The sequence below is a fragment of the Actinoallomurus sp. CA-150999 genome (assembly GCF_050942425.1).
In the GTDB taxonomy this organism is placed as follows: Bacteria; Actinomycetota; Actinomycetes; order Streptosporangiales; family Streptosporangiaceae; genus Actinoallomurus.
Genome location: NZ_CP192063.1, coordinates 7,079,872 through 7,137,351 on the forward strand (window position 1 = coordinate 7,079,872; position 57,480 = coordinate 7,137,351).

Consider the following 57,480-nt stretch of genomic DNA (forward strand, 5'->3'; position numbering starts at 1 on the left):
TGGCGTCGACGTCGACCCACGTGCTCGCGTCCGGGATCTCGCGCCGGCTGCGGGAGAGCTTCTCGGCGACGGTCCGCCGCACGCCCCGCAGCGGGATCCGGACGGGGGCCTCCCGATCCGCCCGGGCCGCTTCCTGATCCGCCCGGAAGGGGGCCTCCCGGCTCGCCCGGACCGAGGTCTCCTTATCCGCCGTCTCGAGTGCGACGGCCGGGCCGGACGCCGACGCGGACCTGGCGGCGGCCGTCGGAGCGGCTTCGGACGGGGCCGCGGCGATAGCGGCGTCGACGTCCCGGCGGAGCACGACGCCACCGGGGCCGCTGGGGGTGAGGGCGCCGATGTCGATGGCGTGCGCCCGCGCCAGCTGGCGGACCACGGGTGAGATGACACGCGGGGCCTCGGCCCGTGCGGCAGGGACCGAAGGCGCCGGGGAGGCGGGAGCCGCCGCCGTGAGGTCCGAGGCCGCGAGCACCGGCCCGTTCGGCGCGGACGCCGAGGCCCCGGGAACCGGCCTGGCTGCCGACGAAGGCGGGGCCGCGGGAACCGGCCTGGCCGCCGACGAAGGCGGAGCTGCGGAAACCTGCCCGCCCACCACGGACACCGGGCTCCCGGGAACCGGTCCGGTCGCCCGGCGGGGCGGCACGGGTCCGGTGCGCCCGGCGCGGCGGCGGCGCGATCGGCGTGCCGTGCCCGTCCCGTACCCGACGAGGACGTTGCCCGATCCGGCGCGTTCCTCCTCGCGGTACCGCTCGTCGCGGGCGGACGGGGCCGTGTCCGGTTCCGGGGCGGCGGCCTGGCCCGCGACGGTCACCGCGATGAGGGGCTCGCCGACGCCGATGACGGATCCGACCTCGCCGTACAGCCGCGCCACGGTGCCCGCGATCGGGATGGGGACGTCGACCGCGGCCTTGGCCGTCTCGACCTCGAGGACGTTCTGATCGACGGTGACGGTGTCCCCCGGGGAGACGCGCCACTCGGTGATCTCGGCCTCGGTCAGGCCCTCGCCGAGGTCGGGGAGCCGGAAGACGACCTCACTCACGCCGCACCGCCCAGCGGGAGGAAGCGGGTGTCGGGCCGGTCGTCGCGCTGCAGCCGGTCGAGCGCGTCGAGGATCCGGTCGACGTTCGGCAGGTGATGGTGTTCGAGCATCGGCGGCGGGTACGGGATGTCGAACCCGGTCACCCGCAGCACCGGGGCGTGCAGGCTGTGGAAGCAGCGTTCCTGGACACGCGCCGCGATCTCCGCGCCGACTCCGGCGAAGCCCGCGGCCTCGCCCACGATCACGCACCGGCCCGTCCTGCGCACCGACGCGGTGACGGTCTCGTCGTCGAACGGCACGATCGTCCGCAGGTCGACGACCTCCAGGTCCCACCCCTCCTCGGCGGCGGCCTCGGCCGCCTCCATGGCGACGGGCACGGTCGGGCCGTAGGCGACGAGGGTCGCGTCGCCGCCGGTGCGCCGGACCGCGGCCCGGCCGAACGGCTCGGTACGCGCCGGCAGGGTGACCTGCGCCTTCGCCCAGTACAGCTTCTTGGGCTCCAGGAACACGACGGGGTCCGGGTCGTCGATGGCCTCCCGCAGCAGGGAGTACGCGTCGTCCACCGTCGCGGGCGTGACGACCTTCAGCCCCGGCGTGTGCGCGTAGTAGGCCTCGCTCGAGTCGCAGTGGTGCTCCACGCCGCCGATGCCGCCGGCGTACGGGATCCTGATCACCATCGGCAGTTCGACGCGCCCGCGGGTGCGGTTGCGCATCTTGGCCACGTGCGAGGCGATCTGCTCGAACGCCGGGTAGGCGAAGGCGTCGAACTGCAGCTCGACGACGGGCCGGAAGCCGCCCATCGCCATGCCGACGGCGAACCCGACGATGCCGGCCTCGGCGAGCGGCGTGTCGAAGCAGCGCTCGTCGCCGAACTCCGCGGTGAGGCCGTCGGTGATGCGGAAGACACCGCCGAGCGGGCCGACGTCCTCGCCGAAGACCACGACCCGTTCGTCGTCCGCCAGGGCGTCGCGCAGGGCGGCGTTGAGCGCCTGCGCCATGGTGGTCGTACCGGTCACCTCAGCGCCTCCTCGGCCTCGAGTTCGGAGCGGAGCGTCTCCCGCTGCTCGTCCAGCTGCGGGGTGGGGACGCCGTAGACGTGGTCGAACAGCCCGAGCGCGTCGAGCTTCGGGTCGGCGTTCATCGCGGTGCGCAGCCGGCCGGCGAACTCCTCGGCGGCCGTCGCCGCCTCCGCGACGTCGTCGTCGCCGAGGTGGCCGCGGCGGCGCAGGTACGCCTCCAGACGGGCGATCGGGTCGCGCCGGCGCCATTCCTCGGTCTCGGCGTCGGACCGGTAGCGCGTCGCGTCGTCGGCGTTGGTGTGCGACTCGATGCGGTAGGTGAGCGCCTCGACCAGAAAGGGTCCCTGGCCGGACCGCGCGTGCTCGGCGGCGGCGGACAGCACCGCCAGCACCGCGACCGGGTCGTTCCCGTCGACCCGCTCCGAGCGCACCCCATAGCCGACGCCCTTGTGGGCCAGGGAGGGCGCGGCGGTCTGCCGGTCGAGCGGGACCGAGATGGCGTACTGGTTGTTCTGCACCAGGAAGACGACCGGCGCCTTGAACACGGCCGCGAAGTTGAGCGCCTCGTGGAAGTCGCCCTCGCTGGTCGCGCCGTCGCCGACGCAGGCGAGCGCGATCCGGCCGCTGCCCTTGCGCCGCTCGGCGTACGCCAGACCGGCCGCGTGCACGGTCTGGGTCGCCAGCGGCGTGCACTGCGGCGCCACGTGGTGCCGGTGCGGGTCGTAGCCGCAGTGCGCGTCGCCGCGCAGCAGTGAGAGCACCTCGGTGGGCTCGATGCCGCGCGTCACGAGCGCGACGGACTCCCGGTAGGTGGGAAACAGCCAGTCGCCGTCCTCCAGGGCGAGGACGGCGCCGATCTGACACGCCTCCTGGCCGTGGCTCGACGGGTAGACGGCGAGGCGTCCCTGCTTCGTCAGCGCCGTGGCCTGGGCGTCGAACCGGCGCCCGACGACCATGGCGCGGTACGCCCGCCGCAGCGTCTCCGGGTCCGGCAGCGGATAGCGGGGACGGCTCCGTACCGCCGCTCCGGTGTCGGTCAGGAAACGGACCGGCTGCGCCGAGGGAAGCAGCGCCTCCGGGCCGCCGTCGTGATGTCGCTCGGTCATACGGCACCGCCCTCCTTGCTCGCCCAGTGGTAGGAATATCGGTTAAAACAGGGCCGAAAGTACAGATGTCAGGCCAAACCAGGAACATATTGCTCAGTGAGGGACGACTCATGGACCATCTGTCGTTCGAGGCGGCGGCGGGCTCCGGCCCCGCCGGACGATCGGCGGCGCTCGACGACGTCGACCGCGCGATCCTGCGCGAGCTGGAGGCCGACGGCCGCATGTCCATGCGCGCCCTGGCCGAGCGGGTGAGCGTCTCCCGCTCCAACGCCTACACGCGCGTCGAACGGATGATCGCCGAGGGCGTCATCGCCGGGTTCACCGCCCGGATCGACCCCGTACGCGCCGGGCTGGGCACCTCGGCGTACGTTCTCCTCACCATCGAGCAGCACTCGTGGCGCGAGGTGGCCGCCCGTCTGCGCGACGTGCCGTACATCGAGCACGTGGCGTTCGTCGGCGGCGACGTCGACCTCGTGATGCTGGTGCGCACGCCCGACAACGTCACCCTCCGCGACGTCGTGCTCGCCCGGATCCACGCGGTCCCGGGCGTACGGTCGACGCGGACGTGGCTCATCTTCGACGAGGCGGCCGGCGGAAGCCGTTTCCAGTGACGGACCGGCGACGAAGATCGATGAAGACCCGCATTCGGCACTAAGGTGACACAGCCGTGAGGCGTTGGCAGACCGTGCCCGATCAATGATCGTTGAGTGAGATCGGTCGAGGAGGAGCACCATGCGGGCGATGACGGTCGGAGCCGTACTCCAGAACGCGGCGGTACGGAGCAAGGCGTTCCTGTACGACGGCGACGACGCCATCACGTTCGCCGAGTTCGACGAGCTGACCGACCGGGTCGCGTGCGGGCTGCTGGCCCGGGGGATCCGGCGCGGCGACCGGATCGGACTGCTCGGCCTGAACACGCCGGAGTGGCTGGCCGCGTTCTTCGGCGCGGCGCGGATCGGCGCGATCGTCGTCCCGCTCAATGTGCGCTACCGGGAGCGGGAGCTGTCGTACATGCTCGGCCAGAGCGGCGCCCGGATGGTCATCTGCCTCGACCGCACGCCCGACTTCGACTTCGCGGCGTTCTTCGAGGGCTTCCGGCAGCGGCTGCCCCACGTCGGCGACTACGTGTTCTTCGGCGGCGGCTTCGCGGGCAGCACCTCGTTCGACGAGCTCAGCGCGACACCTGCCGACGCGGCCGTGCTGGCGGCCGTGCTCCCGACGGTGGTCCCCGAGGACCCGCTGATGATCCTCTACACCTCGGGAACGACCGGACGCCCCAAGGGCGCGGTGATCACCCAGCGCGGCATCCTGGCCTCGGCGGCGGCGCAGGCGGACCACTGCGGGATGAGCGACGGCGAGGTCCTGCTCGGGCACCTGCCGTTCAACCACGTCGCCGGAATCACCTGCACGCTCATGGCCGCGCTGGTCAGCGGCGGGTCGGTGGCGCTGCTGCCCGCCTTCGGGCCGCAGGCGGCGCTGCGCGCGATCGAGCGCCACCGGGTGACCTTCCTGGGCGCGGTGCCGACGATGTACGTGCTGATGCTCGGACGGGAGGACTTCGCCGCCCACGACGTCTCGTCGGTGCGCGTCTGCCTGGCCGGCGGGTCCAACGTCGAGCCGGCCCTGGCCGACGCGATCCGCCGGGCCTTCCCGGGGGCACGGCTGTACGGGCTGTACGGGCTCTCGGAGTCCTCCGGAGCGTGCGTGATCTCGCGGCCGGACGACGATCCGGAGGCGGTCGCCCGCACGCTGGGCGTGATGATCGGCGACTTCGAGGCCCGGGTCGTCGGGCCGGGTGAGGTGGTCCTCCCGCCGGGCGAGACCGGCGAGCTCCAGGTCCGCGGCGACTGCGTGACGGCCGGCTACTGGGACATGCCCGAGGAGACCTCCGAGGTCTTCCTGCCGGACGGCTGGCTGGCCACCGGGGACATGGTCGCCATGGAGCCGGACGGGCACCTGGTGCTGCGCGGCCGCAAGAAGGAGATGTACATCCAGGGCGGCTTCAACGTCTACCCGGTGGAGATCGAGAACGTCCTGACCGCGCACCCGAAGGTCGCGATGGCCGCCGGGATCGGCGTGCCCGATGGGGTGCTCGGCGAGGTCGGACGCTTCTACGTCGTGCCGCGGCCGGGAGCCGAGCCGCCCACGGCGGAGGAACTGACCGCCTACTGCCGGGAGCGGCTGGCCGACTACAAGGTGCCGCGGCAGTTCGTCGTCACCGCCGACGTGCCGCTGACCCCCGTCGGAAAGATCCACAAGGCCCTGCTCAAGGAGAGCCACCTCTCGAGCCGCACGGAGTGAGTCCGCCCGGCGCGGACCGCACTCATGCCTTCTGCGGCGTGCGCATCGGTCAGGACGTGCCGGGCTTGCGCGCGAGGACGAGCCGGTACCGCGGGCTGCCGTCCTCGCGCCGGCCGATGGCCGTCAAGGGGACCGTCGTCACGGTGAACCCGGCCGCCGTCAGGTCGTCGCGGATCGCGTGCAGCGGGCAGGTGCGGTAGTACATCACGAACGGGGGACGCCACACGGCGTTGCGGGCCCGCATGGCCAGGTCGAATCCGAGCAACGCCCAGTACCAGCCCGAGGTGAGGGGCGGCGGCCCGCCGACCGGGAAGGCGAAGAGCCCGCCGGGCCGCAGCGCGCCGTACACCCCGGCGAACAGCGCGGGTCGTTCGGCGGGCAGGAAGTGCCCGAGCGCTCCGAAGCTGACCGCCAGGTCGAAGGTCTCGGCGAAGGGCAGGGTCCGTACGTCGGCTCGTATCCACTCGGCGTCCGGGTGGGCGCCGCGCGCCTGCGCGAGCATGCCGGCGCTGAAGTCGACGCCCGTGATCCGTCCTCGGCACAGGGGTTCGAGGACCCGCATTCCCGCGCCGGTGCCGCAGCACACGTCCAGTCCCCGGTCGAACGGCGCGAGCGGGCGCAGCGCGTCGGCGGTCGCCTCAAGAAGGCTCTCGGGGGTGCGAAAGGGCGTGTGGTCGAACTTCGGGGCGAGCAGGTCGTAGCCGCGTTCGACCGAGGACAGCGCCTGGATCGCCAGTTCACGCAGAGACGGGCCTTGAGACGAGAACACCGGCCAAGGGTACTTCTCCGATGGCGCAGTCGACTTGACGTGCCGAACGGCCAACACCGACGACCGGCTGAGCCAGGAACAGCAGGCCACCCGCGTCCTGCTGTCACACAAGGTCGACGGCATCGTCATCACCCCGGCCTCGGTGCGCGAACACGCCCACATCGACGCCGCCACCGAGGCCGGCGTCCCCGTCGTCTCGCTCGACCGCCGGCTCAGCGACAGCGGAATCGACAGCGTCGTCGCCGACAACGAGGCGGCGACCGCTGCCGCGATCGGCCACCTCATCGGCCTCGGCCACCGCCGCATCGCCTTCCTCGGCTCGGTGCAGCCGGCGGAGCCTCCCATGCTGCGGATCGGCAAGGTCCGGGCGAGCGTCACCGGCCCCTCCCGGCCGTCGCTGGAGCGCGTACGGGGCTACCTCCGGGCGCTGTCCGCGGCGGGGCTCCACGCGGACCGCGACCTCATCGCCCTGGTCCCGCACGACGAGCCCAGGCGCCGCGAGCACGCGGTCGAGGCGATCCTCGACCTCGAACACCCGCCGACCGCGCTGTTCACCGCCGACGGCAACATGACCAAGAGCGCGTTCGAGCTCCTGTCCGAACGGAACATCGCGATCCCCGCCGACATCTCCCTGCTCGGCTTCGACGACCTCGAGTGGACCACACTCGTACGCCCCCGGATCTCGGTCGTCGTCCAGAGGTCGTACGACATGGGCCGCGCGGCGGCCGAGCAGCTCTTCACCCAGATGGGCCGTCCCCTGGACGCGAACCGCCGAGGCCGCCGCACCGTCGTCGCCGCCCGCTTCCTCGAACGCGAGAGCGTCACGATCGCACATTGACGGTGTCCTCTACCACCATGCGCTGCATTCGTAATCGCCGCACAGTCGGAGGTAGACCGATTTCGCACCCCGGTAAGTGTGCTTCGAGCCGACCTTCACTCTTACGAGCTGAGTCTTGCCGGAATTCCAGTGGATCTCCGCCCAGACCGAGACGTACTTGGATATGCGGTATGCGCCGAACTGACCCTGGTAGTTGCCGCCTTTTCCGTGGTACCGGGACCAGGTCTTCCAGACGCGTGCTGAGGTGTCGTGAAGCCACAGCGTCGTGGTGTGCCTCTTCGCATTCGCCCCGATGTCGGGCGCCGAAGCGTGATTTCCTGGACTCGACGTGTTCGGCCGGCCGGGCGACGCGTAGGCCGGTGCCGTCACCGCCAGCGCGGCGACGGACGCCATGGAGATGGCGCCCAGCCGGATCCGTCCCCGGCCGTTCTTCGCGTGGCTGCGTTGCTCTGCCATCTTTCCCCTGTCCTCTTATCGGCGGTTGTGTGCCCAATCAACGGATCAAGGAACCCTGGCCTCGTTTGAGCCACCACTAAATAAGCATGTGAGTCGCATCGCGCACATCGTGGCAAACCCGTATTGGCGCTCGGGAGCCAGTGTCACGCGAGTGACCATCACGTCACTCGACCAGCAGTAACTACTGTTCGCTTATTGACGCTCACTCTCTGCTATAAATCGCAGTGTCGAAATACACCCCGCACCAAGGAGGACCATGAACAGGATCGTCCGTCGCGTTTCAATGACGATGGCCGGGGCCGTCGTCGCGGCCGGGGTGACGGTGCCCGCCTCGGCGGCGCATGCCGACCCGCCGCTGCCGTGCCCGCGCGTCTTCGGGGTGCTGTGCGCCTTCAGCGGACCGGAGGGTCATGGTGAGCTGATCCTGCTCCATCACGAGGAGCCGTTCCTGGCCCCGCCGGCGCGCAGCGCGCAGAACCAGAGTCCTTTCTCCTGGTGCCTCTACCGGCACCCGGAGTTCCAGGGGGAGCATCGCGAGATCGCCCGCGGCCAGTCCATCGGCGACCTCGGATTCCATGTCCGCTCCGCCCAGCCGAGGCCCTGCCCGGCCTGACGGCCTGCGCACACCGCGGATATCGCGCCCGGCCCGCCACGGCGGGCCGGGCGCACCCGTTCACGCGTCGAACTCGACGCCCTGGGCGAGGGGCAGTTCGCCGGAGTAGTTGATCGTGTTGGTGGCGCGGCGCATGTAGCCGCGCCAGGCGTCGGAGCCCGACTCTCGGCCGCCGCCGGTCTCCTTCTCGCCGCCGAAGGCGCCGCCGATCTCGGCACCGGACGTGCCGATGTTGACGTTGACGATGCCGCAGTCGGAGCCCTCGGGCGAGACGAACAGCTCCGCCTCGGCCTGGTCGCGGGTGAAGATGCTGGACGACAGCCCCTGCGGCACCGCGTTGTTCAGCGCGATGGCCTCCTCGAGACGCTCGTACGGCATGACGTACAGGATCGGCGCGAACGTCTCCTGGGCCACGATCGCGGTCTGCTCCGGCGTCCGGACCAGCGCCGGCTCCGCGTAGTACGCGCCCGGCGCCTGATCCGCGAGCCTGCGCCCACCGCCGGCCACGAGCGTCCCGCCCTGGGCGACCGCGGCGTCCAGCGCACCCCGCATGGCCTCGTGCGCGCGCTCGTTGATGAGCGGCCCGACCAGCGTGCCCGGTGCCATCGGATTGCCGATCGGCAGCCGGCCGTACGCCTGGGCGAGGCGGTCGACGAGCGTGTCGATGACGTCGGTGTGGGCGATGACGCGGCGCATCGTCGTGCAGCGCTGGCCCGCCGTCCCCGCGGCCGAGAACACGATGCCGCGGACGGTCAGGTCCAGGTCGGCCGACGGGCACACGACGGCGGCGTTGTTCCCGCCGAGTTCCAGCAGGGACCGTCCGAAGCGGGCCGCGACGCGTGGGCCGACCGCGCGGCCCATCCGGGTCGAGCCGGTGGCGCTGACCAGGGCGACGCCCGGGTGGTCCACGAGCGCCTCGCCGACCTCCGGGCCGCCGATGACGACCTGGCTCAGGTGTGCGGGCGCGCCATGTTCGGCCGCGGCGCGGTCCAGCAGGGCGGCGCTCGCCAGGGCGGTGAGCGGCGCGAGCTCCGACGGCTTCCACACGACCGGGTCGCCGCACACCAGCGCGATCGCGGTGTTCCACGCCCACACCGCCGCCGGGAAGTTGAAGGCGCTGATCACGCCGACGACGCCCAGCGGGTGCCAGGTCTCCATGAGGCGGTGGCCCGGCCGTTCGGAGCTGATCGTGCGGCCGTACAGCTGGCGGGACAGGCCCAGCGCGTAGTCGCAGATATCGATCATCTCCTGGACCTCGCCGAGCGCCTCGGAGGTGATCTTCCCGACCTCCAGGCTGATCAGGGTGGCGAGGTCCTCCTTGTGCTCGGTGAGCAGTTCGCCGAAACGCTTCACCAGCGCGCCCCGTACGGGGGCGGGCACGCGGCGCCAGGCGAGGAACGCCTCCCCGGCCCGCGCGACGGCGGCGTCGACGGCACCCGCGTCGACCCAGGTCGCGGCGGCCAGCCGTTCGCCGTTGATCGGCGAGGTGGTCGCGACCTTGGCGCCGAGCGCGTCCACGTCCACACCACAGCGCTTGGCGGTGTCTCGCGCCAGCGCGGCCAGTTCGTCTGCGCCGGGCAGCGTGGTCACCATCAGGGTTCTTCCTCTCGTCAGACGATGTTGAGCTCGGGCCTGGCCCCGGTACGGGCGAAGCGGCGCGCGTCGAAGCCGGTGACGTCGACGAACGGCTCCCTGCCAAGGTAGAGGTCGCGGACGACCTCGCCGACGGCCGGGCTCATCAGGAAGCCGTGGCCGGAGAAGCCCGTGGCGTAGATGAACCGGTCGAGGGCGGTGCCGATGAGCGCGTTGTGGTCGGGCGTCACCTCGTACAGGCCCGCCCACCCGGTACCGAAACCGACGTCCAGCAGGGCGGGGGCGCGGCGGGCCATGGCCTCGCCGAGGCGCGGGAGCCAGGCGTCGGACCGGTCGAGTTTGAATCCCGGGGTCTCTTCGGGGTCGGACATGCCGAGGAGCAGGCCGCGGCCTTCGGGATGGAAGTAGAAGGAGGTGGCGAAGTCGATGGTGAACGCCGTCGGCGGCAGGTCGGGGATCGGCTCGGTGACCAGGACCTGCCGGCGCAGCGGCGTGACCGGCAGGTCGACGCCCGCCCATTCGCCGATGGCACGCGACCAGGCGCCGGCAGCGCAGATCACGGCGTCGGTCTCGATGCGGCCGCCTTCGGTCCGGACGGCGACGATGCGGCGATCCGCGGTCTCGATCCCGGTCGCGGCGCAGTGCGGCAGGAGGCGCGCGCCGTGGCGGCGGGCCGCGCTCGCGTAGCCGAGCACCACGGATTCGGGCGTGCAGTGCCCGTCGGTGGGCGAGTAGGCGGCGGCGAGCAGCCCGTCGGTGTCGATCAGCGGCGACAGCTCCGCGGCCTCGGACGGCGTGACGATCCGGCTGGGGACGCCGAGGTCGTTCTGGACCGCGATGTTCTTCTCGAACTCCGCGACGGCGTCCGGCGAGTCGAGCAGGAACAGGTAGCCGGACTTGTGCAGGTCGATCTCCTGCCCGAACCGCTCGGCGAAGGCGTCGAACGTCTCCAGGCTGCGTGCGGCGAGCTCGATGTTGACCCGGTCGGAGAACTGCGCGCGCACTCCCCCGGCGGCCTTGGAGGTCGAGCCGGAGCCCAGCGGGCCCTTGTCGATGAGGACGACGTCGGTCACCCCGGCCGCGGCGAGCTCGTAGGCCGAGGCGACGCCGATGGCGCCGCCTCCGATGATGACCACCGATGCACGAGAGGGCAGGTCACGGCTCATCGGCAGGTCTCTCCTCTCAGGCCCGCTCGGGTACGCGCCCGCGCAGGACCATCGCCTCGCGGACGCGGCTCTGGGCCAGCGCGTACGCCGCCTCGTGCGGGGTGATCTCTTCCCGACGGGACTCCTGAAGCACCGCGACCGCGTTGGCGCGCAGCTTGGTGGAGATCATGGCGAAGACGTCGTCGGGGCGCACCGGGAAGGGCGAGTGGCGGGCGTCCATCGAGTGCGCGGCGGCGACGACGCCGCCGGCGTTGGCGATGAAGTCGGGCACCACCGCGACGCCGCGCTTGTGCAGGATGGCGCGAGCCTCCGGGGTGGCCGGGAGGTTCGCCCCCTCGACGACCAGCTTGGCGGTGGTCGATTCGGCCACGCCGTCGTCGATCACGTCCTCGCGGGCCGCCGGCACGAGGATGTCGGTGTCCACCGTCAGGGCCCGCTCCGGTGGCGCCGGCCGACCGTACTCGCGGACGCAGTCGTCGCCGAACTCGGCGCTGAGCGCGAGGAGCCGGTCCACGTCGAGGCCGTCGGCGTCGTGCGCGCAGCCGGACGCGGTGGACGCGGCCACCACGACGGCGCCGAGCTCGGCCAGCCGGCGGGCGGCGGCCCGGCCCACGGCGCCGAGGCCCTGGACGGCGACGCGAGCGCCGCGCAGTTCGAGGCCGAGCTCGGTGGCGGCGGCGTCGGCCGCCTCCGCGACGCCGTATCCGGTGACGCCGAGCTGGTCGTACGGGAGACCGCCGAGCGCGCCGGGCAGGCCGACGGCCGCGCCACGGTCGCCGAGCTCGTCGAGCAGGATGGCGGCGTCGTTCTCGGTCAGGCCCATGTCGAGGCCGAACACGTACTCCTTCGGCACCTCGTTGGCCAGCGCCCGGGCGAAGGCGCGCAGGATCTCTTCCTTGTTCGGCGCGGCGGGGTCGGCGACGATGCTGGCCTTCGCGCCGCCGTGGAACAGGTCGACCGCGGCCCACTTCCAGGTCATGGTGCGGGCGAGCCGGGCGATCTGGCCGACGGTCACGGTCGGGCTCATCCGGGTGCCGCCCTTGCCCATCCCGCGCGCGGTGTTGTCCAGCACGAGGACTCCCCGCATGCCGGATCTGCGGTCCGACACGCAGACGACCTTCTCGGGCCCCCACTCGTCCATGAGTGCGAAGACGTCATCGGCCACGGCGCTGCTTCCACCTCTCGTCATCGGCCACGGCGGTGCTTCCACCTCTCGTCATCGCGCACGGCGGTGCTTCCACCTCTCGTCGTCGCGCACGGCGGTGCTTCCACCTCTCGTCGTCACAGACGGCGTTTCCGGCTCTCGTCTCGATCGGTGCGTCCAGCATCGGGGAGCGCGCCGAGCCGATGGAAGCGGTCGAGCACCGCCATCTGTGGGCGTGGCCGAAGAAGTTCTTATGCTTCCGCGGTCACGCTTGCGCGGAGACGCCGGGAAGCTCGCCCGCGAGCCGGGCCCCCGCCTGACGCAGCACCTCCACCGCGCCCGTCACCACCGGGTTCGCGGCCGCCGGGCGGTACACCGCGACGACGCGCCGGCGGGCCTCCACCCCGTCGAGCCTGGTCACGACCACGCCCTCGCTCGGCTGGTGCGCGAGCGCCGGGACGAGCGCCACGCCGAGGCCGGACCGGACGAAGCCGCGGATGACGCTGTAGTCGTTGCTGCGGTAGTCGAGCTGGGGCTGGTATCCCGCCTGCGCGCACAGCCGGTTCAGGCAGGACGCGCCGGCGGTGCCCTCCCGGGCGGCCACCCACGTCGCACGCCGCAGATCGGCGAGCGCGACCGCCTCGGCGGCGGCCAGCGGATGGTGTTCGGGCAGCAGGAGCAGCAGCTCCTCCTCCAGCAGAGGGATCTCCTCGAGATCCTCCGGCCAGGCCCTCGGCGCCAGGTCGTACCGGTAGACCAGGGCCAGGTCGAGCTCGGCCGCGCGTACGAGAGGGAGGAGTTCGTCGGGTTCGCCCTCGTCGAGGAGGATCTCCACCGACGGGTACGACCGGGCGTACGCGGCGAGGCCGATCGGCAGCAGCCGCTGGCTCGCCGTGGGGAAGCTGCCCAGCCTCAGCCGGCCGATCCGCCCCGCGCTCATGCCGCGGACGTCCTCCTCCAGCGCGTCCAGCGCGGACAGTACGTCGACGGCCCGCCGTACGAGGTAGACGGCCGCCGGTGTCGGCGTGATCGTGTGGGCTCCGCGTTCGAACAGCGGCATCTTGACCGCCCGCTCCAGCGCCGCGATCTGCTGGGAGACCGCGGAGGCGGTGTAGCCGAGCCGCCGGGCCGCGTCGGCGAACGACCCCGCGTCCACGACGGCGGTCAGCGTGCGCAGGTGGACGGGGTTGAGCAACTAGTCGCCCAGCCGTTCGGCGAGGAGCTGAGCCAGGTGGACCCCCTGCCGGGGCGACAGGTCGGCGATCTGCGTGCGGCAGGAGAAGCCGTCGGCGAGGACGACCGTCTCCTCGTCCGCGTCGCGGAGCGCGGGCAGCAGCTGGTGTTCGGCCACCGCCACGGACACCTCGTAGTGGCCCTTCTCGACGCCGAAGTTGCCGGCCAGCCCGCAGCAGCCGCCGAGCCGCTGGACGTCCGCGCCCGCCTCGCGCAGCAGCCGGGCGTCCTGGTCCCAGCCCATGACGGCGTGGTGGTGGCAGTGCGGCTGGGCGACCACCGTCGTCCCGTCGAACGAGGGCGGTCGCCAGCCGGGCGTCTCGGCCAGCAGCTCGGCCAGCGTGCGGGTCCGCTCCGCCACCGGGGCCGCCACCGACTCGTCGAGGAGCTCCAGCGCGTCCGAGCGCAGCACCCCGGTACAGGACGGCTCCATCCCGACGATCGGCATGTCGGCCTCGGCCAGCTCGGCGACCGTACGGCCCAGGATCTTCTTGGCCGCGTCGAGCTGACCCGTGGAGATGTAGGTGAGCGCGCAGCACTGGCGGCGTTCGCTGATCCGCGGCGCGTAGCCCGCGGCCTCCAGCACGGCGACGGTCGCGCGGCCGACCTCCGGTGCGAAGTGATCGGTGAAGGTGTCGACGAACAGCATGACCGGCCGGCCGTCCGCCGGGCGGTCGCCGCGGGTCCGCTCGAACCAGTCGCGGAACGTCCGCGGCGCGAACTCGGGCAGGTTGCGCCGCCGGTCCACCCCGGCGACCGCGAGCGCCGCCCGCCGCAGGCCCGGCACCCGCAGCATGCCGTTGACGACGCGGGGCATCCGGCCGGCCAGCCGCGCCCAGAGCGGCAGCCGGCCGAGCGAGTAGTGGGAGGCCGGGCGCAGCCGGCCCCGGTAGCTCTGGTGGAGCACCTCGGACTTGTACGCGGCCATGTCGATGCCGGTCGGGCAGTCCGAGGCGCAGCCCTTGCAGGAGAGGCACAGGTCGAGGGCCTCGTGGACCTCGGGCGAGCGCCATCCGCCGTCGACCAGCGAGCCGTTGACCATCTCCTGCAGCACCCGGGCCCGCCCGCGCGTGGAGTCCTTCTCCTCCCGGGTGGCCAGGTAGGACGGGCACATCACCCCGCCGGAGGCGGTGTTGTCCGCGCGGCACTTGCCGACGCCGGTGCAGCGGTGCACCGACTGACCGAAGTCGCCCCCGTCGTGGCGGTAGGCCAGGGCGAGGTTCTTCCGTACGGGGCGGGCGGCGGGGACCCGCAGGTCGGCGTCGACCGGTCGGGGCCGCACCAGCACGCCGGGGTTCAGCACGTCGCCCGGGTCGAAGATGCCCTTCACCCGGCCGAACAGGTCCATCGCCGCCTCGGAGTACATCAGCGGCAGCAGCTCGCTGCGGGCGCGGCCGTCGCCGTGCTCGCCGGACAGCGAACCGCCGTACCCGGCGACCAGCCCGGCCGCCGCCTCCAGGAAGCCGCGGAACCGCTGCGGCCCCTCCGGCCGGTCCAGCGGCCAGTCGATCCGGATGTGCAGGCAGCCGTCGCCGAAGTGCCCGTACGGCAGGCCGGTCACGTCGAACTCGCCCATCAGCGCCTCGAAGTCGCGCAGGTAGCGGCCCAGCATCTCCGGAGGCACCGCCGCGTCCTCCCAGCCGCCGTGCGCGGGCAGCCCGGCGGGGCTGCGGCCGGACAGGCCCGCGCCGTCCTCCCGGATCCGCCACAGCGCCGCGGCCCGTGCCGGGTCGGTGACGACGAGGGCGTCATCGTGGCCGGCGGCCACCCGCCCGGCCCGCTCCAGCACCTCGGCCTCGTCGTCCCCCGCGACCTCGACGAACAGCCACGCGGCCCCGCCCGGCAGCGGCGGCACCGCGCCCGGCCCCTTCCGGGTACGCACCACGTCGACGATGCGCGCGTCGATGCCTTCACAGGCCGTCGGCAGGTGCTTCAGCACGCTGGGCGCGGCGTCTCCGGCGGCGGCGATGTCGTCGTAGCCGAGCACGACCAGGACCCGGTGCGCCGGGTCGGTCACGAGCGTCACCGTCGCCTCGGTCAGCACGGCGAGGGTGCCCTCGCTGCCGACGAGCAGGCGGGCGACGTCGAACCGCCGCTCCGGCAGCAGGTGCTCCAACGCGTAGCCCGACACCTGCCGCCCGAACCGGCCGAACTCCGTCCTGATCGTGGCGAGGTGGGCGTTCGCCAGGTCGTGCAGCGCGGTGAGCTCGGCGGGAGCGCCCGCCCCCGGCTCGCCCAGCCGGGCCGGCAGGTCGAGCGCGGTGCCGTTGCCGGTCACGGCCTTGAGGGCGGCGACGTTGTCGGAGGTGCGGCCGTAGCCGAGCGTCCGGGAGCCGCACGCGTTGTTGCCGATCATGCCGCCGATCGTGCAGCGCGTGTGGGTGGAGGGATCGGGGCCGAACCTCAGCCCGTGCGGGGCGGCCGCCCGCTGCAGCTCGGCCTGGACGACGCCGGGCTGAACGACCGCGGTCCGGGCCTCGGGGTCGACGTGCAGCACCTTCCGCATGTGGCGGCTGAAGTCCAGCACGAGCCCGGGGCCGACGGCGTTGCCGGCGACCGACGTGCCGGCACCGCGGGCGGTCAGCGGGATCTCGTGGCGCGCGCACAGCTCGACCGCGGCGGCCACGTCCTCGGCCGATCGGGGCCGGGCGACCAGCAGCGGGGGAACCCGGTAGAGGGAGGCGTCGGAGGAGAACGCCGACCGCGACGTGGAGTCGGTGAGCACGTCGGTGAGGCCGCGTCGCCGCAGCTCGGTCGCGAGGGTGGCAGCCCGATCCATGAGTAGCATGTTACATGCGACCTCGCCGCGGATCGCCGGACCCCTGCTGGTCCCGCGCCCGAAGCGCCCGGTGCGGAGCCCTGATCAAGGCTGGTCGACGATGGAGGCCCACAGCGCGTCCACGTCGACCGGCTCGCCCTGGGCCCGGGCCGCCTGCCGGGCCAGGATCAGGCCGGTGTTGGTCAGGTGCGCCCGCATCGCGCGTACGGCGGCTTCGGCGTCCGCGGCGGCGACGGCGGCCACGATCGGCTCGTGCTCCTCGTGCACCTGCCGGAGCGTGCGGGACCGGTCGTCGGTCGACGTGCCGAGGATGCGCATGGTGTCGCGCAGGCCGCCGACGATCGCGCGGGCCCGGCTGTTGCCCGCCGCGACCAGGATGTGGTCGTGCAGGGCCTGGTCCAGGTGGAAGAACAGCGTCTCGTCACCGGCCTCCACCGCCGCGGCCATCTCCTCCATGGTCACGCGCAGCGACTCGGTCAGCCCGGCCGGATCGCCGCCGGCGACCCGGTGGACGGCGGGCAGCTCGAGCGCGAGTCGTACGCCGAAGATCTCGACGATCTCCCGGGGGTGCGGCAGCACGACGCGGAAGCCCCGGTTGCGCTCGACCTGCACCAGGCCCGCCTCCGCGAGCCGCAGCAGCGCCTCGCGCACCGGGCTCCGGGAGACGTTGAGCTGCTCGGCCACCTGGTAGACGGAGTAGAGCCGACCGGGGACCATCGCGCCGGTGTGCACCGCCCGGCGCACCTCGGAGATCACCTGCTCGGCCAGCGACCGCCGCGCGTGCGGCAACGGCTGCAGCTTGAGCTCGGCGTGCTCGCGGGTGGGCGGCATGCTCGCATGCTACCCACCCGGATCCGCCCCGATCGCGTGCCACGTACCGGGCCTATTCGAGACGGTCTTCGGGGTGGCCCCTCGTCCGGGAGCCACCCCGAAACCGCGCGGGTCAGCCGTTCCAGATCTGGAAGCCGGCTACCTGGCCGGCGGGCCATCCGGTGTTCGCCGTGAAGTTCAGCCGCCAGTAGCGCTGGGTCGTCGCGGTGATGGGGATGGTGACCGTGTTGTTGCTCGACGGGTCGAAGGTGTAGTTCGCCGACGACTTGATCGTGGTGAGGTTCGTGCCGTCGGTGCTGCCGAGGATGGACAGCGTCTGGGTGCGCGCGCCCCAGGACGCCGGTAGTTGCAGGACGATCCGGCTCGCGCTCTGGGCGGAGCCGAGGTCGACCTGGACCCACTGCGGGAAGGCGTTGTTGGCGCTCTCCCAGTAGGTGTTCTGGTCGTTGTCGGTGACGTTGCTCGACGGGTAGACGTCGGTGTGGCTGGACTCGCTGGTCGGTTTGCCGGCCGCGAGGTCGGTGGAGGAGGAGCCCGTGCCGGTCCCGGTGAGCGCGACGGTGGTCGGGCTGTTGGTCGCGTCGCTGTGCACGGTGAGAGTGCCGGTCCGCGTGCCGGCCGCCGTGGGCCGGAAGCTCACGTCGGCGGTGCAGGACGCGCCGGCGGACAGGGAGCTACCGCAGTCGTTGGTCATGGCGTAGTCACCGGAGGTCACGACGGAGGACAGCGACGCCGCCCCCGTGCCGGTGTTGGTGATGGTCACGGCCTTCGCCGCGCTGGTCGTGTTCATGGCCTGGTCGCCGAAGGTGAGCGAGGTGGGGTCGGCGCTCAGCTTCGCGGATCCGGGCGAACTGCCGCCGCTGGGGTAGACCTCGAGTTCGGAGGCCTGGCCCGCGGGCCAGCCCGAGTTGGCGGTGACGTTGACGCGGACGTAGCGGGCGTTCGCGGCGGGGGTCGGGATGTTCACCACGTTGGTCGGCGAGGTGAAGGTGTACGTCGCGGAACCCACGGCGGTGCCGAAACTGGAGCCGTTCGTGCTGGTGAGCACCGAGAGGGTCTGCGTGCGCGTGCCCCAGGAGCTCGACGGCGGGAGCTTCAGGGTCACCTTGCCGATGGTGTAGTCGGCGCCCAGGTCGACCTGAAGCCACTGTGGGAAGGAGCCGTTCGCGCTCTCCCAGTAGGTGTTGGCGTCCCCGTCGGTGGCGTTCGCCGCCGTGAAGCTGCTGTTCACCTCGCTGCTCGCCGAGGCCGACTTGCCCCGGGCGATGTTGGTGTCGGTGCCGATGCCGCTGCCGGTGAGGGCGACCGTCGTCGGGCTGTTGTTGGCGTTGCTCGTGATCGTGACGTTGCCGGTACGGGTGCCGGACGCGCTCGGGGTGAACGTGACGGTCACGGTGCAGGAGGCGCCGACCGCGAGCGTCGAACAGTTGTCGGTCTGGCCGAAGTCACCGCTCGCGGCGACGCCGGAGATCGTGGCCGAGGTGGTGCCCGTGTTGGTGACCGTGACGGCCTGCGTCGGCGCGGATCCGCCGACGATCGTTCCGGCGAAGGAGAGGGCGGCCGGGTCGGGACTGAGGATCGGCCCGGGTGCCACGCCCGTACCGGACAGCGGGACGGTGTTGGTGACGCCGGACGCCGTGATGGTGAGGTTGCCCGTGCGCGACCCCGTCGCCGTCGGCGTGAACGTGACGCTGACCGTGCAGGACGCGCCGGCGGCGATCGAACTTCCGCAGTCGTTGGTCTGGCCGAAGTCACCGCTCGTGCTGATCGAGCCGACGGGGGCCGCGGCGGTGCCGCTGTTGGTGACGGTCACCTTCTGGGCGGCGCTGGACGAGCCGGTGGCCACCGAACCGAAGCCGACCGAGGTCGGGCTGATCGAGATCTGGGAGCCGTTGTCCGGCAGGTACGGCGGGAAGGTCGGATTGGTGATGTTCTGGCACGCCGTCGAGTCGAAGACGCCGGAGTTGCCGCCGCCGTCGGTCAGCGTGAACCCGACGCCGCAGTTGTAGATCGGCGCGGGTGCCTGCGTCCCGGTGGCGGTGCTGTTCGTGATCTTGGCCGAGCCGCCGACCTGCTCCTGGACGACCCAGGTTCCGGTGTTCTGGATCGTCGCGTTGTTGATGGACACGTTCGTGATGCTGGAGCCCGAGACGAACTGGATCGCCTCGAACGGGCTCTGCTGGATGAGGAGGTCGTCGACGTTGACCTGGCCGCTCATCGCCGCGTCCCGCGCGTCGAACCACAGCGCGCCGACGCCGAAGTTCCAGTTCGGGTCGAGGCTGCCGGATCGGATGATCGTGTTGCGGAGGACGTCGGTGCGGCCGAGTGTCGTCGAGGAGAAGCGCTGGGCGACGTGGATGCCGCCGCCCTGGGTGAGGCCGGCGTCGATGACCCGGTTGTCGGCGACGGTGTTGTCGTGGCCGCCGTAGATGGCGATGCCGTTGGCGAGGATCGGGTACTGCACCGTGTCGTGGTCGAAGGAGTCGTTCGCGTCGGCGTTGGTGTCGGACCAGGTCGCCAGGCCGTCGTCGCCGAGGTTGCGCAGGTCGCTGCCCGTCACCTTCGACCCGGTGACGCCGTCGTGGAAGTTGATGCCGTCCGCCGTGGTGTCCCGGATCCGCATGCCGCTGAAGGTGAGGTTGGACATCGGCCCGTCCATCCAGGCGCCGACCTTCTCGTGTTCGATCCAGACGCGGTCGACGGTGGAGTTGCTCAGCGCGCCGCCGATGCCGTTCACCTGGGCGCCGTCGTTGCGCTCCTGGACGTCGCCGAAGATGGCGAAGTCCGCGAGATGGACGCCGCTGCTGCCGTTCGGCGCGTAATTGCCGTAGAAGCCGGGCGCCGCGCCGACGACCGTCGAGCGCCACATGCCCGCGCCCTTGATCGTGACGTTGTTCAGGACCAGGTGACCCGGGATCTTGAAGGTTCCCTCGGGGATCCAGACCGTGCCGCCGGACCCGGCCGCGGAGATCGCCGCGTTGAACGCCGCGGTGGAGTCCGCGTTACCGGTCGGGTCGGCGCCCTTGTCGGTCACCGAGACCGAGCCGGACGGCTGGGACAGAGCGCCCGCGACGTTCTCGAAGTCGGCGAAGTCGATCGTGTACGAGGAGGCGGTGTTCCCCGCGTCGACCTGCAGCCGGAACTTCGTGCCCGCCGGGTACGTCGTCGAGAACAGCCGGTGCACCTCGTCGTAGAAGTGGTGCGGGTTGCTCCCCGGCGTGTTGGTGAACGGATAACCGCCGTAGTACCAGCTGTACGCGTTGGTCAGCGTGAAGTCGGTCTGCTTCGTCCCGTTGACGTAGAAGGACAGCGGCGCGGTGTAGACCGAGCCGTTCGAGCTGTCCGGGATGCTGTAGCGGAAGACGATCGAGTTGGTGGCGACCGGGGTGGTGAACTCGACGTACTTGCCGCTCCCCTGCAGGGTCACGGCCTTGCGGTACGAGGCCTCGGCGGGAAGCGTGTTGTAGGCGGCGCTCGGGCCGATGACCGTGCCGTTGGTGGCGGAGTTCTCGGCCTGGACCTCGACGTACGGCAGTGTCGCGCCGACACCGCCCTTCGCGGCCGCGGCGGCCGGACTCGCCGACACCGTGACGATGCCGACGGCGGCGAGCGCGGCGCTGAGGAGGACGCGGAGGCGAGCCCTGCGTCTGGCGGGCTTGTGGGACATGGCTGCTCACTCTCGTGAGGCCCCATGAGGTCACGGGCCTGGAGGGGTCCGCTCGTCTCGCCGACGTGACGGGGCGGAGGCGGCGAGACGGCACGCGGGAGCGGGACCCGGCATCGGACCTCGCCGCACGGGCCGGTGCGGTCGCCCGGCACGCGAGGTGGTCCGGATGGAGGGCCGTGAGGGGGCGGGGTCGGATGGCGGGGTGAGGCGTGTTACAGGGACGGTAACTCCCCCGACACCTCAGCGCAATAAGCAAACAAATCACTGAAAAACAACGACAGGCGCGGCCATAGCTCCCGGCGTGAAGGCGGGTTGACGGTGGTCGATGGCGGTCACGACGATGACCGGGGGCTCGCGCGCCGGTGTGCGCCCGGCGGCGGAGAGAAGGGATCCCGGATGGGGCGGCCAGAGGGCGAACGGCCGACGCTGGAGAGCGTCGCGGCGCGGGCCGGTGTGTCGCGGGCGACGGTGTCGCGGGTGGTCAACGGCCTGCCGGTACGGACGGCGAGCGAGGAGTCGGTGCGGCGGGCCATCGAGGAGCTGGGCTACGTGCCGAATCTCGCGGCACGGACCCTCGTGACCCGGCGCACCGACCTGATCGCGTTGGTGGTGCCCGAGCCGACGACCCGGGTGTTCTCCGCCGACCGCTTTTTCGCCGGTCTCGTCCACGGGGTCGGTCAGGAGCTGGAGGCCGCCGACAAGCAACTCGTGCTCATGCTGGCCGGGTCGGCCGCGAGCCGCGCCCGCGTCGAACGGTCGGCGGCCGCGCACCACGTCGACGGCGTGCTGCTCGCCTCCCTGCACGACGCCGATCCGCTGCCCGCGGCGCTGACCCGGATCGGGATCCCCGTGGTGTGCAACGAGCGGCCGCTGGGTCCCGTCTCCGTCCCGTACGTCGGGGTCGACAACCACGGCGGCGCGGTCGCCGCGGTCCGCCACCTCCTCCGTACGGGGCGCCGCCGGATCGCCACCATCGCCGGCCCGCCGGACATGGTCGCCGGCATCGACCGGCTGGCCGGCTACCGAGCGGCCCTACGGGAGGAGCGGCGGCGGCCCATCGTCGAGGTCGGCGACTTCACGACCGGTTCCGGCGCCGAGGCGATGCGGCGGCTGCTCGCGGACGAACCGGACCTCGACGCGGTGTTCGCCGCGTCGGACCTGATGGCGAGCGGCGCACTCCAGACGTTGCGCCGCGTGGGGCGGCGCGTCCCGGACGACGTCGCGGTCGTCGGATTCGACGACATCGACCTCGCCCGGGACACCGAACCACCGCTCACGACCGTCCGGCAGCCGATCGACGGGATCGGCCGCCGGATGGCCCGTCAGGTGCTGAGGCTGGTGGCCGGCGAGGAGATCGAGCCGATCGTCACGCTGCCCACCGAGTTGGTCGTCCGCGAGTCGGCGTAGCCGCGAGGCCGTGGCCGCCGCCCGCAGCCCGCCGCTCAGGACCCGTACACCTGGAACTCCCCGAGCGAGTAGCCGTAGGGAGTGCCGCGCCGGGTCCCGGCGGGGGGCGTTCCGGTCACCAGCCGACGGCGATGAGCAGGTACTGCGGGTCGCCGTGGGAGATGAACGAGGACTGGCCGGCGTAGTCGTCGTAGGGGAAGCCGTAGGTCAGGTGGTTGATCGCGTGGTCGTGCCAGAACTTGGCGTAGTAGTTGGCCGGAGCCGCCTTGTAGTACTGGCTCGGGTCGGACCACTGCGACTGGGGCAGTTGCGCGACGTGCCGGTTCAGCGCCGAGCACATGCCGGGATTGTTCGCCAGGGAGCCCGCGCAGCCGGTGATGTTCGAGGTGCTCTCGTTCACGCCGACCGACTGGGCGTAGCTCGTGAAGTAGTTCGCGTACTGTCCGCCGGCGCGGAAGTCGCCGTCACCGCCCGGCGCGGGGATGTAGTAGGGCGCCTGGACCGTGGCCAGGTGCTTGAACTCGGCCGGCACCTCGTTCTGGAACCGCTGGAACGTCGCCGCGCGGTCCTCGGCGAAGGTGGCCTGGTTTTCGCCCACCTGCGCGTCGTACCCGTCCTTGGCGTGCAGTCGCATCGCCAGCTTCAGACCGAACCCGTCGACGCGCGTCGTGTTTCCGTTGAACACGGCCGCCCCGATGGTGAACTCGATGAAGTCCCGGTACTGGCCGGTCGGCGAGCCGAGGTAGAAGTACATCCGGCCGGCGGAGTTCGCGGGCATGTCGACGTACGGCTGCTCGGCGATGGAGTGCGTCTGGCCGCCCCAGCTCCAGTAGACCTGGCTGTCGGGGTACTTGCCGTTCGTCCGGTTGAGGATCTTGAACATCAGGACGTTCTTGGCGGCGGGAATGGTGCTCGTGTCACCCCAGAACGAGTCCGGCGGCGGCGTCGTGGTCGTCCCGCTGTAGACCGCGAACTCCCAGAGCGAGTAGCCGTACTGGGTGCCGCGGGCCGTGCCGTACATCCGGATGTACCGCCCGGTGCCGCTGACGTTGAGGGTCTGCATGCCGCCGGTGCCGGTCGTGGTGCTGTAGATGGTCGTCCAGCCGCCGGCGCCGCTGTCCGACACCTGGATCTGGAAGGACGTGGCGTACGCCGCCTCCCAGGTGAGCGCCACCTGGCAGATCTGCTGCGACGACCCGAGGTCGACCTGCAGCCACTGCGGGTCGCTGAAGGCGCTGGACCAGCGCGTACCGGCGTTGCCGTCCACGGCGGCCGAGGCGGGCAGGCCGGAGTTCTCGGTGGAGGACGCGGTCGCGGGCCGGTTCAGCGCCACGTTGGATCCGCCGCAGGCTGCGGCCCTGACCGGCGACGCGATGAAGGCGAGCTGACCGGCGAGGAGCGTGATCGCGGCCATGGCGATGAGGAGGACGTGCGCGGGCGTACGGCGGCGTACCGCCGAGCGGGGGACGGACTGCATGAGGGCTCCCTTTCTGGCCGAGGGAGACGCGGCGCACGACCGGGTGCGCGGACGGCGCCGCGATGTGGCGGGGACGGTCGGAACCTCCGCCGGATGCCGTCGGGCACCGGCGGAGCTGCCTGCTGAGAGCGCTCTCAGAGAGAGAAGGTGAACCTCTTTCCCGCAACAGTCAAGAGAGTTAACAGATAACGTTTCGATAACCGCGGCTACGCCTGGTCACCGAACCGACGAGGCATATGCCCTGGCCAGGGGGTTTGTTGTCCGCCACACCATTGGGCCGATGTAACCTGAGTGAAATAATTCGAACCTCCCGGCGTGGCCGGGAGGCGGCGCGGGTCAGGCCGCTCGGCGGATCCGGTGGAGCCGGCGGATGTCGGCGGCGAACGACCACACCAGCGCCGCCAGGGCCAGCCCCGTCGCGGCCATCTCGACCGGGCGAGGGAGCACGCCTGCGGCGACGACCGTCAGCACGATCCCCTGCAGGGCGGCGACGACCTTACGGGAACGGCGCGGCGACAACGGCGCGAGCAGCCACCGCAGCGGCAGCCCGGCCGCCACGAAGACGTAACGCATGGCACCGATCGCCAGCACCCACGCGCCGAGCGAGGTGGCGACGAAGACGCTGAGCACGAGGATCAGAAAGGCGTCGATCTCCATGTCGAAACGGGCGCCCAGCGGGGACGCCGTCCCGGTGCGCCGGGCCACCTGCCCATCGACGGCGTCCAGGGCCAGCGCCACCGCGCTGATGGCGACCAGCGGGGCGATCGGCGCCGGCGTGCGTACGGAGTCCACGACGAGCGCGGTGACGCACCCGACGAGCAGCGCCCGCACCAGGGTGACGTGGTCGGCCGGGGCGAGCGACCACCGGCCGTGGCGGCGCAGGGCGCGGCCGAGGACGACCCCCAGCGTCGCCGCATACGCCACGCCGGCCAGCCAGCCAACCAGGCCGAGCCCCGTCGTCACCGCCAGCACGGCGAACAGCACCGGCTGCGCCATCGCCCCGACCAGCGGGCCCGGCGGGAGACGTCGCCGGCCGGTCGCTCGATGCGCGACGCGGACTGGACCGGGTCGTTCCGTCTCGATCCGGTCGACTACCTCAACCATGTCTTTCACGAGCATTCCGCACCACCTCCTAGGGGAACACGCATCGGAGGCCGAAACGGTTCGGCGGAATCTACTCCGACACGGAGCGCCCGTCAGCACGGGGCAGAGTCGGCGATGGTCCAGCACCCCGCATCCGGCTACCGGCCGGCACCGGAGGAGAATCAGAACGGTGTTGAACCGATCGCCGCGAATGATCGTGTAAGAGGGCATGGCGCTCGAATCGAGGAGGTACGGCGACCGGCGGCCGAGCCCGCCCCCGGTCCCCGCGAAGTGGCGGCCAAGGCCGCCCTCCGGCCGCGGCGGTCTTTCGGAGCGGCGCGTGAGCGAGGCCGCGGTCACCGGCTACGCCGTCGAATGGCTGGACCTACGCGAGGACGCGGACGCGGCCGCCCGCAACGCCGAACTCGTCGACCTCCTCATCCCGTCTCTGGCCGACGCATCCCTGACCATCAGGGATCTCGGGTGCGGCACGGGCTCCATGGGACGCTGGCTGGCCGCACGGCTGCCCGGTCCCCAGCGCTGGATCCTGCACGACCGCGATCCGGCCCTCCTCGCCGAGGCCGCCACGCGCCCGCCGGAGACGGCCGCCGACGGCGCGCCCGTCACGGTCACGCTCGAACAGGGCGACGCCACCGGCCTCCGCGCGACGAATCTCGCCGGTACGTCGCTGGTGACGGCGTCTGCGCTGCTCGACCTGCTCACCGCCGAAGAGGTGGCCGGGCTCGCCTCGGCGTGCGCAGGCGCGGGATGCCCCACGCTGCTGACACTGACCGTCGCCGGGAGGGTCGAATTCCTCCCCGCCGACCCCCTCGACGCGGAACTCGCCGCCGCCTTCGACGACCACCAGCGCCGTACGGTCGGCGGCGGCACCGCCCCCGTCATCCGTTCCCCGCAGACCTCTTCAGCGCCCGATCCGTCCCATGCGCTTCCCGGGGCGGCAGCCGATCCGTCCCAGCAGGCCCTGCCCGGGGCAGGGCCCGATCCGTATCAGAAGGCCCTGCCCGGGGCGGCGCCCGATCCGTCCCAGCAGGCCCCTCCCGGGGCGGGACCCGATCTGTACCAGCAGGCGCTTCCCGGGGCGGGACCCGATCCGTTTCAGCAGGCCCTGCCCGAGGTGGCGCCCGATCCGTCCCAGCAGGCCCCTTCCGACGCGGCGGCCGATTCGCCACGGGAGCCGTCTGCCGACGCGGTATCCGAACCGTCCCTGCCGGCCCGTACCGACACGGCATCCCGGCCGTCCGGGCCCGCCGTCCGGCGCCTGCTCGGCCCGGACGCGGCCGACGCCGCCGCGGCCGCGTTCGAACGGTCGGGCATGGTGGTCCACCGTCGGCCCAGCCCCTGGCGGCTCGGGCCGGCGCAAGCCGAGCTGACCGCGCAGTGGCTCCGAGGCTGGGTCGCGGCCGCCGTCGAGCAGCGGCCTGACCTGGCCGACCCTGCCGAGGCGTACCTGCGCCGGCGTCTCGCCGCGTGCGCGGCCGGTGCGCTCCGGGTGGTCATCGGCCACGACGACCTTCTCGCGCTTCCTCCGGCGGGCCGATCGTGAAGCGCGCCGCCTGGGCCTGGCTCCGCACGCTCGCCGCCGCCGGTGTCATCGGCCTGCTCCTGTGGCGACTCGGAACCCGGGCGGTCCTGGACGGACTCAGTGTGATCGATCTCCGCGCGGTGTGCGCGGCCCTGGCGATCGGCCTGATCACGACGGTGCTCACCGCCTGGCGCTGGTGCCTCGTGGCCTGGCGGCTCGGTCTCCGGCTGCCCCTGCGGAACGGCGTCGCGGACTACTATCGCGCGCTGTTCATCAACGGGGTGCTGCCCGCGGGCGTCCTCGGCGACGTGCACCGCGCGGTGCGGCACGGCAGGCAGGAGGGCGACGTCGGCCGCGGGGTCCGTGCGGTGGTGCTGGAACGCGCCGCGGGTCAGGTGGTGGTCGTCGCCGTCTCCGGCGTGGTGCTGGCCGCCCGGCCCATGGTCGTTCCGCCGCGGTTCCGCGAGGCCCTCACCATCGCCGGGACGGCGGTCACGGCGGCGGTGTTCGTCGTGTCGGTCGTCGCGGTCATCGCCGGGCATCGCCGGACGCGGAGCGGTTCGCGATGGCGGCGCGCGTCCGCCGACTCCCTTCGCGATCTGCGGCGCGGCCTGCTCGCCCGCGACGCCTGGCCGGGCGTCGTCCTGCTGTCGGTGCTTGCGTTCGCCGGGCATCTGGTCCTCTTCCTGGTGGCCGCGCGTACGGCGGGATCGACCGCGTCGTTCGCCCGGCTGCTCCCGCCGATGGTCGTGACGCTGCTGGCGATGGGGCTGCCGGTGAACGTCGCCGGATGGGGACCGCGCGAAGGAATGGCGGCGCTGGCGTTCGGCACGGCGGGGCTGGGCGCCACGCAGGGCCTCACCATCGCGGTGGTGTACGGGGTGCTCGCCTTCGTCGCGAGCCTTCCCGGCGCCGGTGTGCTGCTGTGGCCGACCCTGGTGAGGGCATGGCCGAGGCTCACGCGGGCGCGGACCGTACGCCCGGTGCCGCGCCGGTTCGGCGATGCCGGGATCGACGCGTGAACCACCCCTGGAAGCCGTCCGTGGATATAGTCGGCGCCGCCGTTCGACGCCCGGTACGGGCCGGCGCCGATGCCCGATGTCACCGGACTCCCCACTGAGGAGCTGTGGAGTGTCGTTCTTCACCCGTTTCCGCCGGCCGACGGCTCAGGCCCGGGTGGCCCCGAACGGACGCCCCGCACCGGACGACGGTTCGGCACCGGACGACGGTTCGGGCCCGGCCAGCGGCTCGGCGCCGGAGGGCGGATCGGAGAAGCCGCCGGACGACCGTCCGACACCGGACGACGGTTCGGTGCCGGCCGACGGTTCGGTGCCGGCCGACGGTTCGGCGCTCGCCGGCGGTTCGGCGCCGGCGGACGGTTCGGCGCCGGCGGACGGTTCGGAGAAGCCGCCGGACGACCGTCCGACACCGGATAACGGTTCGACGCCGGACGACGATTCGGAGAACTCGTCTGTCGACGCCGTCGCCGATGACGGCACGGGCCGCACGGACGCCGATGACCCGGACGAGCCCCTGACGCAGAACTCGACCGAGGACGACGGCGACCGGGACGACCGTGACAGGGACGGAGGCGGAGAAGGCGGGCACGCGGACAAGCCCCCGACGCAGGACGCCACCGAGAGCGGCGGCGAAGGCGAGAGCGCGCGACGGCGGACGGCGCGGCCCATCGCCGGTCGGGTGGTCACCGCGCTGGCCTGCCTGTTCGTGGTGTCGGCGCTCCTGGTCCCGGATGACTTCGGTCATCTGACGCCGGCCGCGTTCGTCCGTATCCCGCTCGAGGGACTCGTCGGCACCGCCCTCGTCCTCGTCCTGCCGGCGCGGGCGCGACGGGTGGTGGCGGCGCTCCTCGGAGTCGCCGTCGGTCTGCTCGCCATCGTGAAGCTGCTCGACCTGGGCTTCTCGGTGGTTCTCGCCCGGCCGTTCAACCCGGCGTACGACTGGCCCCTGTTCTCGGCCGGCCTGGAGTTCGTCCGGACGTCGGCCGGGCAGGCCGGCGCGATCGGCGCCGTCGCGGCGATCGCGGTGCTCGCCGCCGGCCTGCTCGTGCTCGCGGCGAGGTCGGTGCTGCGCCTGAGCCGCGGGCTCGTCCGCCACAGGACCGCCGCGACCCGCACCGTCGCGGTGCTCACGGTCGCCTGGGTGGCCTTCGCCGTCCTCGGCGTACGGATCGTGCCGGGTGTGCCGGTCGCCGGGCATGCGTACGACCATTCGGAGCAGGTGCTCGCCGGCCTGCGGGACAGGAAGACGTTCGCCCGTGAGGAGGCCGCCGACGCGTTCCGCGGCACCCCCGGCCGGAATCTGCTGACCGGGCTGCGCGGCAAGGACGTCATCCTGGCGTTCGTCGAGAGTTACGGCCGTGACGCGGTCGAGGACCCGACGTACGCGCCGCAGGTCGACGCGGTCCTCGATGCCGGGACCCGCCGGCTGGCCGCGGCCGGGTTCGGTGCGCGCAGCGCCTTCCTCACCTCACCGACGGCGGGCGGCGGCAGCTGGCTGGCGCACGCGACGCTGCTGTCCGGACTGTGGGTCGACAACCAGCAGCGACATGACACCCTGGTCAAGGGCGACCGTTTCAACCTGAGCACGGCCTTCCGGCGCGCGGGCTGGCGCACCGTCGCGATGGAGCCGGGGAACACCCGCCCCTGGCCGGAGGGCTCGTCGTTCTACGGCTACGAACGGATCTTCGACCACTGGAACATGGGGTACCACGGGCCGCCGTTCAACTGGGGTACTCCCCCGGACCAGTACTCCCTCTCGGTCCTCCAGCGCTCCGAGCTCGCGGCCCCGCACCGTGCCCCGGTGATGGCGGAGTTCCCGCTCGTCTCGAGCCACGCGCCCTGGGCTCCCACGCCTCGGCTCGTCGACTGGAAGAGCGTCGGCGACGGCTCGGTCTTCGGCCCGATCGCCGCGGCCGGCGACCGGCCGGACGCCGTCTGGCGCAGTCTGTCCCGGATCCGCGCGGCGTACCGGGGCTCGATCGAGTACTCCCTGAACACCCTCATCTCCTACGTGGAGACCTATGGCGACAAGAACCTGGTGCTCGTCTTCCTCGGCGATCACCAGCCCACTCCGCTCGTCACCGGGCCGGGCGCCGACCGGGACGTGCCCATCACGATCGTCGCCCGCGACCCCGCCGTACTGGACCGTATCTCCGGGTGGGGCTGGCAGGGCGGTCTCCGGCCCGGCCCGCACGCCCCGGTCTGGCGGATGGACGCCTTCCGCGACCGGTTCCTGACCGCGTACGGCCCGCAGGCCTCCCCCAGGTCCTCCGCCGCGCCGGCCCGCTGACCGTCCGTAAATCGGGAAGGGCTGACCGGGCGAGGCGACGTCTGGAATCGGCCTCGTCGTCGCCCGATCAGCCGATGCCGAGATGCCACCGCAGTCGACGGGCCTGCTCGGCTCCGACCGCGGGTTCGGCCGTGTCCAGCAGAGACTCGAGCTTCGGCAGCAGCTTCTCCGGTGGCATGCGGTAAGCGGTCGCAGCGGCGCCTCGCGACCAGGCGATCAGATCGGCGTGTGCTCGGTCACCGAGGTCCGCGTCACGGGCGGCGATCAGGTGCAGGTCGACGTGCACGCGGGTCCAGGTGTCCGATGCGCGCAGCCGCTCATAGGCTCCCAGCCGTACGTGCCGAGGTGCGTCGGCGGACAGCCATTCCCACAGCTGAGCGACCGGTACGGCGTCGGGTTCGGTGTGCAGCCGCTCGGCGCACAGTGCCCGGCAGACCGGATCCGGCTCGCTCAGCGCGGCGTCCATGACCTCTCCGGGCCGGCCGCGGCCCGCCTCCAGCCACACGCGGTACGCCGCACGCCGCAACCTGAGGTCCCGGTGAGCGCGGCCCGCCGCGAGCGTCTCGTCGGACGCCGAGCGCAGCGCCGCCGTCAGCGCCTCCCGGGCATGGCCACCGCGCGCCCACGATCCGATCGCGACCGCGACGGCGGCGGCCGTCAGCAACGCGGGCCCGTCCGCCGCCCGCAATGCGGCGGTCAGGGACCGTCGCGCCTGCTCGCGAACCTGGGGCGCCCAGTCGGCGGTCCGCAGCACGAGAACGGGCAGCAGCACGTCCGTACGGAACGCGGCCTCCGTCAGCGTGGACTCCCTTCGGCGGCCGTCCGGGGAACAGGCCGCCACCAGGGATGCCAGCCGCTCGTCCGGCGGCACGACCGTCCCCGTACCGCCGCCGTACATCACGGCGAAGGTGCGGAACGCCCGGTCCAGTCCGATCCAGGTGTCCGCTCCGGTGACCGACAGCATCGCCGTCACCTCGGCGGTGGACTCCCGGCCCGCGGCGGCTTCGGCGATCCGGACCGCCAGCGGCCTGTGGCCGGGAGCGTGGAACGCCCGGACCACGTCGATCGGGCCGGCCAGATGGGCGTTGAACTCCGCGAGCTCCTCGGCCGGCACCCACAGCTCCGTGATGGTCCGGCCACCCGCTCGCCGCACCGGATAGCGCCGCGCGAAGTCCGCGTCGACCTCGAACCGCGTCACGAAACCGGCACCCGACGCCGGGACGTTCCAGTCCCGGGCGATCTTGACCGCGTACGCCTCGTTCAGGACGGGATAGAAGATCGGTTGATCGGGCAGCCGCGGTGGCCATGCCCGCCACCCCGACGCGCGCACCAACGCCAGCTCGGCCGGCCCCACCGGACGCCACAGCGTCAACGTCGACCGCCTGCCCGTACGCACGCGTTCTCCCTCCATCGGCAGGGGCTCAGTCTCGTCACCCTCGACGACCTTGACCATCGAATATCCGCCGAGGAGGCGTACGTGGGGTCGGCCGGCAGGCGTCAACGGATCTGGTGGCCGTCGGGGAAGTCCGTCGAGCGCGCGAGGTCCTCCCAGGCGCGGATGTCGGAGTCGACCGCCGCGCGGCCCGCGGCGACCAGGCGCAGCGCGTCGGAGCCGAGGACCAGGTGGGCGGGCGGGTCGGGCGCGTCCAGAACCCGCAGGATCGCGGCCGCGGCCTTGGCCGGGTCGCCCAGCTGACGGCCACTGGCGGCCTGCCGCGCCTCGCGCAGCGGGGTGAACACCTCGTCGTACTCGGGGATGGACCGCTCGGCGCGCACCATCGACCGTCCCGCCCAGTCGGTACGGAACGACCCGGGCTCGACCGCGGTGACCCGGATGCCGAGCCCTGCGACCTCCTTGCCCACGGTCTCGACGATCGCCTCGAGCGCGTACTTGCTGCCGCAGTAGGCGGACATGCCCGGCACGGTCATCAGCCCGCCCATGGAGGTGACGGCGAAGATGTGTCCGGCGCGGCGGGCCCGCATGTACGGCAGGACGGCCTGGATGGTCGCGGCCGCGCCGAAGACGTTGACCTCGAACTGGGCCCGCAGGTCCGCCGGCGGCGTCTCCTCGAACACCCCCTCGAGGCCGTAGCCGGCGTTGGCGATCAGGACGTCGATCGGCCCGATGCCGGCTTCCACCTCCTCGACCAGCGCGAACACGGCCTTGTCGTCGGTGACGTCGAGCAGCCACGCGTGCGCGCGCCCCGGCGCCGACCGGGCGAAGGCGTCGGCGTCGTCCTGCCTGCGGACCGTGCCGACGACGGTATGGCCGGCGTCCAGCGCCCCGTGCGCGAACGCCCGCCCCAGGCCGCTGCTGACACCGGTGATGAGAAAAGTCCTGGTCATGAGATCGGCTCCTTCCGACACACCTTCGATTCTACACAACGCAGATTTTTCTCAACACAGCGTCGATTATCTGCCGATCGCAGTATCCTCGGCCTCATGGCGACGGAGCGGACGGCGCGGAGGCGGCGCGACACCCCGCGCAAGGGCGACCTGCGCGAGCAGGCGATCCTGCGCACGACGGAGGAGTTGCTGGAGCGGGACGGTGTCGAGCCGATGACCGTCGAGGCCATCGCCAAAGGCGCCGGGATCTCGCGGGGGTCGTTGTACTTCTACTTCGGTTCCAAGCAAGACGTGCTGACGGCACTGGTCGCCCGTACGCTCGACACGCTCACCCAGGACGCCACCGTCTTCCCCGACGACGAGACCACTCCGCCGCACCAGGCCATCGAGCACGCCATCGACCGGACCGCGGACATGTGGCGCCGGCACGGCCGGGTGATGCGCACCGCCGTCGACTACGCGGCCGTGATCCCGGAGATCGGCGATCTGTGGACCGCCACGGTGGCGACCTTCGCGAAGGTGATGACCGGCGTTCTCGTCCGCGCCGGCGTCCCCGAAGGCGACGGCCCGGCCGACGCCGCGGCCCTGGCGCACACGCTGTGCTGGATGACCGAACGCGCCCTCTACCAGGCGGCGTCTCAGCCGGTTCCCGACCTGGCCCGCGCCATCACCACCTGCACCGAGATCTGGTTCCGGGTCATCGGCCACCGCGACGGGACGGGCTCAGGCGGCTAGTGCCGCGACTTCACCCTGCCGCGCGTGCTCATGGCGCCCCGCCCAGCGGACGGCGAGCGGTGCCGCCAGGCCCGTCAGGGCGAACAGTGCTCCCACGACGTACCACCCCGGACGCCCCCAGGTGATGCAGAGGGAGATGAGCAGGGTCGGCCCGAGGGTCTCGGCCAGACCGGTGCCCAAGCCGAACACGCCCAGGTACTGACCGGTCGCGTGCTCCGGGGCGAGGGCGAAGGAGACCTCGAATCCCGCTGCGGAGTGCCACAGCTCGCCCACCGTGTGGATCACCACCGCCGTCATGAGCAGCGTCGCGGCGGCCCATGCCGGCACCCCCGCGGACAGCGAGAACAGCGAGCAGGCGACGAGGAAGGCGACACCCGACCTCCGGTAGGCGACCCCTCCGGCCGTCGGGGAGTCGACGCCGCGGCTGGCTCGTACCTGGAACGCGATGACGATGACGGTGTTGGTGAGCATGGTGCCCGAGATCAGCCAGCGTGGGGCGGTCGTGGCCTGGATCATCCAGAGCGGAAGCGCGACGGTGAGCACCTTGAACTGGATCGCCATGATGCCGTTCAGCACCGTGATCAGCAGGTACGGCCGGTCCCGCAGCGCGAGCCGGCGAGGGCCGTCGACGGCGTGACCGGACGTCACCGGCGGCAGGAAGACCAGGAACACCGCGGAGGCGCCGACGGTCACCGCGTTGCCGATGACCAGCATCTCGTAGGCCGTGTGCGTGCCCACCTGCACGACCCAGCCCGCCAGAAGGGCGCCGACGGAAACGCCGATGTTGGTCACGGCCCGCAGGTAGGCGCGGAACTCCTGAGGCCGGTCCCCTCCGTGACGCCGGATGAGCGGACTGCGCGCGGCGTCCTCGGCCGCGTGCGCCCCGGTGGCCGCGCACACCGCGAGGACGAACGGCCAGAAGCTGTGCGCGAGCAGGAAGCAGGCCGTTGCCAGCCCTCGGACGACGAGGGTGGTCGCGTAGACGCCACGCGCTCCGCGCGTGTCCGCGAGGTGGCCGACGGCGATCCCCGCGGCGAGCGAGACGAACCCGGCGATGCCGAGTCCGAGCCCCACCTGGGCCGCCGGCAGGTGGGCCGCCTGGGTGAAGTACAGGACCCCGGCGGTCAGATAGAGGCCGCTGCCGATGGTGTTGACGAAGTTCGTGGCGGCGATGGCGCGCTGCGGTCCGTTGTCCGGCAGCAGATGGGGCATGGCGAGGCTCCACGTCTGGGCGACGGCAGAGCCCCAGCTTCTTGCAAAGAGCTTGCAATAGCAAGCCTCTTGCATCATGTCCTGATCCTGAAGCCCCTAGAGGTCGCGGCGGACGGAGAGACGGTCGAGCGTCTGCGCGAGCGAGACGGTGGCGAGATCGCGCACACGCGCGTACTCCTCCTCCGGGTACTGCCGGGGTCCGTTCTCGATCAGGAGGATCAGGTACAGGTACGCCCGATAGAGATCGAGCCGGACGTGGGCCGCCGGGTCAGCTCCAGCGGAGCCACCTCGCGATAGCCGGCCAGCAGCGGGTCGTCCTCGCGCAGGTCACCGAAGACGGTCGGCGTGACGAACTCCGCCAGCGGGTCGCCCCAGAACGCGCGTTCGTGGTCGATGATGGCCTGGATCCGCGGCGTCGCGGTGAGGTCGAGGAAGACGTTGCCCGCCCACACGTCGAAGTGCACCAAGCGCGGCGTCACCACCTCGTCCAGGACGGGCGCGGCCGCGGTGAGCACCGCGCCGATCTCCGCGGCCGGCAGCGGCAAGGGCGTCGGGTAGCGATCGACGTCGGCCAGCAGGGCCCCGGCCATCGCGAGATACGCCTCGCGCCACGTGGCACCGGTGATCCCCGCGTACGGGTAGCCGAAGACGTCTCCGGTGACCGTGTGCAGCCGTGCGAGGTGCCGGCCGAGCTCGCGGCGGAGCGAATCCTCCTCGGTCGGCTTGACGGCGTTCCACGAGACGCCGTCGAGCGCACCGAACAGCAGGTGGTCCCCGCCGAGCACCGGGTCGTCGAACACCGCGCCCAGCAGCGTCGGCACCGGTATGCCCGCCGCCGCGGCCAGCCCATAGGCCTCGGCCTCCATGCGCAGGAGGTTGCGCTCGTAACTGAGCTGCTCCAGCTCCGGAGGCGGGGACAGCTTGAGCACGACCTCGCGGCCGTCGTCGAGGGCGAGCCTCCACACCGCGTTGGCGAACCCGTCCGTCAGCTCGGTCGACGCCGTCACGCCCGCACCGAGGGCCCGCCGGGCCAGCGCGTCCAGCTCCGCATCGGACAGGCGCCGTTTCGTCCTACTGTTCACGGCCCCGATTGTGCGGTCACGCCCGGTTGGTCGTCCAGGTCCCCCGGGCGAGGGAATCGGGCCTCCACCGGCGGGCCAGCGAGCTCGATCGTCCGGGTGAGGCCGGAGACCGGGCGTTCTGCGAGTTTCGAGACACGGGCAACACGGCCCGTACGCTCTCGAGGAGCCGTAAATGGCACATCTGTACGCCCGGGTCGCGGCGGCCGGGATCGGCGGCATCGTCCTGCTGACGGGCGCCACGGCGCACGCCGCCCCCGCCTCCCCCAAGGAAGGTCACGTCACCGGTGACGCCTGGGTGAGATACCCGCTCGACCCGGAGAACCCCCTCCGCCGGTTCGTCGTCGACGCGCACGGCCACGCGTTCCGGTTCGACGGCAAGAAAATGATTATGGGGGCCGCTCACGGCACCGTACGGTTCGATCACCCCATTCCGGACTCGAACGGCGTCGTACGGCACTACTGGGGCACCGTGAAGGTCGACTACCTGATGACCGCGGGCCCCGTCGCGGTCGTGTCCGGGACCAGCAAGGGCGTCATCGGCGAGGCGGACGGCACGCGTATGGCCTTCAGCGTCTACGCCGACCCGCGCGGCCACCGGTACGACCGGATCGGGTTCTCCTGGGGCGCCGTCGACGGCCGCTGCCTGCGCATGGGCCTGGCACCCGCGCCGTTCACGACGTACGACTCCGGCAAGGGATACACGGTGAAGCACGCCGAGCTTCCCACCGTCCCCAAGGGCGCCGAGCCGCCGGCCGACCCACCCCCCTGCACGCAGAGCTGAACGCCGCCGCGCCTGGCGGCGCGACGAGTGGCGACGGACCGGGCCGAGACGACATCTCGGCCCGGTCCGAACGCCGGACTCGCCGACCCAGGCACCTACGCCAGGCGAACCAGGCGTATGACGCGTTTGATGCCGATCACGGTTCGGTACCGGTCCCGTGCAGCAAAGTCATTCATGCGCCACACAGCCGGATGCCCGATCTCAGAACTGAGGTGAAGGATCTGATCATGACCGGCCCAGATACCGACATGAGCGCCCCAAGCGTCGCTGGTGGCGTTGAAGAGGATCAGATCCAGCGGCCGGGCGGCCGAGACGCGTTTCGTCGCCTCCGTGTCGGCCCACAACTCGCTTGATCGAAACGCAGGCACCTCAAGCCCGAAGTGTCTAAGTACTTCATAGGCGAACAACTGACAGTTGGCACCATCGGCGATGCCAGGATGCTCGGCCACGGCGCGTGATCCCGGATACCGGGCTCCGACATATTGAACAGCCCAAAAATCAGATGGAATTCGAGTCAATATTCCACTCACCGACACACGATCACCCTGAGATACCGCAGAAGGAACTCCGCCCTGATCATACGGCGAGAGACCATGGCCGCCTCCCAGGCGAACGTCAGGAAAGTAGGCTGACCGCGGTTACCCGCGACGGGTGAAGGAGCCGCTGATGACCACCGATCCAACGATGACCCGAATCGGCCAGGGGGTGGAGTTGCATCACCACCAAGGCCGGCGTGAAGCCGCTCGCGGCTTGTTCGCGCAGAAGTGGGACGACATCGGCGGCGAGAAAGGCGACCCGCTGCATGTTTGCGTCCTTGCCCACTCGATGGCCGACGTGCAAGACGACGTGCACCAGGAGCTGATGTGGGATCTGCGAGCGCTCACCGCCGCCGATCGGGTCACCGATCAGCGGGTGGCGCAAGTCGGGGTGACGCTTCCGGTGGCGGGCTTGTATCCATCGTTGCACCTGAACTTGAGCGAGTGCTACGGCAAGCTGGGCGATCTCGATCGCGCCCGTGAGCACCTCCAGCAGGCCCGAGCCGGGATCGGCGCGCTTGGCGACGACGAGTATGGACAGCTCATCAAGGGCGGCCTGGAGCGGCTCGCCGAGCAGTTGGGTGAGGCCGGCTGACGGCGAACCCGGCGAGTCCCCGTGCTAGCTGTTGATCTTCGTCGTTGGCGCTTTGAGCAGGGTCATTCTCAGGCCAGGCGCTTTGAGCCACCCGGCACCAGCGAGCTTAGGCGAGCGCCTCGCGGAGAATGCGAACAGCCCTTGGGCCGACGCCGTGCATCGCCAGCAGTTCGGTGTCGGTCAGGGCGGCGACCTGGGCGAGCGTGGTGATGCCTGCGCCGGTGAGGGCCCGGGTCGCGGGCGCTCCGATGGCCTTGGGCAGGTCGCCGACCTCACCGGGCGTCGCGGTGTCTCCAGCGGCCACTCGCGCCGCCAGTCGCTTCGGCGCCTGCGAAAGCCAGGCACGACGCACCCAGTGGTTGAGCTGCTGACCGTTGATGTCCCCGATCGGGACGCATACGCCGACCGGCGTCGCGCCGCGGGCCAGCCGCTGCGCTGTCGGATGCGCGGCAAGGACCTCGTCCGCATCCGGCACGGGAAGCCGGAGCTCCACCAGGTGGTCCTTGCCCAACGACGCGAATCGCTTCTCGTGCACCGTGAATGCGACGATTCCTGAGCCGATGACTTGCTCGGCGGTCCCGGGATAGGAGAGGGCAGCCTTGCGAAGCTGGGCGAGGGTCGTCATGGGCCTAGCCTGGCATATCGAATGACCGCATCGAGGAGACCCGATGAGACTGTCTATTCTCGATCACGGCCACCGCCGCCGTGCCAAGCTGTTCCTCACGCTCACCTCGGCTCTGTCGCGGGTGGACAGCCCGGACATCACGAAGATGCTGCTCTACCGGCCGGGGTTCCTCGCCCGCCCGCTGCTGGAGCTGACCGCCGACGCGATGCGCGGGCCCTCGTACTGGACGGCCGGGGAACGCGAATACCTGGCGATGTGCACTGCCCAGCTGCACCAATGCCCCTTCTGCATCGATACGCACGCCGAGCTCACGCGGATTGCCGGCCACGGCGAGATCGACCCGGACAATCCGACATCGGCACGGCCCGAACTGCGCGCCGTCCGCGACTTCCTGGCCACCCTCATCAGCACACCGGACCGCGCCGACGCCGCCGGGGTCACCACCCTGCCCGAACACGCGGTCCTGGAGGCGCTGCGCGTCAACCTGGTGTTCGACATCATCAACCGGCTCGCCAATGCGTTCGGCTTCACCCTTCGTGAGGGCCAGTTGCACAGCGGTACCCGCGCGCTGCACCGATTCGGCTACCGCTTTCCACGCTTCCTGCTCGCCGACGGCGAGACCATCGACCACGGCGACGCCGTGGAGAACCTTCGCCATGCGGTGCTGGACGTGCCGGGCACCACCGACCCGGCGCTGCGCACGGCCGCCGCGAGCGGCGGACCGCTTCCCGAACCGTGGCAGTCCTACGCCACAACCGTCCGCGACGCCTCATACAAGATCACCGTGACCGATATCGACCGGCTCACCGCTGCCGGGCACACCGAGGACCAGATCTTCGAGGTCACCGTCGCGGCGGCGACCGGCGCGGCGCTGCACAGTTTCGATTCGGGTCGGCGTGCACTCGGGCACAAGACCACGACCTGAATCCGCGAGTCCCGTCAAGAATGGCCTTGCTGTCCGCCCTCAAACGCAGGAAAGCCCGCCGGCGTTAGCCTGGCGGGCTTTCCTGATCTATGTGAATGTCCGGCGGTGTCCTACTCTCCCACACCGTCTCCAGTGCAGTACCATCGGCGCTGAAGGGCTTAACTTCCGGGTTCGGAATGGGACCGGGTGTTTCCCCTTCGCCAAAACCACCGAAACGCCTAACAGAACCCGGCGTACGGGGGTCGTAAGTTCCCGGCCGTGTCCCGAGAACCGCACAGTGAACGCGAACATCTCTTGCTTAACGCAGCTCTTGAACGAAGAAGTGTGTGTCAAGCCACTCGGCCTATTAGTACCGGTCAACTCCACACCTTGCGGTGCTTCCATCTCCGGCCTATCAACCCAGTCGTCTAGCTGGGGGCCTTACAACCCGAAGGTTGGGAGACCTCATCTTGAGGAAGGCTTCCCGCTTAGATGCTTTCAGCGGTTATCCCGACCGAACGTAGCCAACCAGCCATGCACCTGGCGGTACAACTGGCACACCAGAGGTTCGTCCGTCCCGGTCCTCTCGTACTAGGGACAGACCCTCGCAAGTCTCCTACGCGCACAGCGGATAGGGACCGAACTGTCTCGCGACGTTCTAAACCCAGCTCGCGTGCCGCTTTAATGGGCGAACAGCCCAACCCTTGGGACCTACTCCAGCCCCAGGATGCGACGAGCCGACATCGAGGTGCCAAACCTTGCCGTCGATATGGACTCTTGGGCAAGATCAGCCTGTTATCCCCGGGGTACCTTTTAGCCGTTGAGCGACACCCCATCCACACGGTGGTGCCGGATCACTAGGCCCTGCTTTCGCACCTGCTCGACATGTCTGTCTCACAGTCAAGCTCCCTTGTGCCCTTGCACTCAACACCTGATTGCCAACCAGGCTGAGGGAACCTTTGGGCGCCTCCGTTACTCTTTGGGAGGCAACCGCCCCAGTTAAACTACCCACCAGGCACTGTCCCCCACCCGGATAAACGGGCGCGGGTTAGACGCTCGAAACGACCAGAGTGGTATTTCACCAACGACTCCACCACCACTGGCGTGATGGCTTCACAGTCTCCCACCTATCCTACACAAGACGCTCCAAACGCCAATGCCAAGCTATAGTGAAGGTCCCGGGGTCTTTCCGTCCTGCTGCGCGTAACGAGCATCTTTACTCGTAGTGCAATTTCACCGGGCCTGTGGTTGAGACAGTGGGGAAGTCGTTACGCCATTCGTGCAGGTCGGAACTTACCCGACAAGGAATTTCGCTACCTTAGGATGGTTATAGTTACCACCGCCGTTTACCGGCGCTTAGGTTCTCAGCTTCGCCACCACAAGGGCAGCTAACCGGTCCCCTTAACGTTCCGGCACCGGGCAGGCGTCAGTCCGTATACAGCGTCTTTCGACTTCGCACGGACCTGTGTTTTTAGTAAACAGTCGCTTCCCCCTGGTATCTGCGACCCCCACCAGCTTCACGAAGCCAGTTCGGTCACCAGCAGGGGCCCCCCTTCTCCCAAAGTTACGGGGGCAATTTGCCGAGTTCCTTAACCACAGTTCACCCGATCGCCTCGGTATTCTCTACCTGACCACCTGAGTCGGTTTGGGGTACGGGCCGCCGACACACTCGCTAGAGGCTTTTCTCGACAGCATGGGATCACTCACTTCACCTAAATCGGCTCGGCATCACATCTCAGGCTTAATAGCGCGCGGATTTACCTACACGCCGCCCTACATGCTTACCCCAGGAACAACCATCGCCTGGGCTGAGCTACCCTCCTGCGTCACCCCATCACTTGCCTACTACCACCTCAGGTCCACCACTCGCCCACGCAAGACCCCCGAAGGGATCAAGCAGGGTCTGCGATGTTAGTGTCAGTGGGTTCAGCATGGGCGCGTGTCAGCGGGTACGGGAATATCAACCCGTTGTCCATCGACTACGCCTCGCGGCCTCGCCTTAGGTCCCGACTTACCCTGGGCGGATTAGCCTGCCCCAGGAACCCTTGGTCATCCGGCGGAGGGGTTTCTCACCCCTCATTCGCTACTCATGCCTGCATTCTCACTCGTGTGGTCTCCACGACTAGCTCACGCTGCCGCTTCACAGCCCACACGACGCTCCCCTACCCATCCCAGCCCCTGGACGTACAAGTACGCCTGGGTACTGCTGAGATGCCACGGCTTCGGCGGTGTGCTTGAGCCCCGCTACATTGTCGGCGCGGAATCACTTGACCAGTGAGCTATTACGCACTCTTTCAAGGGTGGCTGCTTCTAAGCCAACCTCCTGGTTGTCACAGCAACTCCACATCCTTTACCACTTAGCACACGCTTAGGGGCCTTAGCCGGTGATCTGGGCTGTTTCCCTCTCGACTACGAACCTTATCGCCCGCAGTCTCACTGCCACGCTTCACTTACCGGCATTCGGAGTTTGGCTGACTTCAGTAAGCTTGTCGGCCCCCTAGGCCATCCAGTAGCTCTACCTCCGGCAAGAAACACGCAACGCTGCACCTAAATGCATTTCGGGGAGAACCAGCTATCACGGAGTTTGATTGGCCTTTCACCCCTACCCACAGGTCATCCCCCAGGTTTTCAACCCTGGTGGGTTCGGTCCTCCACACGGTCTTACCCGCGCTTCAACCTGCCCATGGGTAGATCACTCCGCTTCGGGTCTACAGCATGCGACTAAAGAGCGCCCTATTCAGACTCGCTTTCGCTACGGCTCCCCCACACGGGTTAACCTCGCCACACACCATAACTCGCAGGCTCATTCTTCAAAAGGCACGCCATCACACCACACCCCCAAAGAGGATGCGGGAGCTCTGACGGCTTGTAGGCACACGGTTTCAGGTACTCTTTCACGACCCCTCACCGGGGCACTTTTCACCTTTCCCTCACGGTACTAGTCCGCTATCGGTCACCAGGGAGTATTCAGGCTTACCAGGTGGTCCTGGCAGATTCACACGAGATTTCACGGGCCCCGTGCTACTCGGGAAACACCTAATGAAGACAACAAGATTTCGCCTACCGGACTCTCACCGACTACGGTCGACCATCCCAGATCGTTCGACTATCCTGCTGTTTTTTGACTCCACGCCCAGACGGCGGTCCAGACAAAGATGCTCCCACAACCCCACACACGCAACACCCGCCGGCTATCACACGCGCATGGTTTAGCCTCATCCCCTTTCGCTCACCACTACTCAGGGAATCACTATTGTTTTCTCTTCCTGCGGGTACTGAGATGTTTCACTTCCCCGCGTTACCACCAACCGCCCTATCAATTCAGACGGAGGCAACACCCCATGACAGGTGCTAGGTTTCCCCATTCGGAAATCCCCGGATCAACGCTCGGTTGCCAACTCCCCGGGGCATATCGCAGGCTCCCACGTCCTTCATCGGCTCCTGGTACCAAGGCATCCACCGTGTGCCCTAAAAAACTTGAACACACTCGACAAGAACAAAGATGCTCGCGTCCACTATGCAGTTCTCAAAACACGGACAGAACCAACCCCCAGCCACCACCAAACCACCGAAACCCTCGACCCGAAGACCAGAGAAACAATGTGGTATGGCGACCAGATCAGCCTGTAACGCGGAGAACCCCTGACCGGGGTTCTGCCTGAGAAGCCCGAGCGTGAACGCCCGTTCCCTCAGGACCCAACAGTGTGCCCGGCCCTCCCAGAACCCGCCCTGCGCTTTCCTGAACCCGTAAACGGGCAGTACTAACGAAGAACACGAACTGAGAAGAACCGAATAGCCAGTGCTCCACAACCTATGAGCAGACCCACCCGCAGAACATTCGCCTGCGACAGTGAGCCAGCACCAACCCCGCGGACAGTTCCGCGAGCTGGTGGCAGTGCTCCTTAGAAAGGAGGTGATCCAGCCGCACCTTCCGGTACGGCTACCTTGTTACGACTTCGTCCCAATCGCCGGCCCCACCTTCGACCGCTCCCCCCACAAGGGTTGGGCCACGGGCTTCGGGTGTTGCTGACTTTCGTGACGTGACGGGCGGTGTGTACAAGGCCCGGGAACGTATTCACCGCAGCGTTGCTGATCTGCGATTACTAGCGACTCCGACTTCATGGGGTCGAGTTGCAGACCCCAATCCGAACTGAGACCGGCTTTTCGGGATTCGCTCCACCTCACGGTTTCGCAGCCCTTTGTACCGGCCATTGTAGCATGTTTGCAGCCCAAGACATAAGGGGCATGATGACTTGACGTCATCCCCACCTTCCTCCGAGTTGACCCCGGCAGTCTCCCATGAGTCCCCAACCACCCGAAGGTGTTGCTGGCAACATGGAACGAGGGTTGCGCTCGTTGCGGGACTTAACCCAACATCTCACGACACGAGCTGACGACAGCCATGCACCACCTGTCACCGGCCCAAAAGGACCCCACATCTCTGCGAGTTTTCCGGTGATGTCAAACCTTGGTAAGGTTCTTCGCGTTGCGTCGAATTAAGCAACATGCTCCGCCGCTTGTGCGGGCCCCCGTCAATTCCTTTGAGTTTTAGCCTTGCGGCCGTACTCCCCAGGCGGGGCGCTTAATGCGTTAGCTACGGCACGGAATCCGTGGAAAGACCCCACACCTAGCGCCCAACGTTTACGGCGTGGACTACCAGGGTATCTAATCCTGTTCGCTCCCCACGCTTTCGCTCCTCAGCGTCAGGTAAGGCCCAGAGAACCGCCTTCGCCACCGGTGTTCCTCCCGATATCTGCGCATTTCACCGCTACACCGGGAATTCCATTCTCCCCTACCTACCTCTAGTCTGCCCGTATCCACCGCAGGCCCGAGGTTAAGCCTCGGGTTTTCACGGCAGACGCGACAGACCGCCTACGAGCTCTTTACGCCCAATAATTCCGGACAACGCTTGCGCCCTACGTATTACCGCGGCTGCTGGCACGTAGTTAGCCGGCGCTTCTTCCCCACCTACCGTCACGTTAGCTTCGTCGGTGGTGAAAGAGGTTTACAACCCGAAGGCCTTCATCCCCCACGCGGCGTCGCTGCGTCAGGCTTCCGCCCATTGCGCAATATTCCCCACTGCTGCCTCCCGTAGGAGTCTGGGCCGTGTCTCAGTCCCAGTGTGGCCGGTCGCCCTCTCAGGCCGGCTACCCGTCGTCGCCTTGGTAGGCCATCACCCCACCAACAAGCTGATAGGCCGCGAGCCCATCCCCAGCCGAAAAACTTTCCACCACCAACCATGCGGTCAGTGGTCATGTCCGGTATTAGACCCAGTTTCCCAGGCTTATCCCAGAGCTAGGGGCAGGTTACTCACGTGTTACTCACCCGTTCGCCGCTCGAGTACCCCGAAGGGCCTTTCCGCTCGACTTGCATGTGTTAAGCACGCCGCCAGCGTTCGTCCTGAGCCAGGATCAAACTCTCCGTTAAGGCCAAACGACGACCATCCGGCGAAGGATGACCGCCAAACCCTGACGAAACAAATCCCGGCAAGAATCATACTTGCCAAAGGAATCCAAACCCGACCAGACCAACCCCGAAAGATCAGCCCAGCCAAGCGAGGACCATAAAGGCACTGGCTTTTAGCACACTGTTGAGTTCTCAAGAAACGGACACACACCGTCTAGGAGACTGTTTCCAGCTTCCCGTCTGGGGCTTGTTTCCTCAATCTTACCGATCCGTTTCCCTTTGTCGAATCGACCGACTCGGGGGTACTTCTCGGCCCTCCCCAATATACGGCAACCGAAGTCCGAAAACTCCTGAACCCGCTTTTGGGAAGGTCCCGGCGACCGCGCCACCAGACGGTGTCACGTACTCGAGCCGGGCTGATAGATCCATATTAGCTCATCTCTGAGACTCCTCATGCCAATCCCGAGAACAGACAGCCGACCTCACGTTGCCGGAGCATGGTCACGGCGGCGGCTGAACCACTCCCCGATCGACCGCTTGTAGCCGTCCGGCATGCGCAGCCCCGGCACCTCCGTCTCGCTGAAGAGCGCGGCTTCCGCATGCTCATGGCTGACCTGGGGCGGCCGGTCGGTCGTGAGCTCGCACCCGTAGGTGACGATCAGCACGTCCGCCCCGGGAGCGATGTGATACACCCACGAGTCGAGGATCGCCGCGATCGTCACCGGCCAGGACGCCTCTTCCAGGATCTCCCGCGCCAGGCAGACCTCGGGGGATTCCCCAAGCTCGAGTTTGCCGCCCGGCAGTTCCCATTCATCGCGCTCGTTCCGCAGCAGCAACACCCGGTCGGCCGGGTCGAGCACAACGCCTTTGACGCTCACCGGGAACCGGTGCGCCGCGCTCCTGCCCGCGGTCCGCTCCTCTGCCATGCCTGCACCGCACCACGAGCACGGTCCGGTGGTCAACGACGAACACCCGGCGACCGGCCGGGATGACGGGAGTGCGAAACCCGCGACAGGTCGCCGGCTATCCCTTGAGGACGGATTCGGCGAACTTGTGTGCGGGCTTGGCGAGCCGCTCGTGCAGTTCGAAGAAGGTCTCGGCTGCTCGCATCCCGTTCCAGTCCGTCGGCAGCACCTCGGCGGGAAGCCCTGGATCGGAGTACGGGAGACGGCGCCAGTCCGTGAGAGCGCTGACGTGGTCCACGAACGCCTGAGCCGGATCGATGTCCACGCGGTCGCGATAGCCGCGCAGAATCGGATCGTAACGCTCGAGGAACTCGTCATAGAGGTCCTGTGGGCGAGCCAGATCCCACCAACCCGGGACCTGATCCCTGACATCGGCGAACGCCAGATGGTGTGCGTGGAAGAGATTGACGTAGGCGCTCAGCCCGTGGCGTTCGAGGGCGTCGCGCGTCTCGTCGAGGAGATGGGCGGGCGCGATCCAGACTCCCGCGGCGACCGTGCCGAACCCGAGCCAGGTCAGTCGTGAGCGCAGTTGGTGTCGCTTGTCGCGTTCCGTCTCCGGCACGCTGAAGACGGCCAGGAGCCAGCCCTCGCGGTGGTCGCCTGCCGCCGCTCGAAGATGCGCCGGTCGCCCTCGCGCAGGATCTGGTAGCCCTCTTGGGACAACGCGTACCCGGCGGTGCCGTCGACCTTGGTCGAGGCGAGGAGACCGCGCCGCACCTCCGCGCTCACGGACGCACTCCTGGTGTGCTCCCTTACGTAGTATCGACGGCCGTCATCGTACCGACTCATTGATGCCGGCCCCTGACGCTCTGCCAGGGCGCACGACAGAGGCGTCCGAGCTTCTCCAACCGCCACGCGCGAACTCGACGGCGCTGGGCTGCACAGGGGTCCCCCTCGGCTCGTTATTGACAATCCATGACGACCGCGAAGAATTCGGCATACGAACGCTGCCGACCAGCGCCGCCTACGTGGAACCGATCGAGCCCGACAGTGAAGCCGGCGGCACCATGGCCCAGCTCACCACCGCCCGACCCCACGACCGACCGGAACGGAGCCGACCCCCATGGAACCCGACCTCAGCAAGTACCGCCTCGAGGGCGACGACTCGATGTACCGACTGCCCAGCGGCCTCGTCGCTCCCGTGGTGACGCGCGGCGGTTCGGAGAACGTCGACACCGCCGATTCCGGCGGGGCCATCCGGGTCTCGGGGGTCAGCATCCAGCACACCCCGGCCACCAGGCTGTGGTTCGGCAAGGTCAGCAACGAGTGCAGCGTCTCGCGGACCGATCCGCTGGTGTGGATGACCACGCGCACACCGGAGAACATCGTCGTCAACCTGCCCGACGTCGCCGACGCGGACCTGCGCGACCGGCTGGACCGATGACGACCTCCCCGCCGGCCCCCTCTGCGCACCTGGACACCTTCACCCGCGACCACCTGCCTCCCGCCCACCTGTGGCCGACGATCGAGTTCACCACGCCGGAGCTGCGCTACCCGGAGCGGCTCAACGCCGCCACCGAGCTCGTCGACGTCCCCATCGCGACGTTCGGGGCCGATCGGCCGGCGCTCCGTACGCCGGCCGGGGAGGTCTGGTCGTACGGCGAGCTGCGGGCGCGGGCCAACCAGGTCGCGCAGGTGCTGACTGAGGACCTCGGCCTGGTTCCGGGGCAGCGTGTCATGCTCCGCTCGCCCAACAACCCGTGGACGGTCGCCGCGTGGCTCGGCGTGCTCAAGGCCGGCGGCGTCGTCGTCACCACGATGGCCGCACTGCGCGCCCGGGAGGTCGCCCCGATCGTCGAACGGACCCGGCCCTCGGTCGCGCTGGTCGACCACCGGTGCGCCGAGGACGCGTACACAGTCCGGGACACGACGCTGCCGTCGCTGACGGTCGTGGAGTACGGCGGCACCGGTCCGGAGGATCTCATCGCCCGCGCCGCTGCCAAGTCCGGCGCGTTCACCGACGTGGAGACGTCCGCCGATGACGTGGCGCTCCTCGGGCCGACCTCCGGCAGTACGGGCACGCCGAAGATCACCATGCACTTCCACCGGGACGTCTTGTCCATCGACCACACCTTCGGCCGCCATGTGCTGAAGCTGGTCGCGGACGACCTGGTCGCCTGTTCCGCCCCCTTGGCCTTCACCTTCGGCCTCGGCATGCTCGTCGTCTTCCCCCTGCGGGCCGGTGCCTGCATGCTGCTGACCGAGGCCGCCACCCCGCTGCAGCTCGCGGAGATCGTGGAGCGGGAAGGCGTCACCGTTCTCGCGACGGCGCCGACGGCGTACCGGGCCATCCTGCGAGAAGGGCAGGAACGGCGGCTCGCCGGGCTCCGGGCCGGGGTATCGGCGGGCGAGCACATCCCCCAGGACACGTGGGAGAAGCTGCGGGACACGCTCGGGCTTGAGATCATCGACGGCATCGGCGCCACCGAGCTGCTGCACATCTTCATCGCGGCCGCCGGTGACGACATCCGGCCCGGGGCGACCGGCAAGCCGGTGCCCGGATACCGGGCCGCCATCCTCGACCCCGACGGCGCGGAGCTCGGCCCCGGAGAGCCGGGCCTGCTGGGCGTCATCGGCCCGATCGGCTGCCGCTACCTCGACGACGAGCGACAGCAGAACTACGTCCTGGGCGGCTGGAACATCACCGGGGACATCTTCTGCAAGGACGAGGACGGCTACTTCTTCTACCAGTCCCGCAGCGACAACATGATCGTCTCCTCGGGCTACAACATCGGCGGTCCCGAAGTCGAGGCCGCCATCGACACCCACCCCGACGTCCTCGAGTCCGCGGTCATCGGCCGCCCGGACGCCGAGCGCGGCTCGGTCGTGTGCGCCTTCGTGGTGCTCCGTGACGGCGTGACGCGCGACGCCGCCAAGGCCAAGGAGATCCAGGATCATGTCAAGCGGATCCTGGCCCCCTACAAGTACCCGCGCGATGTGCGGTTCTGCGACTCCCTGCCGCGCAACGCGAACGGCAAACTGCAGCACTTCGCGCTCCGCCGGATCCTGGAGAGCGAACAGTCCGCCTCGGCCTGACGACCGCGCGACCGGCACGGTTTCCCATCGGCCCCAGGGGACTTCTACTATCACGATAGTAGATGACGCTAGAATGAGTGAGTGGTACGTCTGCTCATCGTCGAGGACGACGAGACGCCGCGAGGCCTTCTATTGGGCGGCGATCCTGTTCACCTTCGCCCTGGGCACCGCCGCCGGTGACCTGGTCTCGGAGAAGCTGAACCTCGGCTACCTGGTGGCCGTGCTGTGCTTCGGCGCCTCGATCGCGGTCGTCGCCCTCGCCCACTTCGGCGTCAGGGTGAACGCGGTCCTGACCTTCTGGATCGCCTACATCCTCACCCGCCCCTTCGGCGCCTCCATCGGCGACTACCTCTCCCAGGCCCGCGGCGACGGCGGCCTCGGCCTGGGCACCGTCGTCACCAGCGCGCTCTTTCTCGTGACGATTCTGGGCCTCGTCGTCTACCTCGCCGTCTCGCGTAAGGACGAGAGTGCTCCCGAAATGGTCAACGGCGGGCGTACCACGAGTGGCCGCCACACCCGAGTGTGAACCCGCCGAACCGATCGACCACCGGAGCGGGCCCGGTGCCCGCCGGCTGAGCACGCACGACTAATGCTCAGTCCGTGGGAACGATTTCCCCGGAATGGTGTATCCAGCGTTACCCCGGAGACGGAAGGCTGCACCATGGGCATCGGGCCCTGCCCGTCGGTCTAATCGATCTCATGATGAAAGCACGAACGAGAAGACCGATGGTGCTCGCCGGGGCCGTTCTGGCCGCCTCCGTGGTGGCCGGCGCCGCGACCGCTTCGGCCGCTCCCCCGGCGACTGGCACGCTGCCGCCGCTGGATCCGGCGACGATGCGCGCAGCCATCGCCGGGCTGCCGAACGCGACCGTGACGGGCGCGATGGTCAAGGTCACCGGGCCCGCCGGGCACTGGAGCGGCACCTCCGGCGTCGGGGACGTCCGGACCGGGACGCCCGTGCCCGCGGACGGCCGGTTCCGGGCCGGCAGCATCTCCAAGGTGTTCACCGCCGTGGTCGTCCTTCAGCTCGTCGCCGAGCACAAGGTCGCCCTCGACCAGTCCGTCCAGCACTATCTGCCGGGCCTGCTGCCCGCCTCGTACCCGAAGGTCACGGTCCGGCAGCTCCTCGACCACACCAGCGGCCTGCCGACCGGCGGCAGTCTCGGCGCGCCGCACGGTGACCCGAACCAGTGGTTCGTGGACCACCGCTTCGACAGCTGGACGCCGCAGCAGATCGTCGCCGACGCGATGAAGAACCCGATGGACTTCGCGCCCGGCACCCGGCAGCGCTACAACGGCGTCAACTACTTCGTCGCCGGCCTCCTCATCGAGAAGGTGACCGGACGCTCCTACGCCCACGAGGTACAGCAGCGGATCCTCCGCCCTCTGCACCTGCGCGGCACCTTCGTCCTGGACCGGCGTGACCCGCGCCTCCCCGGTCCCCACTCGCACGGCTACGTCGCGGTGACCACGAACGGCAAGACCGTGCTGCACGACGTGTCCGAGCAGAGCCCCTATCCGTGGGCCGAGGGCGGGATCATCTCCACCAGCGACGACCTCGCCGGTTTCATCCGCGCCATCTTCCAGGGCCGCGTGGTGCCCCGCTCCGTGCTCGGCGCCATGTTCACCGTGCCGAACGTCGAGTACGCCGACAAGAACAACTGCAACATCGGACCCGGCGCCGGTCGTGCCTGTTACAGCGCGGGCCTGATGCGCGTGACCCTGCCCAACGGCGTGACGGGCTGGGGCAAGACCGGCTCGCGCCCCGGCTACACCAGCGGCATGTTCGCCTCCCGCGACCTCCGTCGCGTGCTGGTGTACTCGATGAACCCGACGGGCAACAAGGACGGCTCGGAGCAGCCCTACGTCCTCAAGATCGCCGCGGCCGCCTTCGACCCGTCCCTCACGGGTTCCTGACGCGTCGCCCGGCCTCGCAACGACCCGCCGCCCGCCCCTCCGTGCTACGGGACGGGCAGGCGGCCGGACTTCGCCCGTCGGCCAGGCATCCCGGGACGTGAGCACTCGCGGCCGGTCACGCCGACGCTCCCGGCCGGGCGGTCGCGATGCCCTCCAGCGCGGCGCGGCCGTCGCGGAGCAGGCCGACGGCGCGCGGGAGGTCCGTGAGCTGTTCGGCCAGCAGGTCCAGCGCCAAGGCGACCGAGTAGGCGGGAACGCCACGCGCCATGAGGATGTCGCCGGTCCAGGCCATGAACCGAGAGAACAGGCCGGAATCGTTCACGTAGAGGGCGACGCCGAGGAACTCGATGATGTGGGCGATGTCCTCAGCGGTGTGCTGACGCTGCCGGTCGTTGTAGCGGGCCATGGGCGGAAACCGTTCCGGCAGTGCGGCGAGGATCACTGAGACGAGCCGGTGGGCGTCGCGTGTGACCCGCGTGTACTCCTGGTCGGCCAGGTGCGGCAGGTCGTCCAGCGGCTGACGAGCGGGCACCGGGGCGAAAGGACCGGCGACGATCTCCTCGAGGCGGCCGACCGCCGCGCGGGCGTCAGGCGCCCAGCCGTCGGCACCGAGCCGGTCGGCGTAGCGGCCGCCGGGACCGAAGGCCGCGCCGCCTGCCATGACCGGGACGCCCGCAGCCTGGCTCGCGATGATCGTGGCGTGCGCGGTGGGCAGGCGGGTTGGGATGGACGAGGACAGGGCCAGCGCGTCCGGTCCTGTGCGGTGCAGGTGGTCGATCAGATGCGGGACGGGCACCTGCGCGCCGAGGAAGTCGACGTGCCAGCCCCGCAGCCGTAGGGTCTCCGCCAGCAGGCGGGCGGGGAGGGCATGCCACTCCCCGTCGACGCACGCCACCGTGATCCGGCCCCGCCACGGCTCCCGGGGCGAGGCCGTATGGTGGGCCACGGCGGCGATGACACGGTCGTTGATGGCCGTCGCGGCGTGCTCCTGGGCGACGCCGATTCGGTTCGCCGCCCATTCGACGCCGACCTTCGCCTGTACCGGCGCGATCACGTCCAACAGCGCCGACTCGGAGTCCAGGCCGGCGTCCACCGCCGGCAGTACGACCTCCACGGCGGCGTACTCGTCGCGCTCCTGCACCGCGTCCCACAGCCGGGCGGAAAGGACTGCGGTGGCGCTGCGGTCCGGAGTCGAAGCGGTCATCGTCAGGTTTCCCTGCCTCGTGGGTGTCGCTCCGCTGCTTTCCGGCGTCCGCCGTGCGGCGCGGTGATCGCGACGATGGCCATGTCGTCGTGTTCCCGGTTCCCGGCCCACTGCGCCGCGAGCATCTGCACGCGCTCCACGATGGCTTCGCCGGGCATCCCGGCGCATTCGGACAGAGCGTCCATCAGCCGCTGTTCGCCGAAGAGTGCGGCCTCACCGAGCGGGCCGCCACGGACCTCGGTGATGCCGTCGGTGTACAACACACAGGTCTCGCCGGGCGCCAGTTCGACCCGGACGGTCGTCGCTTCGATGTCGGCGAACGTCCCGATCAGGTCTCCTTGGGTGGCGGCCTTCTCGACGCCCCCGTCAGACCGCACGATGAGCGGCGGCGGATGCCCGGCGCTGGTCAGCCTCAGCCGGACACGATCACCGGTCCGTACCGCCGACGCCAGCACCAAGGTGGCGAACCGGCTCGACTCGGTGTTCAGCAGCGCCTCGTTGAGCAGGGACAGCATCCGCATGTGGTCGCCGGCCATGGGCAGCAGTGCGTGGAGCGTGGTGCGGATCTTGCCGGTGGTGACTGCCGCCTCCAGCCCTTTGCCGCACACGTCGCCGAGGACGACGAGGGACTCGGCGGCTTCGTCGGCACCGGGGTGGACGTCGTAGAAGTCACCGCCGATGAGGTCGCTGCGCACCGAGGCGCGATACGCGCCGGCGAAGTCCACGCCGTGGACGTGGCGCAGCCGGGGCGGCAGCAGTTCGCGCTTGAGGATCGCGGTGATCCCGGCCTGCTCGGCGTACATGCGGGCCGTCGACAGGGCCGCACCGGCCCGCGCGGCGAAGATCCGAGCGGATATCTCCTCGTTCTCGCTGAACACCGGCAGGCCGCTGCGGCGCAGCAGAATGAGCGCGCCGACCGGGATGCCATGGGCGGGCAGCGGCGTCACCACCACCGCGCCGACCGGCCCGCTGAACGCCTCCGGCACGGCCCACGACGGCAGTTCACCCGGATCGATCCGGTGGGAGGGCACCGGCGGGAGGCCCTGCAGTGCCTCGCTCAGCCCCGGCACCTCCTTGGCGTCGGCCTGCACCGTACGGCGGGATACGCCGGCTCCACGGATCGCGAAGGCCGTCGGCAGCCGGTCTCCCACCCCGGGCATGACCAGTACTGCGGCGTCGGCCAGGTGCTCGGCCGCCAGCCGTACCGTGACGTCCGTGCACCGGTCGATGTTCAAGGTCGACAGCAGGGCGGTGGACGTCTCCGCGAGGAACGTCGCGCGCTGCCGCTCCGCCACCAGCTCGGTCTCGGCCCGCCGCCGGTCCGTGTCGTCGACCAGCCACCACATCACGTTCCTGTCAGGTGCGCGGGTCGGGTACGCCTCGAAGCTGCGTTCCCCCACCTGTCCCCGCACAGGTTCGGCCCCGGTGCCAGGCCGATCCGCGACGCGGTGCGCCTCCGCCAGCCAGTCGGGCATCGTCGCGGCAAGGCTCGTCCCCGGCCGGGCTCGCGGAAACAGCCGGGCGGCGGCCTCGTTGAGCTCGACCACCCGGCCGTTGGCATCGGCCATCACCACTGGGTACGGAGCAGCGCCCCACAAGGCACCGGTCACCCGACCCGGGCCCTGCCGATCCGCGGGAGTAGCGCTGGAAACGTCCACGCGTCGGGCCCGCAGCCCCGCGAGCCCCCGCCACCTTTCCGATCGAGAACGTCACTAGCTTGGTTGTCACGCTAGCCGCTCGCCGAAAATACCTGGTCGGAGGCCCTGACCGTACGCGATGTCAGCTTTCGGACCCCAGCTCAGGGAGGTTCTCGGCCAGGGGGACGAACTCCGTCACCGACAGCAGCCCGTCGTGATCGGTGTCGTACTCGGCGAACAGCGCCTTGACGATCCCCGACAGATCATTCACCTCGGCCGCCGGGAACATCCCCGCGATCGCCGCGGTCACCTCGTCGACGGTGAGCCGCCCATCCCCATCGGTGTCGTACCGAGCGAACACCGCCTCGTACTGATCGGACATGATTCCCTTCCACCAGAGCGACCGTGGCCCCCGATCGTAACCACCGGCGCAGTGTTCACGCACCTGAGATGATCGGTTCACGCCTCGATTACCAGCGACGACGATTGTGCTCCCGGGTATCGAACGATGAGGAGTCCTGATGGCCGAGTCCCGAAACGAGTCACACGACCAGGTCGCCAGACGGCAGGTTCTGCGCGGTCTGGGCGGGCTGGCCATCGCCGCGCCGGTCCTGGCCCGGCCCGGCAGCGCCGCGGCACTGGTGACCACCCCGGACCAGGCCGGAGCGCCGGCACCGGAGCAGCTGCACCTGCAGTTCGGCGCGGACGCCGCGCATGAGGTGGCGGTGTCCTGGGCCGCGCCGCAGCGGGTCCGCCGTCCGGTCGTCCGGCTCGGCAGGCCGGGTCATGGGCTCGGTTCGGAGGTCGAGGCCGAGGAGCGGGTCTACACGGAGGCCCTCACCGGAGAGACCGTCTACACGTACCACGCCGTCCTGCCCCGGCTCGCCGCCGACACCCGCTACGAGTACCACGTGGCGCACCGCGGCGCGGCGCCGCTCGGCGGGTCGTTCCGCACGGCGCCCCGCGGCCGGTCGAAGGGCTTCCGGTTCACCAGCTTCGGTGACCAGGCCATTCCCGCCAAGGTCGGCAAGGGCCTCGGGCCGGCCACGCCGAACGCCGGCTACATCGTCGACGCCGTGGAGCGGCTCGACCCGCTGTTCCACCTGCTCAACGGCGACCTGTGCTACGCGAACGTCAGTGACGCGCCCGTGCAGACGTGGCAGTCCTTCTTCAACAACAACCAGCGTTCGGCGCGCAACCGCCCGTGGATGCCCTGTGCGGGCAACCACGAGAACGAGGTCGGCAACGGCCCGGAGGGCTACCTGTCGTACCAGACCCGCTTCACGCTGCCGGGCAACGGATCACGGGAGTTCGCCGGCAACTGGTACGCCTTCACGGTCGGCCCGATCCGGGTGATCTCCATCAACAATGACGACGTGTGCCTGCAGGATGGCGCGTTCAGCGCGTACCGGCGCGACAACGTCCCCGGCTACAAGGCGAAGGGGTACGACCCCTACATCCGCGGATACAGCCACGGGGCGCAGAAGGCCTGGCTGGAGCGGACGCTCCGCGCGGCGAGCAAGGACCCGGCCATCGACTGGATCATCGTCTGCATGCACCAGGTGGCGATGTCCTCCGCGCACTTCAACGGCGCCGATCTCGGCATCCGCCAGGAGTTCCTCCCTCTTTTCGACAAGTACGGCGTCGACCTCGTCGTAGCCGGGCACGAGCATCATTTCGAGCGGACCTTCCCGGTCAAGGGGGTGCTGCCGGGCAGCTCGCTGCTCACGCCGGCGCCGCAGGCCACCGATGCGTCCGTCATCGACACCACCAAGGGTGCCGTGCACATGATCATCGGCGGCGGCGGGCACTCCTCCGCGACGCCGTGGTCGGCGTTCGACTCACCGCACGACGGCGTAGTGATCTACGACGTGGGCCCCGGCGACCCGACGACCCAGCGCGCTTCCAAGACCACCACCGAGCCCGCGCCCTGGTCGGCGTACCGCGACCTGCAGCGGCCGTACGGCTTCGCCGCGTTCGACTTCGAGCCGCACGCCCCGGGCGGGAACACCGAGATCACCGTCACCCACTACGGCGCCGACCTCGGCTCCGCCGATTACCAGGAGCTGGACCGGTTCGTGCTCCGCAAGCCGCACGGCGGGCACCGGGCGTGATCGCCTGATCGAGCGACGCACCGGGCGCGGGCATATGCCCCGTCCGGTGCTGCTCCAGATCGACACACGCCACAGCACGGGACTCCGCGACGTCAGTGTGCTCGCTGATACTCTTCGACGATCGTCGCCGGGATCCGACCGCGTTCGCTGACCTCGATTCCGCTGGCCTTCGCCCACGCACGGATGTCCGCGCTGCGCCGTCGGCTGGCAACGGCACGGCCTCCCGGCTGCCGGACGCCACCGGATCGCCGTGCACTCTGCACGAACGGCGACAGACGGTCACGCAGTATTCGCGCGTTGTCGGCACTGAGGTCGATTTCATACGTGACCCCGTCGATGGCGAACGAGACCGTCTCTTCCGCTTCGTCGCCATCCAGATCGTCGATAAGGCGTTTAATGACTTGCTGCGCCATTTTGTTCCTCCCTGGTTTCGGGGGAACAATAGTAACGTAAGCAGTTCGGCCGCTCATGAAACTCTCATGAGGGGTCCTTCATGGTCTGCGGAGCAACTTCTACGCTCCCGGCCATGAATGAAAAACTACACGACCACGACCGAGGCCTGTCATTCGGCCTGGTCACATTCATTCATCGGCCGGGCGCGGTGAGGACCTGGACCTCGGCGAGCGCGAGTTGGCCGGTCCCGGCGAGTTGGACGCGGACGTACCGGCCGCCGCGCCCGACGGGAATCGTGGTCGGCCGCCCGGCCTGTGCGGTCTCGTGGTGGGACCACACCCCTGGCTGCGCGAGCGTGTCGCTCAGCGAGGTGGACGAGAAAGGCGCGTCGGAGACGAAGACGTAGTAGTCCGCGAGCCCGGCGGCGCAGCAGTCCGCCCGGTTGTAGACCGCGATCCGCTCGATCGGGTAGGAGGCTCCCGCGTCGACCTGCCACCACGGCTGCGCCTCGCTCTTCGTGCCGGCGTAGTTGTTCAGGTCGTCGTCCGCCGCATAGCTCGCGGGATAATTGGCGGACACCGTCGAGGACTGCGCGACCTGCTTGCCGAGCGCCACATTCGGCGGAGGCACCGCACCGGATGCCGTTCCGGCCCGCGTGGTGACGGTCACCGCGGTCGGGGGCGTGCCGGACGGCGCCGTGGCCACGAGGAAGGCCGGCGAGAGCACGCGCACGCCCTCGGCGGGCCGCCCGGCGAAGCTCACCCGCGTACCGGCGGTGAACCCGTCCCCCGCCACGAAGACCGTGTGGCCCGCGGCCTGGGCATAGCGGACCAGCGGCGGCCGGCCGGTCACGAGGTCGCGGAAGCCGGCCCGCGGGCCGGCGGCGGCCACGGTCCCGGCCGGCAGGTCGGTCGCCATCGGCCGCAGGGGCAGCGTCGCGTTGCCGGTGTAGGTGACGTCGGTGCCGCCGGGCGGGTTGCAGTGGTATTGGCCGATGGGCTGCGCGGAGTAGTTCCCGGTCACGTCGAAGTGTCCGGTGGTCTGGCAGCCGCCCTGGGACAGCTTGCCGTTCCACTCGACGTTGCCGTCCCAGTGGATCCACTCCGCTCCGGCGTCGTCGTACCAGGTGAAGTTGACGTTGCCCTGGTCGTAGGCGACGTTGCCCTGGGCGTGCAGTCCGTGCGCGATGCTCGCGGCGCGGTCGACCGTGCCGTCGGCGGCGCGGACGGTCTGGCCCTGGTGTCCTTCGACGTAGATGGCGCCGCCGTCGCTGAGCACCTGCATGAAGCCGTGGATGAGGTTGCCGCTGATCGTGTTGTCGCTGTTGACGTTCGTCGAGTTGTCCGGATGGTCGACGTTGTCCACGTGTCCCTGGATGACGCCCGCGCTGATCCCGGTGTACGGCACGTCCCGGATGTCGTTGTGCGCCACCGACGTGTGCCGGCCGAAGAAGAGCGTGATGGCCGCGGCGCTCGGGTAGTCGGTGCCGACGTGCTCGATCAGGTTGTCGTCGATGGTGTTGTACTCGTTGATCTCCCGGTCGTCCGCGCCCACGTCGGACGGGTGCGGGTCGGTGGTGTCCCCGAGGATCACGCCGTTGCCCGCTATCCCGCTGAACACGTTGCCCTCGACCGTGTTGTGCCGGCTCCCGTACTCGAATACCAGCCCCGCCGCGCCCAGGCCGGTGAAGCTGTTCCGGACGAAGGTCACGTTTTGCGCGGCATGCCACTGGACGCTGCCCGGTTCCCGGGTCAGCGAGCCGAACGGACAGGTCCCCGGCGGGTTCCCGAACGTGCAGGTGCCCTGCGGGTGGGCGGGGTCATCGCCGGTGAGCCGCAGGTTGTCCTGCACGTCGGCGAATCCGGCGGCCGAACTCGGCTCGTTCCACGTGGCGTACGCGAACCGCAGACCGGTGAAGGTGATGTCGTGCACCGGCCGGTCGAGCGTGCCGACGCCGGTGACCAGCGAGGTCAGCCGAGGTGCCTCGATGTCGAGACGGGCCATGTCCTGCCCCGGCAGCGGGACGTAGTCGAGCACGTGCCGCTCCGCGTCGAGATACCACTGTCCGGGGTGCAGGAACGGGTAGGCGTTCTCCATCCGGGTCGGCGCGGTGCCCGGCTTCATGTTGGGCAGGCTTCCGGAGGCCTGGGTGAACACGGGGCGGGCGGTGATGTTCCGCCAGCAGGGCTGTTGCATCTGCACGGAGGCGCCGCTCACCGAACCGACGCGGCAGCGCGACTGGGTCCAGTCCCCGTTGCCCGCGGTGTAGACGAACTCGACGCGGGCCATGGCGGCGGCGCCGATCTGATCCTGCAGTCCGGCGGCCCAGTCCGGTGAGGTGGTGTAGCCGCCGTCGGCGGCGGCGAACGTGACCCCCTGCTCGGCCGGGGTGGTCTGCGCGATCGGTGCCTCGCGGCCGTCGACGTAGATCTGACGGGTCTCGAGATCGGCGGGCACCGGAGCGGACCAGACGTGCTTCGCCGGGTCGGTCAGCCGCCAGCCCCGCACCTGCGTCGCTCCGCTCAGCACCGGGTGGGCGCCGGGCGCGGCGCTCCAGATCACCCGGTGCCCGTTGCGACCAGAGTCGTCCGGCCCGAACCGGAGCGGCGCGGTGAGCCGGTA

The 57,480-nt window shown here is 70.0% G+C and carries 44 protein-coding genes, 3 rRNA genes and 1 pseudogene (2 of these 48 cut by a window edge); 17 read left to right on the forward strand and 31 right to left on the reverse strand.

Going from position 1 to position 57,480, the window contains the following annotated elements; translation table 11 throughout:
* The 3 genes in view from ACQP2O_RS32785 to pdhA are tightly spaced (at most 14 nt apart) and all read right to left on the reverse strand, a layout consistent with a single transcriptional unit that may run on beyond the window.
* Window positions 1-1,036 carry the 5' portion of a dihydrolipoamide acetyltransferase family protein gene (locus ACQP2O_RS32785; RefSeq protein WP_433171836.1) on the reverse strand. Its footprint begins 584 nt before the window's first position, so only the first 1,036 of its 1,620 coding nucleotides appear in the window; its start codon is at window positions 1,034-1,036; its stop codon lies beyond the left edge, outside the window.
* Window positions 1,033-2,034, reverse strand: a complete 1,002-nt coding sequence (locus ACQP2O_RS32790) for an alpha-ketoacid dehydrogenase subunit beta (protein ID WP_433191237.1) — start codon at window positions 2,032-2,034, stop codon at window positions 1,033-1,035. The genes ACQP2O_RS32785 and ACQP2O_RS32790 overlap by 4 nt, the downstream gene beginning before the upstream one ends.
* Window positions 2,035-2,048: 14 nt before the next feature.
* Window positions 2,049-3,161 (reverse strand): pyruvate dehydrogenase (acetyl-transferring) E1 component subunit alpha, encoded by a 1,113-nt coding sequence (pdhA, locus tag ACQP2O_RS32795; protein ID WP_433171838.1) that lies wholly within the window; start codon window positions 3,159-3,161, stop codon window positions 2,049-2,051.
* A 110-nt stretch (window positions 3,162-3,271) separates the two neighbouring features.
* Here pdhA and ACQP2O_RS32800 point away from each other — a divergent pair, with 110 nt between their 5' ends.
* The gene (locus ACQP2O_RS32800; RefSeq protein WP_433171840.1) at window positions 3,272-3,772 is read left to right on the forward strand and encodes an Lrp/AsnC family transcriptional regulator; all 501 of its coding nucleotides are present in this window, start codon (window positions 3,272-3,274) and stop codon (window positions 3,770-3,772) included.
* Window positions 3,773-3,893: 121 nt separating this feature from the next.
* Complete coding sequence (locus ACQP2O_RS32805; protein WP_433171842.1) at window positions 3,894-5,462, forward strand: class I adenylate-forming enzyme family protein; 1,569 nt, start codon at window positions 3,894-3,896, stop codon at window positions 5,460-5,462.
* A gap of 49 nt (window positions 5,463-5,511) precedes the next feature.
* Here ACQP2O_RS32805 and ACQP2O_RS32810 read toward each other — a convergent pair whose 3' ends face one another.
* On the reverse strand, window positions 5,512-6,231 hold the full coding sequence (locus tag ACQP2O_RS32810; protein ID WP_433171844.1) for a class I SAM-dependent DNA methyltransferase: 720 nt from the start codon (window positions 6,229-6,231) through the stop codon (window positions 5,512-5,514).
* 34 nt (window positions 6,232-6,265) lie between these two features.
* Here ACQP2O_RS32810 and ACQP2O_RS32815 point away from each other — a divergent pair, with 34 nt between their 5' ends.
* Window positions 6,266-7,069 carry a substrate-binding domain-containing protein gene (locus tag ACQP2O_RS32815; protein ID WP_433171846.1) on the forward strand — a complete coding sequence of 268 codons (804 nt, stop codon included), beginning with the start codon at window positions 6,266-6,268 and terminating at the stop codon, window positions 7,067-7,069.
* A gap of 9 nt (window positions 7,070-7,078) precedes the next feature.
* Here the strand turns inward: ACQP2O_RS32815 and ACQP2O_RS32820 are convergent, their stop codons facing one another.
* Window positions 7,079-7,525: a hypothetical protein gene (locus tag ACQP2O_RS32820; protein ID WP_433171848.1), complete on the reverse strand. Its 447-nt coding sequence runs from the start codon at window positions 7,523-7,525 to the stop codon at window positions 7,079-7,081.
* A 256-nt stretch (window positions 7,526-7,781) separates the two neighbouring features.
* Here ACQP2O_RS32820 and ACQP2O_RS32825 point away from each other — a divergent pair, with 256 nt between their 5' ends.
* Window positions 7,782-8,138: a peptidase inhibitor family I36 protein gene (locus ACQP2O_RS32825; protein WP_433171850.1), complete on the forward strand. Its 357-nt coding sequence runs from the start codon at window positions 7,782-7,784 to the stop codon at window positions 8,136-8,138.
* 60 nt (window positions 8,139-8,198) lie between these two features.
* Here the strand turns inward: ACQP2O_RS32825 and amaB are convergent, their stop codons facing one another.
* The 7 genes from amaB to ACQP2O_RS32860 form a co-directional block, all read right to left on the reverse strand.
* Window positions 8,199-9,731 carry an L-piperidine-6-carboxylate dehydrogenase gene (gene amaB, locus ACQP2O_RS32830; protein WP_433171852.1) on the reverse strand — a complete coding sequence of 511 codons (1,533 nt, stop codon included), beginning with the start codon at window positions 9,729-9,731 and terminating at the stop codon, window positions 8,199-8,201.
* 17 nt (window positions 9,732-9,748) lie between these two features.
* On the reverse strand, window positions 9,749-10,897 hold the full coding sequence (locus tag ACQP2O_RS32835; protein ID WP_433171854.1) for an NAD(P)/FAD-dependent oxidoreductase: 1,149 nt from the start codon (window positions 10,895-10,897) through the stop codon (window positions 9,749-9,751).
* 16 nt (window positions 10,898-10,913) lie between these two features.
* Window positions 10,914-12,062, reverse strand: coding sequence for a Glu/Leu/Phe/Val family dehydrogenase (locus tag ACQP2O_RS32840; RefSeq protein ID WP_433171856.1), 1,149 nt, complete (start codon window positions 12,060-12,062; stop codon window positions 10,914-10,916).
* Between the two features lie 244 nt (window positions 12,063-12,306).
* Window positions 12,307-13,236, reverse strand: coding sequence for a LysR family transcriptional regulator (locus ACQP2O_RS32845; protein WP_433171858.1), 930 nt, complete (start codon window positions 13,234-13,236; stop codon window positions 12,307-12,309).
* On the reverse strand, window positions 13,237-16,053 hold the full coding sequence (locus ACQP2O_RS32850; protein WP_433171860.1) for an FAD-binding and (Fe-S)-binding domain-containing protein: 2,817 nt from the start codon (window positions 16,051-16,053) through the stop codon (window positions 13,237-13,239). It lies immediately after the preceding gene.
* An 84-nt stretch (window positions 16,054-16,137) separates the two neighbouring features.
* Entirely contained in the window at window positions 16,138-16,884 is a 747-nt protein-coding gene (locus tag ACQP2O_RS32855) for a GntR family transcriptional regulator (RefSeq protein WP_433171862.1), read from the reverse strand.
* A gap of 112 nt (window positions 16,885-16,996) precedes the next feature.
* A complete protein-coding gene (locus ACQP2O_RS32860; RefSeq protein ID WP_433171864.1) occupies window positions 16,997-20,551 on the reverse strand; it encodes a choice-of-anchor D domain-containing protein in 3,555 nt (1,184 codons plus the stop codon).
* A 396-nt stretch (window positions 20,552-20,947) separates the two neighbouring features.
* Between ACQP2O_RS32860 and ACQP2O_RS32865 the strand changes: the two genes are divergently transcribed.
* Window positions 20,948-21,958 (forward strand): LacI family DNA-binding transcriptional regulator, encoded by a 1,011-nt coding sequence (locus ACQP2O_RS32865; RefSeq protein WP_433171866.1) that lies wholly within the window; start codon window positions 20,948-20,950, stop codon window positions 21,956-21,958.
* A 115-nt stretch (window positions 21,959-22,073) separates the two neighbouring features.
* Here the strand turns inward: ACQP2O_RS32865 and ACQP2O_RS32870 are convergent, their stop codons facing one another.
* Window positions 22,074-23,435, reverse strand: a complete 1,362-nt coding sequence (locus tag ACQP2O_RS32870; protein ID WP_433171868.1) for a beta-1,3-glucanase family protein — start codon at window positions 23,433-23,435, stop codon at window positions 22,074-22,076.
* Between the two features lie 336 nt (window positions 23,436-23,771).
* Window positions 23,772-24,539 carry a CDP-alcohol phosphatidyltransferase family protein gene (locus ACQP2O_RS32875; RefSeq protein WP_433171870.1) on the reverse strand — a complete coding sequence of 256 codons (768 nt, stop codon included), beginning with the start codon at window positions 24,537-24,539 and terminating at the stop codon, window positions 23,772-23,774.
* Window positions 24,540-24,858: 319 nt separating this feature from the next.
* On the opposite strand from ACQP2O_RS32875, the gene ACQP2O_RS32880 reads away from it, so the two are divergent.
* From ACQP2O_RS32880 to ACQP2O_RS32890, 3 genes are all read left to right on the forward strand, one after another.
* Window positions 24,859-26,082: a methyltransferase domain-containing protein gene (locus ACQP2O_RS32880; RefSeq protein ID WP_433171872.1), complete on the forward strand. Its 1,224-nt coding sequence runs from the start codon at window positions 24,859-24,861 to the stop codon at window positions 26,080-26,082.
* Window positions 26,079-27,083 (forward strand): lysylphosphatidylglycerol synthase transmembrane domain-containing protein, encoded by a 1,005-nt coding sequence (locus ACQP2O_RS32885; RefSeq protein WP_433171874.1) that lies wholly within the window; start codon window positions 26,079-26,081, stop codon window positions 27,081-27,083. Before ACQP2O_RS32880 ends, ACQP2O_RS32885 begins: the two co-directional genes overlap by 4 nt.
* Window positions 27,084-27,192: 109 nt before the next feature.
* Window positions 27,193-29,370, forward strand: coding sequence for a sulfatase (locus ACQP2O_RS32890; RefSeq protein ID WP_433171876.1), 2,178 nt, complete (start codon window positions 27,193-27,195; stop codon window positions 29,368-29,370).
* A gap of 1,042 nt (window positions 29,371-30,412) precedes the next feature.
* On the opposite strand, the pseudogene ACQP2O_RS32895 reads toward ACQP2O_RS32890, so the two are convergent.
* Window positions 30,413-30,781, reverse strand: a pseudogene (locus ACQP2O_RS32895) (ADP-ribosylation/crystallin J1); the annotation flags it as partial.
* Between the two features lie 86 nt (window positions 30,782-30,867).
* A complete protein-coding gene (locus ACQP2O_RS32900; RefSeq protein WP_433171877.1) occupies window positions 30,868-31,716 on the reverse strand; it encodes an oxidoreductase in 849 nt (282 codons plus the stop codon).
* Window positions 31,717-31,812: 96 nt separating this feature from the next.
* Between ACQP2O_RS32900 and ACQP2O_RS32905 the strand changes: the two genes are divergently transcribed.
* Window positions 31,813-32,451: a TetR/AcrR family transcriptional regulator gene (locus tag ACQP2O_RS32905; protein WP_433171879.1), complete on the forward strand. Its 639-nt coding sequence runs from the start codon at window positions 31,813-31,815 to the stop codon at window positions 32,449-32,451.
* Here ACQP2O_RS32905 and ACQP2O_RS32910 read toward each other — a convergent pair.
* Window positions 32,440-33,663, reverse strand: a complete 1,224-nt coding sequence (locus tag ACQP2O_RS32910; protein ID WP_433171881.1) for an MFS transporter — start codon at window positions 33,661-33,663, stop codon at window positions 32,440-32,442. The genes ACQP2O_RS32905 and ACQP2O_RS32910 overlap by 12 nt on opposite strands.
* Window positions 33,664-33,881: 218 nt before the next feature.
* Window positions 33,882-34,745, reverse strand: a complete 864-nt coding sequence (locus ACQP2O_RS32915) for a phosphotransferase family protein (RefSeq protein ID WP_433171883.1) — start codon at window positions 34,743-34,745, stop codon at window positions 33,882-33,884.
* A 172-nt stretch (window positions 34,746-34,917) separates the two neighbouring features.
* Between ACQP2O_RS32915 and ACQP2O_RS32920 the strand changes: the two genes are divergently transcribed.
* A complete protein-coding gene (locus tag ACQP2O_RS32920; RefSeq protein ID WP_433171885.1) occupies window positions 34,918-35,526 on the forward strand; it encodes a hypothetical protein in 609 nt (202 codons plus the stop codon).
* Between the two features lie 95 nt (window positions 35,527-35,621).
* Here ACQP2O_RS32920 and ACQP2O_RS32925 read toward each other — a convergent pair whose 3' ends face one another.
* On the reverse strand, window positions 35,622-35,975 hold the full coding sequence (locus ACQP2O_RS32925; RefSeq protein WP_433171887.1) for an NlpC/P60 family protein: 354 nt from the start codon (window positions 35,973-35,975) through the stop codon (window positions 35,622-35,624).
* A 217-nt stretch (window positions 35,976-36,192) separates the two neighbouring features.
* Between ACQP2O_RS32925 and ACQP2O_RS32930 the strand changes: the two genes are divergently transcribed.
* Entirely contained in the window at window positions 36,193-36,657 is a 465-nt protein-coding gene (locus ACQP2O_RS32930; protein WP_433171889.1) for a hypothetical protein, read from the forward strand.
* Window positions 36,658-36,763: 106 nt separating this feature from the next.
* Here the strand turns inward: ACQP2O_RS32930 and ACQP2O_RS32935 are convergent, their stop codons facing one another.
* Complete coding sequence (locus ACQP2O_RS32935) at window positions 36,764-37,282, reverse strand: hypothetical protein (protein WP_433171891.1); 519 nt, start codon at window positions 37,280-37,282, stop codon at window positions 36,764-36,766.
* Between the two features lie 43 nt (window positions 37,283-37,325).
* On the opposite strand from ACQP2O_RS32935, the gene ACQP2O_RS32940 reads away from it, so the two are divergent.
* A complete protein-coding gene (locus tag ACQP2O_RS32940; protein ID WP_433171893.1) occupies window positions 37,326-38,207 on the forward strand; it encodes a hypothetical protein in 882 nt (293 codons plus the stop codon).
* A 97-nt stretch (window positions 38,208-38,304) separates the two neighbouring features.
* Here ACQP2O_RS32940 and rrf read toward each other — a convergent pair.
* From rrf to ACQP2O_RS32970, 6 genes are all read right to left on the reverse strand, one after another.
* A 5S ribosomal RNA gene (rrf, locus tag ACQP2O_RS32945) occupies window positions 38,305-38,421 on the reverse strand.
* A 111-nt stretch (window positions 38,422-38,532) separates the two neighbouring features.
* Window positions 38,533-41,669, reverse strand: a 23S ribosomal RNA gene (locus ACQP2O_RS32950).
* 423 nt (window positions 41,670-42,092) lie between these two features.
* Window positions 42,093-43,613 (reverse strand): 16S ribosomal RNA (locus ACQP2O_RS32955).
* The 16S, 23S and 5S rRNA genes sit together here, the layout of an rRNA operon.
* 461 nt (window positions 43,614-44,074) lie before the next feature.
* Window positions 44,075-44,518 (reverse strand): NUDIX hydrolase, encoded by a 444-nt coding sequence (locus ACQP2O_RS32960; RefSeq protein WP_433171895.1) that lies wholly within the window; start codon window positions 44,516-44,518, stop codon window positions 44,075-44,077.
* A gap of 97 nt (window positions 44,519-44,615) precedes the next feature.
* A complete protein-coding gene (locus ACQP2O_RS32965) occupies window positions 44,616-45,119 on the reverse strand; it encodes a PaaX family transcriptional regulator (RefSeq protein WP_433171897.1) in 504 nt (167 codons plus the stop codon).
* On the reverse strand, window positions 45,071-45,286 hold the full coding sequence (locus ACQP2O_RS32970; protein ID WP_433171899.1) for a hypothetical protein: 216 nt from the start codon (window positions 45,284-45,286) through the stop codon (window positions 45,071-45,073). Before ACQP2O_RS32970 ends, ACQP2O_RS32965 begins: the two co-directional genes overlap by 49 nt.
* Window positions 45,287-45,620: 334 nt before the next feature.
* On the opposite strand from ACQP2O_RS32970, the gene ACQP2O_RS32975 reads away from it, so the two are divergent.
* The 4 genes from ACQP2O_RS32975 to ACQP2O_RS32990 all read left to right on the forward strand — a co-directional run bounded on the left by ACQP2O_RS32975 (window position 45,621) and on the right by ACQP2O_RS32990 (window position 49,510).
* Complete coding sequence (locus tag ACQP2O_RS32975; RefSeq protein ID WP_433171901.1) at window positions 45,621-45,941, forward strand: hypothetical protein; 321 nt, start codon at window positions 45,621-45,623, stop codon at window positions 45,939-45,941.
* Complete coding sequence (locus tag ACQP2O_RS32980; protein WP_433171903.1) at window positions 45,938-47,593, forward strand: AMP-binding protein; 1,656 nt, start codon at window positions 45,938-45,940, stop codon at window positions 47,591-47,593. Before ACQP2O_RS32975 ends, ACQP2O_RS32980 begins: the two co-directional genes overlap by 4 nt.
* A gap of 73 nt (window positions 47,594-47,666) precedes the next feature.
* A complete protein-coding gene (locus tag ACQP2O_RS32985) occupies window positions 47,667-48,119 on the forward strand; it encodes a hypothetical protein (RefSeq protein WP_433171905.1) in 453 nt (150 codons plus the stop codon).
* Between the two features lie 173 nt (window positions 48,120-48,292).
* Window positions 48,293-49,510 (forward strand): serine hydrolase domain-containing protein, encoded by a 1,218-nt coding sequence (locus ACQP2O_RS32990; protein WP_433171907.1) that lies wholly within the window; start codon window positions 48,293-48,295, stop codon window positions 49,508-49,510.
* Window positions 49,511-49,625: 115 nt separating this feature from the next.
* Here the strand turns inward: ACQP2O_RS32990 and ACQP2O_RS32995 are convergent, their stop codons facing one another.
* The 3 genes from ACQP2O_RS32995 to ACQP2O_RS33005 all read right to left on the reverse strand — a co-directional run bounded on the left by ACQP2O_RS32995 (window position 49,626) and on the right by ACQP2O_RS33005 (window position 52,733).
* On the reverse strand, window positions 49,626-50,714 hold the full coding sequence (locus ACQP2O_RS32995; RefSeq protein WP_433171909.1) for a cobalamin B12-binding domain-containing protein: 1,089 nt from the start codon (window positions 50,712-50,714) through the stop codon (window positions 49,626-49,628).
* Window positions 50,715-50,716: 2 nt separating this feature from the next.
* On the reverse strand, window positions 50,717-52,282 hold the full coding sequence (locus tag ACQP2O_RS33000) for a PP2C family protein-serine/threonine phosphatase (RefSeq protein WP_433171911.1): 1,566 nt from the start codon (window positions 52,280-52,282) through the stop codon (window positions 50,717-50,719).
* A gap of 211 nt (window positions 52,283-52,493) precedes the next feature.
* The gene (locus tag ACQP2O_RS33005) at window positions 52,494-52,733 is read right to left on the reverse strand and encodes an EF-hand domain-containing protein (RefSeq protein WP_433171913.1); all 240 of its coding nucleotides are present in this window, start codon (window positions 52,731-52,733) and stop codon (window positions 52,494-52,496) included.
* Window positions 52,734-52,872: 139 nt separating this feature from the next.
* Between ACQP2O_RS33005 and ACQP2O_RS33010 the strand changes: the two genes are divergently transcribed.
* Complete coding sequence (locus ACQP2O_RS33010; RefSeq protein WP_433171915.1) at window positions 52,873-54,465, forward strand: purple acid phosphatase family protein; 1,593 nt, start codon at window positions 52,873-52,875, stop codon at window positions 54,463-54,465.
* Window positions 54,466-54,557: 92 nt separating this feature from the next.
* Here the strand turns inward: ACQP2O_RS33010 and ACQP2O_RS33015 are convergent, their stop codons facing one another.
* Together ACQP2O_RS33015 and ACQP2O_RS33020 are read right to left on the reverse strand one after the other, a co-directional pair.
* The gene (locus ACQP2O_RS33015) at window positions 54,558-54,878 is read right to left on the reverse strand and encodes a histone-like nucleoid-structuring protein Lsr2 (protein ID WP_433171917.1); all 321 of its coding nucleotides are present in this window, start codon (window positions 54,876-54,878) and stop codon (window positions 54,558-54,560) included.
* 172 nt (window positions 54,879-55,050) lie between these two features.
* Window positions 55,051-57,480 carry the 3' portion of a galactose-binding domain-containing protein gene (locus ACQP2O_RS33020; protein WP_433171919.1) on the reverse strand. The gene runs 255 nt beyond the window's last position, so the window shows 2,430 of its 2,685 coding nt (coding positions 256-2,685); the start codon falls outside the window, past its right edge — the gene reads right to left on this strand; the stop codon is at window positions 55,051-55,053.

What these genes read in the sequence shown, in the direction of transcription:
- ACQP2O_RS32790 (WP_433191237.1), bottom strand. Translation starts at nt 2,034, where the DNA reads ATGGCGCAGGCGCTCAACGCCGCCCTGCGCGACGCCCTGGCGGACGAC.
- pdhA (WP_433171838.1), bottom strand. Translation starts at nt 3,161, where the DNA reads ATGACCGAGCGACATCACGACGGCGGCCCGGAGGCGCTGCTTCCCTCG.
- ACQP2O_RS32800 (WP_433171840.1), top strand. Translation starts at nt 3,272, where the DNA reads ATGGACCATCTGTCGTTCGAGGCGGCGGCGGGCTCCGGCCCCGCCGGA.
- ACQP2O_RS32805 (WP_433171842.1), top strand. Translation starts at nt 3,894, where the DNA reads ATGCGGGCGATGACGGTCGGAGCCGTACTCCAGAACGCGGCGGTACGG.
- ACQP2O_RS32820 (WP_433171848.1), bottom strand. Translation starts at nt 7,525, where the DNA reads ATGGCAGAGCAACGCAGCCACGCGAAGAACGGCCGGGGACGGATCCGG.
- ACQP2O_RS32825 (WP_433171850.1), top strand. Translation starts at nt 7,782, where the DNA reads ATGAACAGGATCGTCCGTCGCGTTTCAATGACGATGGCCGGGGCCGTC.
- amaB (WP_433171852.1), bottom strand. Translation starts at nt 9,731, where the DNA reads ATGGTGACCACGCTGCCCGGCGCAGACGAACTGGCCGCGCTGGCGCGA.
- ACQP2O_RS32835 (WP_433171854.1), bottom strand. Translation starts at nt 10,897, where the DNA reads ATGAGCCGTGACCTGCCCTCTCGTGCATCGGTGGTCATCATCGGAGGC.
- ACQP2O_RS32850 (WP_433171860.1), bottom strand. Translation starts at nt 16,053, where the DNA reads ATGGATCGGGCTGCCACCCTCGCGACCGAGCTGCGGCGACGCGGCCTC.
- ACQP2O_RS32855 (WP_433171862.1), bottom strand. Translation starts at nt 16,884, where the DNA reads ATGCCGCCCACCCGCGAGCACGCCGAGCTCAAGCTGCAGCCGTTGCCG.
- ACQP2O_RS32860 (WP_433171864.1), bottom strand. Translation starts at nt 20,551, where the DNA reads ATGTCCCACAAGCCCGCCAGACGCAGGGCTCGCCTCCGCGTCCTCCTC.
- ACQP2O_RS32865 (WP_433171866.1), top strand. Translation starts at nt 20,948, where the DNA reads ATGGGGCGGCCAGAGGGCGAACGGCCGACGCTGGAGAGCGTCGCGGCG.
- ACQP2O_RS32870 (WP_433171868.1), bottom strand. Translation starts at nt 23,435, where the DNA reads ATGCAGTCCGTCCCCCGCTCGGCGGTACGCCGCCGTACGCCCGCGCAC.
- ACQP2O_RS32875 (WP_433171870.1), bottom strand. Translation starts at nt 24,539, where the DNA reads ATGGTTGAGGTAGTCGACCGGATCGAGACGGAACGACCCGGTCCAGTC.
- ACQP2O_RS32900 (WP_433171877.1), bottom strand. Translation starts at nt 31,716, where the DNA reads ATGACCAGGACTTTTCTCATCACCGGTGTCAGCAGCGGCCTGGGGCGG.
- ACQP2O_RS32905 (WP_433171879.1), top strand. Translation starts at nt 31,813, where the DNA reads ATGGCGACGGAGCGGACGGCGCGGAGGCGGCGCGACACCCCGCGCAAG.
- ACQP2O_RS32910 (WP_433171881.1), bottom strand. Translation starts at nt 33,663, where the DNA reads ATGCCCCATCTGCTGCCGGACAACGGACCGCAGCGCGCCATCGCCGCC.
- ACQP2O_RS32920 (WP_433171885.1), top strand. Translation starts at nt 34,918, where the DNA reads ATGGCACATCTGTACGCCCGGGTCGCGGCGGCCGGGATCGGCGGCATC.
- ACQP2O_RS32930 (WP_433171889.1), top strand. Translation starts at nt 36,193, where the DNA reads ATGACCACCGATCCAACGATGACCCGAATCGGCCAGGGGGTGGAGTTG.
- ACQP2O_RS32935 (WP_433171891.1), bottom strand. Translation starts at nt 37,282, where the DNA reads ATGACGACCCTCGCCCAGCTTCGCAAGGCTGCCCTCTCCTATCCCGGG.
- ACQP2O_RS32940 (WP_433171893.1), top strand. Translation starts at nt 37,326, where the DNA reads ATGAGACTGTCTATTCTCGATCACGGCCACCGCCGCCGTGCCAAGCTG.
- ACQP2O_RS32960 (WP_433171895.1), bottom strand. Translation starts at nt 44,518, where the DNA reads ATGGCAGAGGAGCGGACCGCGGGCAGGAGCGCGGCGCACCGGTTCCCG.
- ACQP2O_RS32975 (WP_433171901.1), top strand. Translation starts at nt 45,621, where the DNA reads ATGGAACCCGACCTCAGCAAGTACCGCCTCGAGGGCGACGACTCGATG.
- ACQP2O_RS32980 (WP_433171903.1), top strand. Translation starts at nt 45,938, where the DNA reads ATGACGACCTCCCCGCCGGCCCCCTCTGCGCACCTGGACACCTTCACC.
- ACQP2O_RS32985 (WP_433171905.1), top strand. Translation starts at nt 47,667, where the DNA reads ATGAGTGAGTGGTACGTCTGCTCATCGTCGAGGACGACGAGACGCCGC.
- ACQP2O_RS32990 (WP_433171907.1), top strand. Translation starts at nt 48,293, where the DNA reads ATGATGAAAGCACGAACGAGAAGACCGATGGTGCTCGCCGGGGCCGTT.
- ACQP2O_RS32995 (WP_433171909.1), bottom strand. Translation starts at nt 50,714, where the DNA reads ATGACCGCTTCGACTCCGGACCGCAGCGCCACCGCAGTCCTTTCCGCC.
- ACQP2O_RS33000 (WP_433171911.1), bottom strand. Translation starts at nt 52,282, where the DNA reads ATGGCCGATGCCAACGGCCGGGTGGTCGAGCTCAACGAGGCCGCCGCC.
- ACQP2O_RS33005 (WP_433171913.1), bottom strand. Translation starts at nt 52,733, where the DNA reads ATGTCCGATCAGTACGAGGCGGTGTTCGCTCGGTACGACACCGATGGG.
- ACQP2O_RS33010 (WP_433171915.1), top strand. Translation starts at nt 52,873, where the DNA reads ATGGCCGAGTCCCGAAACGAGTCACACGACCAGGTCGCCAGACGGCAG.
- ACQP2O_RS33015 (WP_433171917.1), bottom strand. Translation starts at nt 54,878, where the DNA reads ATGGCGCAGCAAGTCATTAAACGCCTTATCGACGATCTGGATGGCGAC.